Below are 44,720 nucleotides of genomic sequence, written 5' to 3'. Positions count from 1 at the left end.
GCATTGTGGTCCCACCTGATCCCATCCCGAACTCAGAAGTGAAACGCAATCGCGCCGATGGTAGTGTGGGGTCTCCCCATGTGAGAGTAGGTCATCGCCAAGCGCCTAATTTAGCTTAATGTGTAAACGTTAAGTTAAAGGAGCGGTAGTTCAGTTGGTTAGAATACCGGCCTGTCACGCCGGGGGTCGCGGGTTCGAGTCCCGTCCGCTCCGCCAACATTAAGAGATAAGCCTCTGCAGCAATGCAGAGGCTTTTTTCGCTTTATCTGTTTCATTTTGAGCCGCTCTTATCACTCTTTGTCTACCAGTCCTCTGGCTAACGCAAAATAAATCTTTATTTTCTGCTGTTGAAATCATGTTATTTGCCCCAAGATAATCCGAAGTGCTGCAATCTGGTGGCGTTTATCACAGGAGTTTATGTCATGTTTTATGATTTAACGGCTGTTCAATTTAGCAAGATGCTGAAAAACTTGAGTCTTATTCTGGAAAAGGGTGAGATTTTTGCCAACTTGAAGAAGGTGGATATGGCGGTATTATTAAATTCCCGCTTAGCACCCGATCAATTTAATCTGATCCGTCAGATCCAGATTGCCTGTGATACCGCCAAGATTGGGGTCGCGCGTCTAACAGGGAATTTAGATACCGTACCTAAGCATGATGATACTGAAATGACTCTGCCAGAGTTGCAAGCGCGTATTGCTTCTGTTATCGAGTACTTAGCTCAATTTACCGAGGCAGATTTTGCGGATGCGGCGACAATTCACGTCTCTCAACCACGTTGGGAAGGTAAGTATTTGACGGGATACGAGTTTGCGATTGAGCATGCTATCCCGAACTTATATTTCCATGTGACGACGGCCTATGCGATTCTGCGCCACAACGGTGTGGATGTGGGTAAGAAAGATTATCTTGGCCCTATGCCTTACAAGTCGTAATGTTCATCGCACAGCGGAGCATTTGCTTTGCTGTGCGTTTAATGCGGCTGAGGTAATAGCACGCTAACCTTTAGCCCGCCAAGTTCTGAATGTGTAAAGCTAAGTTCCCCCTGATAACTCTCGACAATATCTTTGCAAATCGACAGGCCTAAGCCATGGCCTTGAATGCTCTCATCGAGCCGAATCCCTCGCTCCGTAATCACAGCTAAATCGCTATCGGATACGCCTTCGCCATCGTCGCTGACCTCTATTTGATACGCCCGTTTGCTGGCATGAGTCTGCTTAATACAAAGCTTTATCTGTTGACGCGCATGCTTGCAGGCGTTGTCGAGTAGATTGCCAAGCAGTTCCAGTAAGTCGTCCCGGTCGAAGGGCAGGATCAGTGCTTTATCAAACTGATAATCAATTTGACGCTCTGGATAGATGCGCTGCATCACTTGGATGAGTGGCGGCAGATCGTCATTGAGCACGGTAAAACGCCCTGGCGTTGAAAGCCCGACGATTTTAGTGCGCTTAAGCTCTCGCTCAATAATATGGTGCAGATCCGCGAGCACCTTACTGCCTTCGCGTCTTTGCTCTGGCGCTAGGCTATCGAGGTAGGATTGTAGCCCTTGCAGTGGACGTTTCATTTCGTGGGCAAGATTACCCAAGGCATTGCGTGAACGTTGTACCCTCTGCCCGAGTTGATTCATGAGGCGTTCGATTTCCTCAATCAAAGGGCTAATCTCTGTTGGCGTGTGCTGGGTATCGATTTCTTGTCCTTGGAGCCGCAGTTGCCTGATGGCATCTGGCATTTGCTCTAGCGGTTTAAAGCCCCGTTTGAGCAACAGGTGCTGGGCAAATAGCAGGATCATAATGGTCAGCAGTACCACTACCGCGGCAAAGCCTAAAAAGCGTAATTGGGTTTGCTCGAGTGAGCTAATGTCTTCCGTCACCCAGAGGATAATGGTTTGCTCATTCTTGGCGATTGCCTGACTGAGCATCAGCCAATGATGGTGGCCAACATATTGAGTTGCGAGTTGTTGTTCACCAACCTTTAGTGTTGGCAGGGTGACGTTATGATCGAAAAGCGATCGAGAGCGGAGTTGTTGCTCATCGATTTTAATCGCAAAGTAGTGGCCCGAATTGACCCTGTGATACACATTGGGAAGCCTGTCGGCACTCAGTGCCCAAGTGCCATCGGCTTGCGGTTCGAGGGCGGAGATCAGACTATCGGCATCGTGTTGCAGGCGCGAGGCTACAAAGTCTTGGGTTAAGATTTGAATGCCTTGAAATAGCAAATACAACAATAGCGCCATAGCGCAGGTGAGGGTGATAAGCAGATTGCGGGTGAGGTAGGCTTTGAGTGAATACACGCTTATACATCCTTGAGTCGATAACCTTGGCCGCGCCGCGTCTCGATATAGTCTTTACCTAGGCGTTGGCGAAGTCGGTTGACGTACACTTCAATCACATTGCTGTCTTTGATTTGTTCCTCTTCGTAAATGCGCTCACTCAACTCGGATTTGGAGACAATCTTAGTCGGGTTGGCCATTAAATAATGCAGCAGGCGATACTCAATCTTAGTCAGCTCGATAACGTCCCCTTCGGCATTGGTCACCGCTTGTTTATCCACATCGAGGGAGACGCCCGCATGTTGCAGCAGATTATCGGCGCGGCCAAAGTGGCGGCGGATCAGCGCTTCTAATCTGGCGAGCAGCTCCTCAACATGGAAAGGTTTACCGAGATAATCATCGGCGCCAGCCTTGAGGCCATCGACGCGTTCGTGCCAAGCATCGCGAGCCGTAAGAATTAACACTGGCATCAACAGGCCCTTTTGGCGCCATTGGCTCAGTACGCTTAAGCCCGGCTTTCCGGGCAAGCCTAAATCGAGGATCACCGCCTCGAAGGCTTCTTCCTCGCCAAGAAAAGCGCCATCGATGCCGTTATTGGCATGTTCAACCGTGTAGCCCGCCTTGTTAAGGGCGGGGATGAGGCGAGCCACTAAGTCAGTATCATCTTCAATTAGGAGTAAGCGCATCAGTCGACCTTTTCCTTAAGCCATTCACCCGTTTTGGCATCGATCTTAATCTCATAGACCACGCCATCGTCGCGCAGGATTTCGAGTTCATAGATGATGCGTCCGTGTTTTTGTTCAACTTCGAGGTCGAGCAAGCGCCCCTTAAGGCGCGACTCATAGCGTTGCATGATGGTGTCGAAGGGTAATACTTTGCCCTCCTTCACCCATTCGACCACTTTGTTGGAGAGGTCTTCATCATGGGCTAGACAGCTTGGGCTGTTAATCATCCCAGCGGCCAAAGCCAGGAATATTAACGGTATCTTCATCGAATATGCCCTTCTCTGCGAGGTTATGGCAATTGCTGCATTGGCTGAATGAGCCGACTTTGGGGTTATCTTGCACCATGCGTCTTGGGATCTCATCGTGCTTACGGATAAAAAATGCCTGCTCGGTAATTTTCTGCGGCCCCATGCCGTCAATCAAAGGTTTGCTATTTTTCATCACCTTACCATTTTGCGCAGCATGTTGAACGAGATATTGCTCAATTCTAGCCGTTGCTTCAGGCGACAGACTGGCATCATCACCAAAGTGGTTGCTTAGGTTGCTGGTAATTGCCTGCCACTTTTCGGCGGGCAGTAAATTTGCGGGATACGCCATATGGCAGCTGCCGCATTCTGTTGAATATTCCGCATTTTGTGGGATGGCTTGATTATGTTCGAAGCCATCGTGGGCATAACCTGTGCCAGTAAAGGTTAAGCTAAGGCCTACGGCGCCTATCGCAAGGGCGAGGACGGTGAGTGTGGTTCCGGCAATCCAGCTTAGGGGATGGGCTTGTTTAGTCATGGTATTTCCTTAAGTTTTACTGATTAAAATGGGTGTGAATAACGCCGTTATTGCAAACTCAGCCACAGCAGTACGTCACCTTTTTCTTGAGGCGTGCACTCGCGTTTAAAGGTCCAGTTACAGTTGCGGGTAAACCATTTCTCAATCTTGGCCGCATCGGTTAAACGGTTACTGGTGAGTGACGGCGCCATGGCCTCGATGGGCTTTCGGGTGTTTTGATGCATACCCGGGTCTGTCACTTTGGCGGTGTGGCAGCTGGCACAGCTGCGATCTTCACTCTGCTGTAGCCACAGTGCTTGTCCTGCCGTGGCGCTAAAGGGGCCTGCACCTTGTGCCTGATATTGTTGTAGTTGTAAGCCAATTCGCTCGGCGCTGAGTGGCAAGCTGGCGACCTTGGAATTGGCGGCATTGGCATTAACACTGCTGAGTAGTACCACAGTGAGTGCCAGTCCCATCAGGCTTTTATTCAGGTTGTTGTTCATCTCTAACTCCTTTGAATGGTCGGATTGTGACGGTTATTGATGTTCATCTTGTTGGATCAGCGGGCGCTGCTTTTTACCTGTCAGCATGGCTTTGACGAGGTTTTCCTTATGCAGCAGGCTGCTGACGATCACGCCGCCGACATGGGTGACGATAAGAAACAGGCTGAAGTTGGCAAAAAACTCATGCGCTTCTTTCAGTGCGCCCTCGGGCCAAGAGGCGAAAAAGCTTGTGGCGAGTGGACCTTGGCCATCGGTGGCATAAAGCGCCATGCCGGAGAAACCCGTGAACCCTATGCTGAGGATCAGGGCGACTATCATCAGCGCGCCTGCCGGATTGTGGCCGATGTAATCTTTAGCCTTGCCAGTGAAGAGTTTCTTCAGGTAAGCCCATGCTATGCTCGGACGGGTAACAAAGTTGATAAAACGCGCATGGTGAGTACCAATCACGCCCCATAACAGGCGAAATACCAGCAGGGTTAAGATGCTGTAGCCAGCGTAACTGTGGATGTTCATCCATTCGTCTTCACCTTCGGTGAGGTAGGCTAAGGTAAAAAAGCCCACCAATGACCAGTGGAAGATACGGATCAAGGGATCCCAGACTTTGATGTTTTGCTGCATATTTGAGGACATGATCTGTTGCTACTAAGGTGGTGTGCTTGCAGGCTACTAAAGCCAAACTTAAACGGCGCTTAAATTTTGTGGAGCGAACTTGCCTGCTGTTCTGGTGAGTGAAATGGGTAAATAGGAGATAAATCCATCGAACTAAGCTTGTTAAGGTATTGGTATTAAGCTAGATTTTGCCGCTTCATCTTCGAGAGGTAAGGGAGCAACCTGTTTATGCCAGTCCATCTTTTTAGTCGTCAGCCCGATCGAAAATCTTTTTTAATTTATGCGGTGCTGCTGTTTATCATCGAAGTGTTGATCGCGCGTTTTGTGCCTTCGGGGTTTATTCGCGGTTTTGTCGGTGACGTGTTAGTGGTGATCCTGTTGTTTTGTATGGCGCGCACGCTAGTGCCCGTGGTGAATGCAAAAGGGGAGTCAATCAATCAGTTTTGGCACACACCATGGTTGGCGCTGGCTGTGCTGCTGTTTGCCTTCGGTATCGAATTTGGCCAGTATTGGGGCTTAGTGGACAAGCTGGGGTTGGGCGGAAATCGTTTGGCGCGAATCGTGATTGGTAGCCATTTCGACCCACTCGACTTGCTGGCGTATTTTGTGGGATACCTGATATTGATGGGCTTGTATTGGAAGCGAAATTAGCTATTTCAGGGCAAAGGAAGGATACCGCATGCAGCCGATAACAGCCTTCACACTGCGAGTGTCCGATACTGAGGCGCTCACTCAGCCTTTGTATTTCAATCAGCAAGCTACTGGGGCCAAGATTGCGGGAAGGCAGCTTGAGGCCCAGTACCGCTGCACTTTACCCTGTGGCACCCAAGGCTATTTACTGTTGACCTCCTACGATTGTCCCTTTGAAGAATCGACCGAGTGCAGCCTGCTCGATACAAATTTTAAATTAGTGGCGAGTCGCTCCTTCTCGCAGAGTTATCATTCGTTTTTACTCTATGCCCATTGGCCTGTTGCGGATAATGGCCTGCGGCTGCATTACTACGATCAGTTAGTTTGGGATTTGCATGTTCTGCCAAGCCGTTTAGGTCGGTTCGGGGGGCCGCGTCTTGAATTTAGCCCAGTAGCCAATCCTGAGTGCGATCCCCGCACGGCAAGCTCGATGGCAGAACTGTCGCAGCGGTTAGCGAATATCGAGACTGACCGTTAACGTGATACTAAAAAAGGCGTTAGTAACTCGGTCAACCAAGCCATAAATACCTGAAGACGCTTTGAAAGATGGCGTCTATGGGGATAGAGCAAGCTCACTGGCATTGAGGGCGCTGGGTAATCTGGCAAGATCTCTATCAGTTCGCCAGTTTGGAGATATTTTGCCACCCCAATATTCGGCGCTTGAATAATCCCTAAACCCGCCAGACAGGCCGCGCTGTAGGCATCGGCATTATTGACTGTGATTAGCTTAGGTAAGGCTAGGGCGCAGAGTTCGTGATTATCTTGGCTTAGATACTCAAATCCTGAATCGCTGCCGCCTAATTGGCCTACGTAATGAATAAGCTTATGCCCTTGGCTAAGCTCTTCTATATTCGATGGTTTACCGTATTTTTCGATATAGCTTGGGCTAACGCAGTTCAGCATCTTAAAGTGGCCAATCTTCTTAGCGATAACGCCTTCTTGCTGCACGCTGCCAACGCGGATCACGCAGTCAAAACCTTCGGCGACGATATCGACCTTGCGGTCGGTACTGCTTAGCTCCAACTCAATTTGGGGATATTGCTCAATAAAGTCAGGAAGATGGGGAAGCACTAAGTTTCGTGCAATCCCCGTGGACATATCGACTCTTAAGCGACCCGAAACTTGCGCCGCCTGCAGCTGGAAAAGGCTTTCTAATTCTTGATAGTCGGTGAGCAAGTTTTTGCAGCGCTCATAACAGCTTATACCATCTTGAGTGAGGCGTACTGTGCGAGTGGTACGTTGAAGTAAACGTGCGCCTAACGCGGTTTCGAACTGGGCTACGACATTCGATACATGGGTTTTCGACAGACCTAGGCTGATACTGGCTTGAGTAAAACTCTCTAATTCAGCCACCCGCATAAAAATTTGCATGGCTTGTAGTCTATCTTGCATTGCAATTGTTCTCTAATAGCTAACAGTCTTGCCATTTATAGTGTGTTTATCCCTCATAGTGCAAGTAATAAGCTGTGTGCAGTGGAATCGCCATGCTGTGCGGCAGCATTAACATAGATGAATGAAGAGGATACACAATGAACACAACTCCCATCGCGCTGATCACAGGTGCAAGTCGTGGCTTAGGTAAAAATGCGGCCCTGACCTTAGCCGCACAAGGTGTTGATATTATTCTAACTTACCAAAGTAATGCCGCTGCGGCCGCCGAGGTGGTTGCGGAAATTGAATGGCACGGACGCAAGGCTGTCGCGTTACCGTTAGATGTGGGTGATAGCAAGTCCTTTAGTGATTTTTCTCAACGCGTTAAAACCGCACTCGAACAGACTTGGCAACGGGATAGTTTTAACTATCTAGTTAATAATGCAGGGATTGGTATTCATGTGCCCATGGCTGAAACCAGTATGGAGCAGTTCGATACTTTGATGAATATTCATGTCAAAGGGCCTTTCTTCTTAACTCAGGCGTTGCTGCCTCTGCTTGCCGATAATGGCAGTATTATCAATGTCTCTACGGGGTTAACGCGCTTTGCTGTTCCGGGATTTGGTGCCTACGCCACTATGAAAGGCGCGGTCGAAACCATGACCAAGTATTGGGCGAAGGAGCTTGGTCCACGCGGTATTCGCGTTAATGTGCTGGCTCCCGGTGCAATCGAAACGGACTTTGGTGGTGGTGCCGTCCGGGATAACCGACAGATGAATGAGTTTTTAGCGCAGCAAACGGCGTTGGGGCGGGTGGGATTACCCGAGGATATTGGCGGTGCAATCAGTGTCTTGTTGTCACCCGCTGCGACGTGGATAAACGCGCAACGTATCGAGGCATCTGGCGGTATGTTCTTATAGTTCAACGCGCTAAAAATAGAGAAAGGGCCAATGGCCCTTTCTTGTTACCAAGGCAAGGTTTCAGCTCGGTTAGAAGAACCCGAGCGGATTGATATCGTAACTCACCAATAGGTTTTTGGTGTTTTGATAGTGATTGAGCATCATCTTGTGGGTTTCACGGCCGATGCCTGACTTCTTATATCCGCCAAAGGCCGCATGGGCAGGATAGGCGTGGTAGCAGTTAATCCAAACGCGACCCGCTTGAATGCCTCGACCTAGACGCTGGGCGCGGTTCATGTCCCGAGTCCATACACCAGCACCAAGGCCGTATTCGGTATCGTTGGCAATTGCTAAGGCTTCGGCTTCATCCTTGAAGGTGGTGACCGAAATAACCGGACCGAAGATTTCCTCTTGGAAAATCCGCATCTTATTATGGCCTTTCATGATCGTTGGGCTGATGTAATAGCCTTTGCTTTGCTCGCCTTCAAGTTGGCAGAGTGAGCCGCCTAAGAGCACCTGCGCGCCTTCATCTTTACCAATCGCGAGATAGCTTAAAATCTTATCGAACTGTTCTTGGGAGGCCTGTGCGCCTACTTGGGTGGCGGTATCCAGCGGGTTGCCTTGCTTGATGGTTTGCGCACGGGCGAGCACTTTTTCGATAAAGCGATCGTAAATTGACTCTTGGATCAGCACCCTTGATGGGCAAGTACAGACTTCGCCTTGGTTGAAGAAGGCCAGCAACATGCCTTCGACGGCCTTATCTAAATACTCGTCTTCGTGGTCCATCACATCGGCGAAATACAGGTTAGGCGATTTACCGCCGAGTTCGACTGTCGATGGGATCAGTGATTCGGCAGCACATTTTAAGATGTGGTAACCGACTTCGGTGGAGCCGGTAAAGGCCAGTTTAGCGATGCGTTTGCTGGTGGCGAGGGCTTGGCCCGCTTCGGCGCCAAAACCGTTGACGACGTTGAGGATGCCGGGCGGCAGCAGATCTTCAATCAGTTCGAGTAGTACAAGGATAGATACCGGCGTTTGCTCGGCGGGTTTGAGTACCACGCAGTTGCCTGCGGCGAGCGCGGGGGCGATTTTCCATGCTGCCATCAACAGCGGGAAGTTCCATGGAATGATTTGCCCGACGACACCCAATGGCTCTGGGAAGTGGTAGCTGACGGTATTGCCATCGATGTCCGCGGCGCTACCTTCCTGTGCTCGAATACAGCCGGCAAAGTAACGGAAGTGGTCGACAAACAGAGGCAAGTCGGCATTGAGAGTTTCGCGCACCGCTTTGCCGTTTTCCCAGGTTTCGGCAACGGCTAAGTATTCGAGATTTTGCTCAACGCGATCGGCGATACGCAGCAGTAAATTCGCACGCTCGGTGACCGAGGTTTTTCCCCAAGCGTCCTTAGCGGCGTGGGCGGCATCGAGCGCCAGTTCGATATCGCGGTAGTCAGAGCGGGGAATTTTACAGAAGTTTTGACCATTGACGGGGGAGCGATTATCGAAGTATTCGCCGTTGACTGGGGCGACCCATTTACCACCGATAAAGTTGGCGTATTTTTCTTTAAAGTTAATGATGGCACCAGCGGTTCCAGGTTGAGCATAGATCATAGTGTTTTCCTTCTGTGACTGCCGAATACGCTAAATGTGCAGCGTCTCAGCAAAGGGTCTTGTTGAAATAGGTTTTAGCACTGTTGTTATTTTTATCCCTTGCCAATCGAATTGACTGACAAAGCTATTGATTAAGTTGGTGTTCTCTTACGCAACACCTGAGTACTGCGTATAAACAGACATCGCAAGGACAGTGCCAAACTGGCAGGAGTTGTACACTTGTTGAGCTAACAGTATGATGAAAAGCTAATTTTGCAGATCCAAAATAATAGGGCGCTCACGGAAGGAAAGGTGCCCTGTGGTCATTTTGTCATCCAACGACACACCGTGAGTGTGCCGAAATGGAACAGCGCTCGGGGAGCATGGCTATGACAGTAAAACCGCATTTTCCAACCACACAGGCATGGTTAGCCGATTCATGGCAACGCAGCTTAGGTGCTGGCTTATCAGAGTTTCGTGCTGGTGAGGATCTCAGGCTCACGCGTGCGGAGCTCAAACATAAACATGAGCAATATCAGCAGCTCATCGAATTAGTACAATCCCATGCCTTGCCGCTGTTTAATCAACTGATGGCGCACTCCAATAGTCGATTATTACTCTCCGATGCCGACGGTTATGTGCTGAAACATTGGGGGGTGAGCCGCTATTCCAGCAAGCTGGCGGATGTGGCGCTCGATATTGGGGTCAACTGGCTCGAAAAGTATAAGGGCACCAATGCAATAGGCACGGCGCTCACGGCCAAGCAGGCGGTATCAGTGGTCGGTGAGCAGCATTTTATCCGCCAAAACCGTTTTATGAGTTGCACCGCTTGCCCGATTTTTTCGCCCCAAGGCGAGATGCTCGGAGTGCTCGATATTACCAGTGAGCAGCAGCGGCATTCGCAGCAAACCTTGATGCTAGTGTCGAGTTTGGCGCAGCAGGTCGAAACGGCGCTGCTGTGTCATCTGCCCGATAGTCACTATCGAATCGATTTCGCGGCGCAGCCGAGTCTATTAAATTCTGGTTGGCAAGGCATAGTTATCGCCAGCAGTGACGGGCGAATTGTGGGTTGTAATCCCATGGCGAAACAGCTGCTGAGCCAAGCCAAGTTGGGTGACAGTCTAGAGCAACACCTCGGCGACAATTGGGCGCGAGCGGGGGGCTTTCACCGCGATTCGGCGCTGCATGTGCAGACCCAAGCGCTGGCACTGACGCAGACGAAAAGTACCAGAACCCTTCAAGACAAACCCTTGAACCAATTAGGGGTCAGGTTTCGCGATCCACTGCTTGAGCGGGCTTGGCAGCAGGCGAACAAGGTGATTACTAAGCAGATCCCCCTACTGGTGCTTGGCGAAACGGGGGTCGGCAAGGAGCAATTTGTGAAAAAGCTCCACGCCCAGAGTGCCCGCCGCGCGCAGCCCTTGGTGGCGGTAAACTGCGCCGCCTTGCCCGCTGAGTTGGTTGAGTCTGAGTTATTTGGTTATCAGGCGGGGGCTTTTACTGGCGCTAATAGAACCGGTTTTATCGGTAAGATCCGCCAAGCCCACGGTGGCTTTTTGTTCCTCGATGAAATTGGTGAGATGCCGCTGGCGGCGCAGAGCCGTTTACTCCGGGTGTTGCAGGAGCGCGAGGTCGTTCCCGTCGGCAGTAATCAAAGTTTTAAGGTCGATATTCAGATCATCGCCGCGACCCATATGGATTTAGAGTCGCTGGTGGCGCAGGGATTGTTTCGTCAGGACTTGTTTTATCGCCTAAATGGATTGCAGGTGCGGCTTCCTGCGCTACGTGAGCGGCAGGATATTGAGCGCATTATCCATAAATTGCACCGTCGTCACCGCAGTAGCGCGCAAACCTTGTGTACTGAGTTGTTGGCGCAACTAATGCGTTACGATTGGCCCGGCAACCTAAGGGAGTTGGATAACTTAATGCAGGTGGCGTGTTTGATGGCCGAAGGTGAGGCTGTACTCGAGATAAATCATCTCCCCGATTACCTGGCTCAAAAGCTCATGAATCTGGCGTTTGAGCCCCAAACTTTAACTGAAGTTGTCGACGCCGAAACCACGGCGCATCCGCACGAACTGTCCGAGTCTAGTTCTACCACCATAGACTCGCTCCACGGAACCATAAATCTGAACGTGTTACAGGCTTACCGTGCCTGCGAGGGCAATGTGAGCCAATGTGCTAAGCGTTTGGGGATTAGCCGTAATGCCTTGTATCGCAAGTTAAAACAGCTAGGGATTAAGGGCTAACGGCAGTTGACTATTGATGAAATAAGCCCCGCTAACTGTGTTAGTGGGGCTTATGTTTTTAGGTCGGTAAACTGATATTGACCTCGAGGCCGTGGGGCTGACGATTCTCGGCTCTGATTTTACCTTTATGGGCGCTAATGGCCGCTTCGGTAATGGCGAGTCCTAGGCCCCAGCCACCGCTTTCCCGCTGCCTTGCCGAATCGGGGCGATAGAAGGGTTTGAAAATCGCTTCAAGCTCAGCAGGGTCTATTCCCGGGCCATCATCTTTAATGGTGATCTGTACTTGGCCGTTGGTTTGGTTCGCGCGTAGGTGGATATCGCTCTGGGCATAACGAATGGCGTTGCGCAGTAGGTTTTCTATCGCACGGGACAGGGATTTAGGATAATGGCTGAGCTCGATGGCTTCATCGATGTCGATAGTGATCTTTTTACCCTGTTGATCGGCCTCAAACTCGGCGTCATCTAGCACTTGGCTGAGGGACTCGGCTAATCCGAGGCGCACTTTAGTTTCATTGGTGCTGAGTTTGACCCGCGATAACTCCAGCAGCTCTGCGATCAATTTTTCTAATTGCTCGGCCTCGTAGGCGATACGGTCGGTTTCCGTAGTCTGTTGGCCTTTCTTGCGGGCCAATGCCAGTGACAATTGTAGCCGGGTCAGTGGGGTGCGCAGTTCGTGGGAAATGTCCCCCATCAAACGTTGCTGATTTTTCACCATGGCCTCAATCGAGTCCGCCATGCTATTAAACGCGGTGGCGAGTTGGCCGATTTCATCGTTACGTTGAGTGGTCGCCTTATCGACACGGTTACTGAGGTCGCCTTCGGCGAGGGCATCGGCACTTTTCTTTAGTGAGCTTAATGGCTTACCTAAATGCCATGCGAGAATGGCGCACAGTAATCCCGAGAGCACTATGGCTAGACTTAGGGTGAGCAGCTTATTTTCGATAAAGAAGAAAAACCATGGGCGAGGGTGAATATCCGGCAAGCGACCATAGAGGTAATAGGTTTCGCCTTCGAGGCTAAATTGATAGGGGCCAAACACTAGCTCATCTTTAAATTGATGACTAATGGGTTGCTTTTCCTCATCTGTCATCAGCATAAAACTGCGTACGCCACGGCTCACTCGGCTGGTGTTAATCACTTGGCCTTGGCTGTTCGCTAGATAGAGTCGCAGGGGCTTGCCTTCCATATCGCCACGCCTTTCCCAGCGGCGCAGAAAATCGGACTTTATCAGCTCAGGGTTGGCTTGAATTCGCTGAGCTACGGTCGCGAGCATTTTTTGCATATGGGGTGGGATAGGCGCGCGGTCGTGATTTTGCTGCAGCAAAGGCAGCAAGCCGACTAAAGCGATAATCAGCGAGCTACAGATCCAAAATCCGAGCAGTAATTTGATAAATAAACGATTAGGCACAGTTGTTCCCGCCGTTATGGTAGCCAGATATAGCCTTTGCCACGGATGGTTTTCACCCTAGGTCTGCCATCGCTACGCTCGGGGAGCTTTTTGCGTAGATTCGACAGGTGCATATCTAGGCTGCGATCGAAGGGCATGAGTTTTTTGCCGAGCACAATTTCATTGAGCTCTTCTTTATTCATCAACTCTCCCGCATGCAGTGCCAGTGTGTGCAGCAGGGTAAACTCAGTCCCTGTGAGTATGATGAGTTGCTCATTGCAGTAAGCCTCTTGGCGTGAGGGATCTAAGCGTAAATCACCAAACTCTTGCGCCGGTGTGGCATGGATTTCTTGGGCGGTTAAGTGCGAGCGGCGAATGATGGCGCGAATACGGGCGATAAGCTCCCTGTCATTGAAGGGCTTAGGTAAATAATCATCTGCACCGATCTCAAGCCCTACCACTCGGTCAATCTCATCGCCTCTGGCTGTGAGCATCAACACCGGAGTTTGTTTGTGTTGGCGCAGGGCGCGTAGCACTTCAAAACCGTTTAATTTAGGCAGCATCACGTCGAGTAAGATCAGATCGTAATCCCCCGCGAGGGCCAGTTCTAAGCCTTGCTTGCCATCGTAGGCTAGGGTGAGTTTAAACCCTTCGAGTTCGAGTAATTGTCCGAGAAGTTCTGATAAACCAAGATCATCATCGATTAATAATATCCGACTCATAGTGTTCCTTAATCTGGGTGAACTGGTGCGAAAGACTCAAAGCGATGTGCTAAACCACAGACGGTTTGAGTATTTTGCCTGAGTATACCTCTTTTGATGTCAATTGCTGTGTAGCAATGTAAGCCAAAGTAAAGAATAGAGAATCTGTATGCTCAAGCTGTTCTTAATACGCGAGTTTCAACACCTTAAGATTGTTTTGGGATAGTTCTTATCGCAACTTTACACTGATTTACTCAGGTCACGACCTCACTTACATAGGGTGCTTTAGACTGTAATCGTCGAAAGTGATTCGGCTTTTAAAAGGGTCGTCACTGTATACAACATAAGTTGAATATTGAGGTTAACATGATGAAAACATTATCTCCTTTAAAAGCTGGCCTATTTGCCATCTTAGCAAGCTCAGCAGTATTTGCGACGACAGTCAGTGCCGAACCCGGCCAGGGCTGCGATCATCCTCGGGGTGAGTTCCACAAACACGGCGACCGTATGGGCCATGACGGTATGCACAGAATGTTTGAAGGTTTGGATTTAACCGATGCACAAAAGGCTGATATTAAGAAACTGTTCGCCGAGCAACGTGCTGCCCGCAGCGATAATAGACCAACCAAGGAAGAGCGTTTAGCGCACCGCGCCGAGATGCATGCGCTGATCACTGCGGCCAACTTCGATGAGGCGCAAGCTAAGGCATTAATGAGTGCCCAGCAGGAAAAACGCCAAGCTCAAGCGATTGAACGGATGAAGATGCAGAATCAGATCTACAACCTGCTAACGCCTGAGCAACAAGCAAAATTTAAAGCGCGATTTGAAGCACAAGCTGGTAAAGAACCTCGCGGTTAAGCTTGTAAGCTGATATACAATAGAGTCATAGCTTCCCGATATAGACCCCTATGACTCAAACTTCCCAATACGATTTTTGGGTCAAACTGGCTAGTCGCGCTTCCGTGGCTACCGCTTTGACCCTTATTATTATCAAGCTGTTAGCTTGGTTATATTCAGGCTCGGCCAGTATGCTGGCGTCCTTAACGGACTCCTTTGCCGATGCGCTCGCCTCGATCATCAACTTTATCGCCATTCGTTATGCTATCGTTCCTGCCGACCATGACCACAGATACGGTCACGGTAAGGCCGAGCCGTTAGCGTCGCTGGCGCAATCGGCCTTTATCATGGGCTCGGCATTCCTGCTGCTGTTTTATGGCGGAGAACGCTTACTCAATCCCGCCCCCGTTGAGCATGCCACCTTAGGCGTGGTGGTATCTGTCGTCGCTATCGTGCTGACATTGGCGTTAGTGATGTTACAAAAGCGGGCGCTGGCGGCAACCAAGAGCACAGTGGTTGAAGCCGATTCGTTGCACTACAAGTCGGATTTATTTCTCAATGCAGCGGTACTGTTGGCGCTCGTCTTGTCCCAATATGGTTGGTGGTGGGCCGATGGACTCTTTGCCGTGCTTATCGCCTGCTACATAGGTCAACAGGCCTTTGATTTAGGTTACCGCTCTATTCAAGCGCTGCTTGACCGTGAGTTGGATGAAGAGACGCGTCAGCAAATTAAGCAAATCGCCAAGCAAGATCCTAGAGTGCAAGGGCTACATGATTTACGCACGCGTCAAGCAGGTAAAACCATCTTTATTCAATTCCATTTAGAGTTGGATGGTAACCTGAGCCTGAACGAAGCCCACAGCATTGCCGATACTACAGGGCTAAGGGTAAAGGCCGCCTTTGAAGATGCCGAGGTGATTATTCACCAAGATCCTGTGCAGGTGGAACCCAGTTTAGTGGTTTAACCCTCAATCACGAGTCACAACCAAAGGAATGGTTATGTCATGGATACAGCAGGTTCATCCCTTGGCCGAACAGACTCGGCTCATCTGCCGTTATCATAAATTATCGACCCGCTTCGAGTTGATTGCCGAACATGCCCCCGCCGCGAGCGCGGGGCCTGGTTCAAAACTCCCCGATCCGTATTTAGTCAATCCTCCTACGGGCGTTTGGAGCGAGCTTATCCTGCGCCAATCTTTATATTATTGGCCGAGAACGATCCCATTTAATATCGCGCAACGGGGCTACCGACTGCATATTTGGCCCTTGTTGATGTGGCGCAGCCGTGTGACCTGCGCGCAGTCAGGAAAGGTCATGATTATTGAATGCCTTGATGAACGAAAACGCCGTTCGATAATTCGTTGGTGTTATTTCGGTATTATGAATTTATTGCGAATGGTAAGTTAAGACTTATTGTTTAATATTGAGTATGTTATTTAATACTTAAGTATATTAAGTTTGTTATTGTTTAACTTAAAGCTGAATACTTCCTGTATAAAGCGCATTTAGTTTTTACAAACTGTCACTCTTATTATTTGTTTGTTGTAATATCCGCAGCGTTTACTACTCAAGTTAACTCATTAGGAAAATATAATGAAAAAACTATCTTTAGTTGCGGTATCTTTATTATCAGCATTAGTGGCCGGCCAAGCTTCAGCGGCTGCCGATACTACTGGTTTCTATGTGGGTGGCGCACTAAACCGCGTAGCTGTGGATGTTTTTGATGATTCAGATACTGGCACAGGTTTCGGTGTTTACGGTGGTTACAACTTCAACGAGTGGTTTGGTTTAGAAGCCAATTTATTTGCGACGGCCGATTTGGGCGACAGCGATACGGATGTCACAGCGGGTGCATTAACCTTCACGCCTAAGTTTACTCTGCAAATCAATGATATGTTCTCGGCTTATGCAAAAGTTGGTGTTGCATCTATGGCTATGAATTTTGACGGTTTTGGTTTCGATGAAGATTTCACAGGCTTTGGTTGGACGTACGGCGTAGGTATTAATGCTGCCGTGACCGAGCATTTAAATGTGCGCTTTAGCTATGATGTCACCACAGGTGATTTAGATGCTGACCACAGCTATTTAAATGTGAACGATATCGACACCGATATGAAGCAACTGGCGATTGGTGTTCATTACCAGTTCTAATGATTTAGATTAAATCTAAATAATAAAAAAGGGATAGTTATATCCCTTTTTTGCTTTTTAATGGATGGTTAATCCATAGATAATTCTTTGAGTTTTCGCGTTAAGGTATTTCTTCCCCAACCTAAACGTTTTGCCGCTTCTTGTTTATGCCCTTGGGTATGGCGTAATGCGGTTTCGAGCAAAATACGTTCAAAGGCCGGCTGAACTTCGGTTAATAAATCACTATTTCCCTCAGACAGTTTTTGGTCAATCCACTCTGTGAGTGCCGATTGCCAATCTTGGCTGCCTTTTGCCATAGGATTATTACTGGCGGGCTCTTTAAGTAGCTCTGGGGGTAAATCCTGGGGCAGGATTTCTTGCCCTGAGGCCATTACCGTGAGCCAGCGACAGGTATTCTCGAGTTGTCTGACGTTCCCTGGCCAAGGCAGTTGCGATAGCTTGGCTGCGGTCTCTTTGGTGAGGATTTTTGCCTCGACACCAATCTCCTTCGCGGCGGAGGCTAAAAAGTGGGTCGCCAGTTGGGGAATATCCTCACGGCGTTGTGACAGCGGCGGCAAGTGGACGCGGATAACATTGAGCCGATGGAATAGGTCTTCCCTAAATCCTCCCTTAAGTACGAGTTGCTCTAGATCTTGGTGAGTAGCGGCAATAATGCGCACATCCACTTGGACTGCGCTATGGCCGCCGACTCGATAAAATTGCCCATCGGCGAGCACCCGCAGCAGGCGGGTTTGCACGTCCAGCGGCATATCGCCTATTTCATCTAAAAACAGGGTGCCTCCATTGGCTTGCTCGAAGCGTCCTTGGCGCACGTTTGCCGCGCCGGTGAAGGCGCCTTTTTCATGGCCGAAGAGTTCTGATTCGATTAAGTCTTTGGGAATTGCCGCCATATTCAAGGCAATAAAGGGCTTATCCTTGCGTGGACTGTGTTTGTGCAATGCGCCTGCAACCAGCTCTTTACCCGTACCCGATTGGCCGTTGATGAGCACGCTGATTGAGGAGCGTGATAATCGGCCGATGGCGCGAAATACCTCCTGCATGGCGGGCGCTTCACCTATGATTTCGGGCGTTTTGACTTGCGTCTCCTGCGCCGCAGGTGCAGGGCTTTGCTCGGTCGCATGGGTTAGGGCGCGCTCGACTAAGGAAATCGCTTCATCAATATCGAAGGGCTTGGGTAAATACTCAAATGCCCCCGCCTGATAGGCGCTGACGGCACTGTCTAAATCCGAATGTGCAGTCATGATGATGACGGGAATATGCGGGTAGTGGATTTGCAACCTTTCTAATAGGGTTAAGCCATCGGTGCCCGGCATACGAATATCTGAGACTATGACCCGTGGCTGGGAAATCTCTAATGCTTGCCAGAGTGATTCGGCCGCGGCAAAGCTGGCAGTGCTGAGTTTCGCGCCTTGTAGCGCCTTTTCGAGCACCCAACGTATCGAACTGTCATCGTCGAGGATCCACACTTGTTCACTCATTCGCATTTTGCTTCCTCATACGGTATGTGTTGGTTTGTCTTGATTATTTGGCGCTTAAAATCGGTAACGAAATGATAAATTCGGTATGCCCAGGGCTAGATACACAATCGATTCTGCCCGAGTGTAATCTGGCAATGTTATGGGCAATCGATAGGCCCAGCCCCGAACCTTGCTCACGACTGGTGACCATGGGATAAAACAGCGTGTCCATCAGCTCCGGTGGTATACCTGGGCCATTGTCGATAATGGACAGGGTCAGCACGAGCTTGTGGCGCTGCGAACCGATAGTGACCTGATGTTGCGTGCGGGTGCGGATCAGGATTTCGCCACCTGTATGCTCAAGGGCTTGCACCGCATTCTGCAAAATATTCAACACGGCTTGTTGCATTTGGTCGGGATCCATCTCGATATCGGGAATCGAAGGATCGTAGTCGCGCTTTAGCTGAATATTGGCGGGCAGAGCCATTTCCACGAGTTTATAGACCTTCTGCACCACTTGATGAATGTTGTGCAGGCTATGTTGGGTCGGTCGCTGCGGACCGAGCAATCTGTCCACTAGGCTGCGCAGGCGGTCGGCCTGCTCAATGATCAGATTGGTAAATTCCTTTTGTGCCGGATCCTCTAATTCCCGCGAGAGCAATTGTGCCGCGCCACGTAGGCCGCCCAAGGGATTTTTGATCTCGTGGGCCAAATTTCGCACGAGAAATTGCGCCGCCTGTTGCTGGGCATCTTGACTGAGTTGTTGGTGGATCCGGCGTTGTTGGTCCACTTGTCTCAGTTCAAGTAGGCTCAATTGTGCTTCGTCTTCGAGCGGGATCAGCGTTAGGTCGACGGTATGGTGCTGGGCATCTAAGGTCACTAAGGTCGCCGTATTAACAGTGAGGCCTTGGCCGGCTTTCACCGCATCACTCAGTAATTGGGCATCAACGCCAAGGATTTGATAATGCTCCGGCAGGGCTTGCTCGACCAATCTATGGCTACCGACACCTAACAGTTGCTCTGCTGCGGCGTTGGCATAACAAGGCTTAAGATCCTTATCGATGACAAGTACCGCGGTGACTAAATGATTAAGCAGAGTCTCTTTATCCATCTACCGTTCCTGAAAATGGGGTTGCACCATTATGTTGCACCGATTTGGTGCATGCTGCAACTCGACTTCATCAAACGGCTAGATTGAATAAAAACGACCTAATCAATTGTTATTAAATGGTTTAATTAGATTTAGGTTGTTTTTTCGGGACTGGATTCATCGCCGCTTGATGAAGAAATATCTTTCGTGGAGAGCTAGATGCAAAGACTTTGCCGTTTTGAGTCATGGCATCGACAACAATGGTGTGTTCACCTCGGTCGATGTTCTTAAGTTGGAAGATGCCACCCACTTGAGGCTGGCCGACCGTTTGACCGTCGAGTTTTAGTGCCATCAGATACTGGCTTTTGATCTCCGGGGTGACAGTGGCCGTGACCCGAAAGTCGCCGTTATTGTCTCTCACGGTTTCCTCTTCTTCTGGTGAGGTGATGACGACTTGATACTGGATTTGCTGGATCACTTGCGAGTCATCCGCGTCATTTTTTACGGGGGGAAGTGCAATTTGATTGAGGGTTTTCTCTTTTAACTCAACAACCTCGGCATTGGGATGCGGCTCATCTGAGTAATGGACTTTTCCATCCTTATCGACCCATTTGTACACTGTTGCCTGAGCGAACAGGCTGAGCAGCAATAAGCTGATGAGGGTGAATGTACGCATGCGAAAGTCCTTTTGCCTTGGAGATGAAGTTCTACAAGATTAGTCGTTTTTTCACCAAAAATCATGGTGTTTATTCAGCTCGGTTGAGGTTTAGCGTATGAATAATCGCGGGTTTGATTTTATGCCTGCAACTTTATAGCGAGCATGGTTCTAGCGGCAAATATCTTGTGGGATGAAGGTGAGAGCGGTTTGGATGTTGAGGCGCAGGCGAGTTTGCCTCTTTTAGGGGAGTGTCAACGCACCACTATGGTGCGTTGACGACAGTAACGAAAGCTTAGAGCGCCAAGGTTAAAATATCGCGGCTCATGGCGGGATCGATATTGCCATGTTCGCCTAGGGCAACCATGCCATGCTGCTTAAGCTGAGTGACGACAGCATCGACAGCTTCTTTACCTAAATCGTAGGCAGATAAGTGGGTTGCAATGCCCATGGATTCGAAGAAGGCTTGGGTTTTCGCAATCGCGGCCTCAATACGTTCATCTTCCGAGCCGATGTTGATGTGCCACACTCTGTCAGCAAACTGCAGTAGCTTCTCACGCTTAGCGGCCTTAGTGCAGCGTAATAATGCTGGTAATACAATGGCTAAGGTGCGGGCATGGTCAATATCATACAAGGCTGTGAGTTCATGACCGATCATGTGTGTTGCCCAGTCGTGCGGTACACCCGTCGCAATCGTGCCATTGAGTGCCATAGTCGCGACCCACATCAAGTTAGCGCGGATATCGTAATCTTCTGGCTGTGTGAGTGCCTGTGGCCCTAGTTCAATCAAAATTTGCAGCAAGCCTTCGGCGAATCTGTCCTGCACCGCCGCATTGACCGGGTAGGTGAGGTACTGCTCTGTGATATGCACAAAGGCATCGACCACGCCGTTCGCCACTTGTCTTTCTGGCAGAGTGAAGGTCTTAGTTGGGTCGAGGATTGAGAATTGTGGATAAACCAAGTCGTTACGGAACGGCAGTTTAGCTTTCAACGACTTACGGGTCACCACGCTGGCGTTGTTCATCTCTGAACCCGTCGCAGGCAAGGTTAATACCGAGCCAAATGGCATGGCTTTAGTCACATTCGCGCCCCAGTTGGTGAGGATATCCCAAGGCTCGCCTTCAAATACCGCTGCCGCCGCAACAAATTTAGTTCCATCGATCACAGAACCGCCGCCGACTGCGAGTAAAAAGTCGATGTTTAATTCACGAACTTGCTCTACAGCCTGCATCAGGGTTTCGTAGGTTGGGTTAGGTTCGATTCCCTCGAACTCGACCACGAAACGATCTCCAAGCGCATGTTTGACTTCGGCTAATGTGCCAGTGCGTCTGGCACTGCTACCGCCAAATAACACCATGACTCTGGCATTGCTTGGTACTAAAGTATCAATTTCAGCAATGGTGTTTTTACCAAAATGGATTCGTGTTGGGTTGTAGTAGGCGAAATTGAACATACTGCTATGTGTCCTATGGTTGGAAAATGATTTTAGTAGACCAGTCGTCTAGATTTTGTTTGGCTACTAAATGATAAATCAAGCCGAAGAGGCGATATTTCATTGTTCATTAACGGGTTGCGGATTAATTGGTGTGCCAGTGTTGCTGGCATTAACCCATGGTTTTGGTCTTTAAAATAGATTCGGTCATTGCAAGGGCGCGCTCTAAAGCTGCGCGGCTATGGCCGAGTTTATTCATCAAACTGGCGCCGAGCCACATGTGATACAACAACTCTGCTGTTGCCTGGGCATCCTGCTCACAGATGGATTTATCGGCAATCCCCACTTGAATGCACTGGGTTAAGCGCTCAATGATGCCAGCCGACCCCTTTAAAAGCACAAGGCGCATGGCCTCAGAGAGATCGGCCACCTCAGCACTTAACTTAACGACTAGGCATTTTTGATCGACACAACCGTCCTGCTGTACGTGCAACCATCTTTGCCAGTATTGTATTTGGCGCTCAAAGCCAGAGAGTTGAGTCTCGTTAAACAGGCCATCAAGCTCAGCTTGGTATTGCTCGAAATACCCAGCTAACAAGGCCTCACCGAATTGCTCTTTGGATTTAAAATAATGATAAAACGAGCCTTTAGGGACTTGGGCGGCCTTGAGTAATTGGGCTAAGCCTAGGCACGAAAAGCCTTGTTTGAGGATCAGTGAGTATCCAACGTCGAGAATATGCTGACGCGTCGATTGGGTTTCAGTTTTCATGACGAAGGATCATAAAGTATATTAGACCAGTCGTCTAGTGGTCTAGTTTGCATCAACACAAAAGCGCTAACGATTAAGGAATGCCTAAGCTGGTTAAGCATTCCTCAGCAAGAGTATTACAGGTAGCTACAGCAATACTCGGCTATCGCATTGTTGCGGATTTTGAAGCTGACGTTGGCCGCGAGCTCAAATTGACTGCCTTCGCTAAAGGTTTGCCAGGTTGTGTTATTTGGCAGTAACACCTCGAAACTGCCGCTGGTAACCTGCATGATTTCCCCTTGAGAGGTGGAAAACTCATATTCTCCAGGGAGAACCACGCCTAAGGTCTTTTTGCTACCATCGCTGAAAAATACACTGCGGCTGGCAACTTTACCCTCAAAGTAAATATTGGCTTTTTTCGCGACTGAGACTTGCTCGATTAACTCCATGTTACGCTCCCATTTGTGCAGATGTGAATTTGTATTCAATTTGATGTGATTTTTATTCTCTCGTCAATGTGAAAATTTTCATCGTCAACGTCATGTATCACTTAACAACTCTATTTCTATTGCCGCTTATACATTTCAATAAAATATGCATAAAAGCACCTGAGCAAGGTTAATGGTTATTCAATTAGCGAGTTGCGTACTGAATAAAAAAATGGTCTCACTTGGTTGAGGTTTCAATCTTCACCTATAGTTTTAACGGTAGTTGTTTTGCCAGTAATTATGGAATCTTGAGTGCGACAAGGAGTGTCTCCATGGGATTTACGCGTAAAATTCAACTGATTAGTCTGTTGATCGTTCTGTTACCTCTGATCCTATCGACAGCGATAGTGACCTATCTTGCCAAAAATGAGTTATTTGCAGAGGCTCAATCCCGTTTGGTGGCCGTTAGAGAGATTAAACAGCGGCAGATCAACGGTATGTTTCAAGATTTCTCAGATAACTTACAGTCCGTTAGCGCGGTGATTGCCAGCCAGCCGAATCTAGAAACCCTGAGCGATTTAGACTCAACGCTCAAATCCCTCAACAAACTGCTGGGTTTTTACGATCTGTTTATCATCTCCGATGACGGTACGGTTTTTTATACTGTGGCGAAAGAGCCTGATTACGGAACCAATCTGCGTACAGGGCCCTATCGTTCTTCAGGACTTGCACAACTCTTCGATAAGGCGCTCGCGACATCGGACACTGTGTTTTTACAGGATTTTTCCGCCTATGCACCATCAAACGGACAAGCGGCCGCCTTTATTGGCCAAGGCATTCAATACCATGGACAGCATATTGTGGTGGCGGCACAGGTTTCTATTGAGCGGATCAACCGCGTGATGCAGATCCGCGAAGGGATGGGGGATTCGGGGGAAACCTATCTCATCGGCCCCGATAATCGAATGCGTTCTGACTCTTTTCTTGACCCCATCAATCGTACCGTATCTGCCTCCTTTGCAGGCTCGGTCGCTAAAAATGGTGTCGACACTCTGGCGGTGACAGCTGCGTTAGCTGGCAAAGAGGGGGTTATGCAGGTTTATGATTACAATCATAATCTGGTTCTCTCAGCCTACTCGCCTGTCATTGAAATGGGGCTCAAATGGGGCTTAATGGCCGAGATTGATGTGAGTGAAATTGCCGCGCCTGCCTATCATATGATGTATATCGGGCTGATGGTGTGTGCCTTGTCTGTGGTACTGGCGATCGCGGCGGCAAAACTGGTGACCAGCTTTGTGCTTAAACCTCTGGGCGGTGAGCCCGAGGATATGTGTCATTTGACTAGTCTTATCGCCTCCGGGGACTTAACCCATAGTCTCTCCCACGCCCATGCCGATAATCATTTAATGAGCTGGCTGGCGAGGATGCAGACCAAATTAAAGGAAATTATTAGCCAATTGGTGGGGATGGGCCACGAGCTAGAGTCTGCCGCGGAGCAAAATTCTGCGGCTATGTGTCAAGCCGATTGCAGCATTCAATTGCAGGCGAAAGAGACCGATATGTTAGCCACGGCCGTAGAGGAAATGAGTTATGCTGCCGCCGAAATCAGTACCAATACACTGAAATCCTCCGACGAGGTGGCCTCTTGTACTCAATCGAGTGGCATTCTTTCACAAAATCTTGCGAGTACTCGCCAAAGCTTACAGGTGACACTAGCAAGTTTTGCCGCCATTCATCAGCAGGTCGGAAATCTTGAGGCTGATAGCCAGAAAATCGGCAGTGTGTTGGATGTGATTAATGCGATTGCCGAGCAAACCAATCTGTTAGCCCTCAATGCGGCGATTGAAGCTGCCCGAGCAGGCGAGCATGGGCGTGGATTTGCGGTGGTGGCCGATGAAGTGCGGCAACTTGCGGTGAAGGTACAAGAGGCGACGCAGGACATTGGAAAGGTATTGCAGGGGATCCAGCAGCAATCGGGTGTGCTGGCGCAGCATAGTGTGACTTGTTCGTCTGAGGCATCTAAAACGGCAGAGGATGCCGAAGGCATGCAAGCGGCGGTGGATGATATTGCTATGCGGCTCGAAACACTCAAAGCCTTAATGGTCCAAACGGCAACGGCCGCAGAGGAGCAAACCACAGTGTCGGCGACGATAGCCCAAGGCATTGCAGGTCTCAGCGCGGCGGCGGAGGAAAATAGCGCGGCCATCAGCCAAGTGGCCGCGAGCACCCGCAGCCTGTTAGGGCTAGCAAACCAACTTGGTTTAACAACGGCTCAGTTTAAGGTCTAGAACGCAGTGCCAAGCATAGGTAAGCAATGCCGAGCATTCGCCGTTCTTGCAACTGGATGACTGTTATTGCTGCGCCGTTTGTTATGCATCCGCCAGAAAGGATTATCTGGCGGATTTTTTCTTTAGGGCGACGATTAATCTTGAAAGCTAACGCTTACGCCAGATCGTCATCTCTGAAATCGAATGCTGGAATTTACGCTTGGTTTCGCGGATAACGAAGGGGATTTCTTTCACCGCGACCAGTTCAAATTGGCCTATCAAGGTTTCGGTTAACCCATCCAAAGTAGTGAAGTTCTCCCCTTTGACTTTAATCCCCCCAAGCCATTTATCCTTTGGCGTGTAGTCTTCGAGCCAGGTATAGGGCGAGGCGATAACTAGATATCCTCCTTGGTTGATGCGTTGTCCAATACTGGTGAGGAAATGTTGAGGGTCGTTCAATCTGTCGATGAGATTTGAGGCATAGACCAAATCGTATCCGGTGTAGATTGGTTTGAGATTACAGGCATCCCCTTGGATAAAATTGACTTTTTTGGCTTCGCCAAGGTATCCCAGTTTAGCAAGGCTGGCACTCTTGAATTCCTGTAAGTCTCCCTCGGTGCGAATGGTGTAGCGTTTTTCGCCTTGTTCGGTCAGAGCGTAAGCCTGCTGGATAAAGCGCGCCGAAAAGTCGATGCCATCCACGTGGTCGAACACTTTGGCTAACTCAAAACTAGCGCGTCCGACTGAGCAACCTATATCTAAGGCTTTGGTGGTGTGCTCAAGTTGGATCTCGTTGAGTGCTTGTTGTACCCCATTAACACAAAAATTAGGCACACCAAAGTACTCGGCGCCATAGTGGAATTCTAAATACTGGGAAATCAGTTCATCGGTTTCGTACACATTGACCTCGGCCATTTGTTCTGGATTTTGCAACGATTCGACGTAACGGAATCCGGCATGTTGATAAAAGTGACGCCTAAAGGCGTAGCGTGAGGCTGCAATGGCTTCATTGCCCGTTGAAATCCACGAACCGCCCTTAATCAGATTGTGCTTGCCATCGAAGGTGGGGGTTGAAAAATCATCGTAAAGCGGATGTACAGCAAAACCATTAAAACCGTCGATAGCGGTTTCAGTCCATTGCCAGACATTGCCGACAATGTCATAAAAATCATTGTGTTTAAAGCGGTTCACCGGGCAGGAAGAGGCGTAATAAGCCAGCGAGATATTGCCTGGAACTTCATGCCAATCGGGGGCATCGCTCGGTACATTTTCCCGCAAGATATACCACTCGGCCTCGGTGAGCAGGCGAATATTGCTCTGGCTTTGGCGCGCCTTCCAATTGCAAAAGGCCTTAGCTTCGAGTTGATTGACTTCGACGGGCCAATTGAGCGGCAAAGGGATTTCGCTGGTGAGGTTACGTTGCCACCATTTATCATCACGGCGACGCCAAAAGCGCGGCATTTGGGCTTGGGTATACGCCAGCCAAGCTTGGCCTTCCTCATTCCAATAATCTTGAGTTTGATAGCCTCCCGCTTCGACAAAGGCTAGGTATTCTTGATTGCTCACTAAGTACTTTGAGGCTTTAAAGTCGGCGACTTTAAAACTCTTATTACCGTATTCGTTATCCCAGCCATAGGTGTTGTCTTGCTCTTTTTTGCCTAAGGTGATTTTTTTACCCGCCACGGCAAGCAGTTGATTGGGTTCGGCGCTACCAACATCCTGACATTCTGGCCACTGGGAATTAGCACTCACATCCTCTAATGGAAGCTGGCGAATAATGGCGGAAGAGGTCTCTAAGTGAATGCGCTCGTGTTCTATGCCCATCAAGATGACCCAAGCGGGGCTGTCTTGGCTGATCGGCAGAGTGATTGGCATGGTATCAATCAGTTGATTGACGACCTGTTTGACTTGATCCCGATAACTCTTTACCTCTGCGACACTTGGCCATTGATAGTGGGTTTCGTCGAGGTCATCCCAAGACATTTCGTCCACACCGATGGCAAACATAGATTCAAAGTGATCATTCACTCGTTCATCGAGATACTTACCCAGCTTGAGTTTATTAATATAAAAAGTGGCGGTATGGCCAAAGTAAAATATTAGCGGATGGCGCAGTGGTTCGGCTTTAACGTAATAAGCCTCGTCATGCTTTATCAGCTCGAAGAGGGATTCATAGAGTGCCCAAGTTTGATTGAAGTATTGTTTAAGCTCTTGACGTTTCAGCGCCTCATTCTCACCCGTAAGTTTGAGTGTTTGCAAAACTGGCATATTCGATTTCTCCATAGGGCAAGCTGGTGCCATAGTGGTGGCTATGGGTTGTCAGGCTCAATACGTGGCGCGGGTTTATTGGATCACTCTATCAACAAAATGTGGCAGTTATTGAGCTGTTTTTTCAAGCTAACAGAAAGTCCGCATGGCTCCAATCATTAACTCGAAGTACAGCATATGACCTTATCGGCATCATTTTTATTGCAGTTATGCGGGTTACAGCTTGAGGGGAATTGTCTGCTGAAGGTTAAAATTATTTTATCCCTGACCAGTATTTTATCTGCCAAGGTTAAGGCAGAATGTTCTCGTCCGTAAAATTATTATGCAGGATATAACGGGATGGCAATGAACGCATTATGGATACCCGCTTGGTATGAGCTTGATCCGTCGATCGTTGTGGGCGTGACTGAAGAGTTTGTATTTCATAAACCCGCTACCAATGAGGCACTGAGATTTTACAGCGGCGCGAAAGAAGCTGATGCAGTGAAAGCGACAGGCGCAATTTCAAGCATTCATCACAAAGTCTTGGGGGATATTGAAAGTGTTGATGCTCAAGGGCTTGATTATACGGTTGTGTTAAAAGATGGTCGTCGTTTATTGGTGAACGCAGAGGAAGATCCTGGCCTCATTTACGAATGGGTGGATGACAGTTGGCAACCTTCGGAGATGGTGATCCAAGATTGGCAACTGGATGTAAAGTTTACCTCGCTTTCTCCCTTTAAGATGATCGATTAACCAACATCCTATTGTTCGGAGCAGTTAGGCTCAAAGTGTTGAACCGACTGCTCCTCAAATAACGCCTTTAATAACTGATATTCATGCTGAATCTTCGCGACATAGGCGTCATGAAACTCCAACTCGCTAAACTCTTCTAAACATTGTCGATAACGACGCAGTTGCTCTTGTCCATCAATATCTTGATGTAGCCAGTCGATAAGCATACGAATTCCTTTCGTCTTTCATCCTTGAAGCGCCAGCTTAACCTTTTTCTAATCTAGTGTGGGATGGCATTTGATGACACTTTTATGAATAAATGTCTAAAAATCACACATCGAAGGATATTTTTATTATTTATCAATAGATTGGGTGATTGCATTTAACGTTTAAGTTGCCTGGTGGGTTAACTCGCTGAATTCAAATATGGATAAAGTCTTACAGCAAAAACTACTATTGGCTGCCGTGATGGGGTTCAACACCTTGATAGCGGCGATTGTGTCACCTGAGGTTTTGGTCTAGATTGAGGGCTCTTTTAACCGAGTCATCGCCGAGAGTTAGCGCGGTCTGTTCTTTCATTATGGAGTCCTGTCATGGCAAATATTTTGCTGGTGGCCAATCTTAACTGTGACCGAGTGTTGATCCTCGATAAACCATTGAAAACGGGCGGGCGCTTTCATTATCAAGATGGCGGACAAAGGCTAGGTGGTGGTGGCGCCAATACTGGGCTTGGACTGGTATGGGCGGGCCATAGAGTTGCACTGGTGAGCCAAGTCGGGCGGGATGAAATGGGCGACTGGGTCATCGCAGAGGCGAGTACTCAAGGGCTCGATTGTCGTTTAGTGCAGCGCCGCGCGGGAAATACCTGTGAAATGTTACTGGTGATGACGCCCGATGGTGAGCGCACCATCATTCGTCCGCAGCGGCCAGTTTTTGAGTTATCGGTACCACCCAAATGGCAGCATTGGGATGCGCTGTATTTTAATACCTCGGCTGAGGGCACGGTCAGTTGGGCGAAAACCGCACTGGATCACTGCCTTGTGATCGCACAACTGGCGAAGGATGACAGGCCGCGCCCTTGCCACGTGTTACTGGCTTCTGTGAGTGATATGCATGGCCGCTGTGATGTCGCTTCTTGGGATTATGGCGTGAGCATTGGCGGAGAATCATTACGTTATTTTGTTGTCACCGACGGTGTGCGTGGCGCTAAGGTGTATACCCGAGACGATGTGCAGCATGTGCCGGCTGTGCCTGCTGAGGTAGTCGATACTACAGGAGCGGGAGATGCCTATGCCGCAGGGCTTATTCATGGCTTATGTGCGGGAAAAACCATTACCGAAGCTATGGCCGAAGGCGCGATTTGGGCAGCATTTGCCGTGGCCACCGACAGCTCTATCCCCGGTGAAGCATTGAAACACTATTTAGAAGGTTAGAATGGCTGATTAGCCTCAATGTGACGTCCAAGGGAAGTCATCTTTCTGTCATCTAGGCTTGCTAGAGTGTGTTCAGTGACGAATAGCTCTTGTCCCTTAACGTTTTCTTGTGCTTTTCTCCCATTTTGTTGGTTCGCATGTTTGCCCCGTTTCCCAACGGGGCATTTTTTTAGCTCGAATAATGTTATTCCGTTACCGAACATTCATATTGTGGAAATATTGTGCGGTTGGCGAGGGTTTACGTTAACATTCAGGCAACGCATCTCGTTGAAATAGAATAATAAGCCTGCCGTTGTTGGAGTTGGAAATGGGCAATCACGTTTGGAATGATAAAAAGAAGTTTATTTGGTTGCTGTCAGTATTGTTGCTGGTGGCCTTTTTAGTCACTAGTGGCATTAGTTATAAAGTGGCCCATGACTCTTTGAGTCAGCAGATTGAGAGCAATACTTTACCCTTAACCAGCGACAATATTTATTCTGAAATTCAACAGGATCTGCTTCGTCCCATCTTTATCTCCTCGCTTATGGCGCAGGATACCTTTGTGCGTGACTGGATGTTAAACCACGAACAAGAACCCGAAAAACTGATCCGTTATCTCAAGGAAATCCAAGATAAATACGATACAGTCACAAGTTTTTTTGTCTCGGAGCAGAGCCGTAATTACTACCACTCTTCGGGAGTCCTAAAGAAAATTCAAGATATCAACCCAAACGATGCCTGGTATTTTCGTGTACGTTCGTTACCCGAGTCAGAGCATTACGAGATTAATATCGATGCCGATACGGCGGATCGGACTAAGACAACCGTATTTGTTAACTACAAGGTTTTTGATTTTGAAGGTAAGTTTATTGGCGTCACCGGTGTCGGCCTTGCGGTTGAAAAGGTCAAGGCGCTGATCGAGCTCTATCAGAAACGTTACAACCGCCGGGTATTTTTCACCGACAGGCAGGGCAACGTCACCCTCCATGGGGATGAATATGATGGTGCCGATTCTTTGCAGACTACCGCCGGACTTGAGCTGCTGGCTACGCGGATTTTAACCAGTCCGAGCGCGGCCTTTAGCTATCAACGCAACGGTAAAACGGTCCACTTAAACAGTCGCCTCGTGCCTGAATTCAAATGGTATCTTATCGTTGAGCAGGAAGATGTGCCGCAGGAGCAAGAGCTGCTGAATACCTTTTGGGGTAACTTGGGCTTAAGTTTATTGGTGACAATTGGGATTTTACTGATTTCAAACATGACCTTAGGTCGTTATCAGCGCAAACTGGAGGTCATGGCCTCAACCGATAAACTCACCGGCGCCGCTAATCGCCAAGTGTTTGAAGAGTATTTCCATCAGGCATTAGAGAAGGCAAAGCTGTCCAAACAAGCGATTTCAATCCTCCTTGTCGATATCGACCACTTTAAAAAAGTGAACGATAGCTATGGTCACAGCATTGGTGACTTAGTATTAAAAACCGTCACTAACCTGCTGCGTAGTCAGTTAAAAGAGCAGGATGTACTTTGCCGTTGGGGCGGCGAGGAGTTTATCGTGTTATTGCCTGAGATGGATCTAAGTCATGCCGCTGAATTAGCCGAGCATTTCCGTGATTTAATTTTCCAGCGCGAATTAAAAGTCAATGGTGTGCACATCGCTATCACTGTGAGTATTGGGGTTGCCGAATACCAAAAACTTGAGCCAGCGGAAGATTTGATTAAACGAGCGGATCTCGCCTTGTATCAGGCGAAAGAAGCGGGGCGCAATCAAGTGGTTCTCAATCAGTAGTATGCTGTTATGATGGCCAAATCTGCCAAGGATTGTTTTGCTTAACGCCGCGTTTAGTAGCTGAGCCGTGCGGGCAGCGTTCGGTGACGGATAGCGATGAAGTAGGAGTTATAAATGTCGACCTTGTTGGTAAATAGATTATCGGGTTTGTATTTAGGGGCGGTTCTGCAAGAGATTGACGGTGTTTCTACTGGCATCGACGGTAAAAAATCGGCGCAGCAGTTGCGAGTGAATGTCGATCATGTCGAAGGCGATGCGCAAGCCGATCCTAAGCACCATGGCGGACTCGACCGAGTGCTGCATCATTTTCCCCGCGAGCATTATGGTCAGTACCGTCGTTGGGATTTAATCACCCAACTTGAAGATGCGCCGAGCATGGGTGAAAACATCAGCACGGTTGGTTTGAATGAAACTGAGGTCAATATCGGCGATATCCTGCAAATCGGTGCCGTCACAGTGCAGGTGACTCAGCCGCGTTCACCTTGCTTTAAATTGAACCTGCAATTTGGCCATAGAGATTTTGCCCTCGCCATGCAGCAGAGTCAGCTATGCGGTTGGTTTTACAGAGTATTAGCCCCAGGTGTGATTCAGCTAAACGACAGGATAGAATTAGTCGAGCGTAAAACCGATATCAGTGTTGCCGAGGCCATGGCGTTGTACTTCTCACCCGAATACGATGCCAAAGCCTATGATAGACTCGCCTCCTGTGAAGGGTTGGCACAAAGCTGGGTCAATAGCCTGCAGCGGCGCTTAGCGACACAGCAAGTCGAAGATTGGCAGATGCGCTTATATGGGCCAAAAGGTAAATAAACTTTATTTTTCAAACGATAATACAGGGAAAGTGTAATGATAGAGTCAGTGACTAAGAGTGAAAGAGATTTTGGCTTACTGGTGTATGCCTCCAGTTTAATCGGTTATTTAGTGCCATTAGGCTCGATTCTCGGACCACTGATTATGTGGTTGATGAAACGTGAAGAGTCGGCTTTTGTCGACCAATGCGGCCGTAGTTGCTTGAACTTTAAATTAAGTCTGTTGATCTATGTGATTATCAGCGGATTGTTAGCCTTTGTGGGCATTGGGTTTGTCTTCTTGATCATCCTCGGTATCCTCGACTTGGTTTGCACTATCCTTGGGATCATTAAGGCGAGCGAAGGGCAAGTGTATCGTTATCCGCTGACGATTAAGTTCCTTTCCGATAACTAATTGCTAAAGCGATTCAATAAAAAACACCTTAGGGAGAGACTCGCTAAGGCGTTTTTGTTTGGTTTCAATCCCTCTTGGGCTTACACCTTAAACTTCGCCACTAAGGTGTCTAAGCGGTGGGCGAGTTGATTTAGCGCTAAGCTCGCCTGTGCCGCAGCCTGTGCCGTGCTGGCGGTGCGCTGGGTGATCTCGTTAATTTCGGTCACGTTGCGGTTGATGTCTTCCACTACGGTCGATTGCTCTTCCGTCGCAGCGGCTACTTGAATGTTCATATCGCTGATCAGGCCAATACGGTCACTAATGCCTACCAGAGATTGACTGGCCTCATCGACGGCGGCCACCCCTTCGTGGGAGCGCGCACGGCTTTGGGCCATGGCATTCACCGCTCGGCTGGCCTCGGATTGCAACTTGTCGATCATACCTTGGACTTCGTTGGTCGATGCGGCGGTGCGCGATGCCAGATTACGGACTTCATCGGCTACCACGGCAAAGCCTCGTCCCGCCTCACCAGCACGTGCGGCTTCAATCGCGGCGTTTAGGGCTAACAGGTTAGTTTGCTCCGAAATCGCGCGGATCACATCGAGAATGCCGCCGATAGACTTGGTATGAGTCGCGAGGGATTCAATCACTTCACCAACTTGTTCCACATCCTGAGAGAGCTGATTGATGGTATCCCGAGCACGGGTCACTACCACTTGGCCGCTATTGGATTCGGTATCGGCATCTTTCGCCGCAACAGCAGCTTGGGCGGCGTTGCTGGCGATTTCATTCACAGTGGCACCCATCTCATTGATGGCGGTCACTACCATCATAGTGCGATCTTTTTGCTCATGGCTGTCTTCAAGGGTTTGCTGCGCCTGATTAGACACATCCTTCGCCGAGAAGCCGAGCTGTTCGCTGGTCTGTGCAACTTCAATCACTGAGTCTTGGATTTTGCTGATAAAGCTATTAAACCCTTGTGCCAGTTGGGCAATCTCATCTTCACCTTTAACGGGGAGGCGCTGACGTAAATCGCCTTCACCTTCGCCGATATCACGGAACATTGCCGCGACTTGTGCGATTGGGCGGCTTACTGAACCGGCCACCACAATCGCCAGCATGATAAAGCCTGCGGCAATGATTAAGGTCCAAATTAAGATCTGGTAGGCGGCATCCGTTAGCAGGGCGAACACTTCGGCTTCGGGCACTTGTGCCACGAGATACCAATCCATGGAGGGAATATAGCTGCTGGCTACGAAGGTATTTTCACCTTGGATTTGGGTATCGATCAGGTTGAAATCATTACGATTGAGTAATGAGCTGATGTTGGCGCCCGAGTACAAGCTCTTGAGGCTGCTCTTGCCAATTTGGCTGGCGTCGGGATGCAGTTTTACCTCGCCTTTGGCATCGACTAAGTAAACAAAGCCAGTTTCTTCAATCTTAAAGGAGCCCAGTAGACGCACCATATCATCGAGGGATTTGGCGAGGCCAACGAGTCCACGGCCATTAGGTTGCTGATAGTTGATAAAGAGTTTTACCTCGCCATTGGCTTCGGTAAAGACGTTAAGCATCCGCTCTTGGCCGCTGTCGCGATAACCAAAAAACCAACCGTCCTGCGCTGGGGTGAGTACACGTAAAAAACCATCCTGAGTGTAGTAGGCGGCGGTTTGTCTATCGGCGTAGGAGGCTTGAGCCAAATGATATTGGCGGGTGATATCCTTCAGCTGGGCAACGACTTGCGGCTCTTGCTCCTGCGGACGACCGTTTTCAAGCCATTGCAGTAACATACGACTGCTGGCGAGTTGTTCGGCGGCATTCATTAAGCTCGAAATATCTAGCTCAATCTTGTTGCGGATCTGCATCATTAGGCTGGGCATTTCCGACCCGAGCATACGCTGCTGTACCACGCTTTTTGCACTACGTTGGCTGAGGACGCCCACGAGTATGGTCGACAGCAGCACAGCAAATGTCACTGTCAGCAGGATTTTCTGCTTAATAGTAAGGTTATTAAATATCATAAATATCAATATGCCTGTGTTAGACGTTTAGAAATATCGGTCGACGTTTTCTAGCCAATAACAAGTATCGGACAGAAATGTTAAAAGTTAACCTTTGTTTAGGTCGAATGCCGAATAAAACAGCGTACAAGACATTTATTAGGCCTAACCTGTTGCTCTTGCGGTAGATCTTGTTATGTAGAGTATAGATGGAAATGAGTTGCTGATTTGGAGCATGTGATTTTTATGGCGCAATTGTGACCAAAGTGTGGCGTGAAGGCAAGCAAAAATAAGGCGCTCAATGAGCGCCTTATTCCGGTTGAGTTACATATTTGGGTAGTTTGGACCACCGCCGCCCTCTGGCGTCACCCAAGTAATATTTTGGCTCGGGTCTTTAATGTCGCAGGTTTTGCAGTGGATGCAGTTTTGCGCATTGATCACAAACTTAGGCTGACCAGCTTCTTCAACGATTTCGTATACGCCGGCAGGGCAGTAACGCTGAGCTGGCTCGTTAAATTGCGTCAGGTTTATCCCGAGCGGGATGCTGTTGTCTTTTAAGCGCAGATGGCAAGGCTGGTCTTCCTCATGATAAGTGCTCGACAGATAGACTGAAGAGAGCTTATCGAAGCTGAGTTTGCCATCGGGCTTGGGATAATCAATCTTGCTGTAGGCGCTGACTGGGGCCATTTGGGCATAGTCTGGGTGCTCATCACGCAGGGTGATAGGGAACTTACCGCCGAACCAGTTTTGATCTATGTAGTTAAATGCGCCGCCGAGGAAAGTGCCAAACTTGTGCATTGCTGGGCCAAAGTTGCGCGACTTATATAACTCTTCGTGTAACCAGCTTTCTTCCAGATGGGTTTGGAAACAATCCAGATCTTTACCGCCTTCGACCTCGGCCAGCATCGCTTTGGCTAAGGTTTCGGCCGCGACAATACCGCTCTTCATGGCGGTGTGGGTGCCTTTGATCTTGGCAAAGTTTAAGGTACCTGCATCGCAACCAATCAGCAGGCCGCCGGGGAAACTCATCTTCGGCAGTGAGTTCAGGCCACCCTTAGTGATTGCGCGAGCCCCATAGGTCAAACGCTCGCCGCCGGTTAAGTATTTGGCGATAACTGGGTGAGTCTTATAACGTTGGAACTCATCGAACGGGCTTAAGTGTGGGTTCTTGTAGTTGAGGTCGATAATCAACCCCACGGCAATTTGGTTGTCTTCCATATGGTAGAGGAAGCCGCCACCCGATGCGCCATCGGTTAATGGCCAACCACCTGTGTGCACCACTTTCCCTTGCTCGTGTTGTTCGGCGGGGACTTTCCAGATTTCTTTAAAGCCAAGGCCGTAATGCTGTGGTGTCTTGCCATTATCTAAGTGGTATTTCGCGATCAGCTGTTTGCCTAAGTGACCACGGCAACCTTCTGAGAACACGGTATATTTGGCGTGTAATTCCATGCCGGGCATAAAGCTGTCCTTCGGCTGGCCGTCGGCACCGACGCCCATGTCACCAATCAGGATGCCTTTCACGCTGTTATCTTCATTGAAGAGTAATTCGCTGGCAGCAAAACCAGGGAAGATTTCTACGCCGAGCGCTTCGGCGCGGGTCGCGAGCCAACGGCAGAGGTTACCTACGCTGACAATATAGTTGCCTTCGTTGTGCATGGTTTTAGGCACAAACGCATTGGGCATCAGCTTGCTGTCGGTGGCGGAATTGAGTAGATAGATTTCATCGTGGGTCACGGCTGTGGTGACGGGAGCGCCTGAATCGCGCCAGTCGCTGAATAGCTCATCTAACACTCGTGGTTCGAATACGGCGCCAGATAGAATGTGCGCGCCCACTTCGGAGCCTTTCTCTACCACGCAGACGGTAATTTCTTTGCCTGAACTCTGTGATATCTGCATCAACCGACACGCAGTGGCCAAGCCAGCTGGGCCTGCGCCGACGATAACAACATCGAATTCCATTGATTCGCGTTCCATCAGTTCACCTCTTCCTTCGCATATCCCCGATTTTTACCGGGTGTTGTAGTTTGTTTGTAAACGGGCGTTTTATTGCTGATGTCCACCTTACCTCAAAATCACCGCAGGGCACAGGGGCTAAGCGGGCTGTTTAGTCTAAATAATGACAAATCTTTGGGTGAGCGCTGTCACAGATTGTTCACGCCCACTTGAAGCGGATCAAGAAATACCTGTTTGGGGGTATAGCTAGGCAATACTTTCGGCTTATAATCACGGTTGACGGTTCTCCGAGCTTGCCTACCTAAGTCAACAGATATGGGGGTGTAGCCGTGGCAATAAGGCCACTGGGGTGAGTAAAGAAATGCACTCGCCTCCCACACTTGGAAAGGTGATCATGTCTCAATTACAAGACAATTTTGGTCGTAAATTTCATTACTTACGAATGTCAGTCACTGACGTTTGTAACTTCAAATGCAGTTATTGCCTCCCGGATGGTTATCATCCGAATGGCAAACAACAGTTTTTATCTCTCAGTGAGATAGAAAACCTTGTGTCCGCATTTAGCCAGGTTGGCACTCAAAAAATCCGTATCACTGGCGGCGAACCCACGCTGCGTAAAGATTTTACCGATATCATTCGAGTAGTCGCCGACAACCCTCGTATTCATACCGTAGCTACTACCACTAATGGGTATAGGCTCGAGAAGCATGCCCAAGAGTGGTTCGACGCAGGGCTTCGCCGTATCAATGTGTCGGTAGACAGCTTTGATCCTAAGATGTTTTACCAGATCACTGGCGAAAATAAGTTCGACGAGGTGATGCGTGGTATCGATGCCGCCTTATCCGCGGGTTTTGAGCGCGTGAAGGTCAATGCGGTATTGCTCAAGGGTATGAACGATAAAGATTTACCGCGCTTTTTGAATTGGATTAAGCACACGCCCATCGACCTGCGTTTTATTGAGCTGATGGAAACAGGCCTTGGCCGCGAGTATTTCCAAGCTCACCATTTGGCGGGTGCCGATATCAAAGCGCAGCTGCAAGCTGAGGGCTGGCAATTGGATACGCCTCGCGCCGACGATGGCCCTGCGCAAAACTTCAGCCACAGTGACTTTAAGGGCCGTATCGGCTTGATCATGCCCTACGCCACTAACTTCTGCGCGAGCTGTAATCGCTTGCGGGTCTCGGCCAAGGGTAAGTTGCACTTATGCCTCTTTACCGAGTCTGGCATCGATTTGCGTGATCTACTGCAACACCCGAGTCAACAAGCGGAATTAATCGAGCGGTTACACGGTCAACTGGCGCAGAAGAAGGAAACCCATTATCTGCATCAGGGCATTACTGGCGTGACGCAACATCTGGCCTCGATTGGCGGTTAATCTAACTTAGGTCTTAGTCTGCTTATCGCGTTATCTTTCATTAGGTTAGATTTCGCGATGGCGCTTAACTTCCCTATGCTTGAATTTGGCATCAGTTTAAAGGATCGCTTCAATGAGCAATGTATTTACCCATATTAACGCCGACGGCAATGCCCATATGGTCGATGTGACCGAGAAAGCCGTGACCGAGCGCGAGGCCCGTGCCGAAGCCTTTATCGAGATGGCGAGCACGACCCTCGAGATGATCATGAGCGGCAGCCACCATAAGGGCGATGTGTTCGCCACCGCGCGTATCGCGGGGATCCAAGCGGCGAAAAAGACTTCAGATTTAATTCCGTTATGTCATCCACTAATGCTAACTAAGGTCGAAGTCGAGCTCGAGGCTCAGCCTGAACATAATCGCGTGCGCATCACTAGCCGGTGTAAATTATCAGGTAAAACCGGTGTCGAAATGGAGGCGCTCACGGCGGCCTCTGTCGCAGCGCTGACGATTTACGACATGTGCAAAGCCGTGCAGAAAGACATGGTGATTTCACAGGTGCGCCTGCTCGAAAAACGCGGTGGCAAGTCGGGACACTTTAAAGCTGAATAACGTAAAGCGAGATAAGAATATGATTAACGTGTTGTTTTTTGCCCAAGTTCGTGAGCTTTTAGGAACTGCCCAGCTGAGTGTTGAAGCGAGTGAGCAGACACAAACTGCAGAAGGATTACGCGCAACACTCGCGGCCACCGACGATAAATGGGCCAAAGTGTTAGCCTCGGACAAATTGCTGGTGGCGGTGAACCAAACCATCAGCCAGTGGGATACCCGAGTGAGCGATGGTGATGAAGTCGCCTTCTTCCCGCCTGTGACCGGAGGTTGATATGCGTTTATTGCCAAATGTGCGGGTGCAAACCGTCGATTTTAATGTGGCCGATGAGTACCACCAATTAGCCCAAGACAATAGCGATGGCGCCGTTGTCACCTTTGTGGGCAAGGTGCGCGACTTTAACGACGGTTCAGTGGTGACGGACCTGACTTTAGAGCACTATCCCGGTATGACGGAGCGTGTGCTCGAGCAAATCGTGGCCGAAGCGCGTGAGCGTTGGCCGCTCAATAAAGTTACGGTTATCCACCGTGTCGGTACTATGGCGCTGGGTGAGCAAATTGTGTTTATTGGCGTCACCAGTGCCCATCGCAAGGCGGCCTTTGCGGCCTGCGAATTCTTAATCGACTTTTTGAAAACCAAAGCCCCTTTCTGGAAATTAGAAGCCGGGGATAAGGGCAAGAATTGGGTCGAAGCCAAGGACGCCGATGAGCAAGCGGCGCAATTGTGGCAACACAAAGACTAGCGTAAGACTGAGTCAGTAGTAGGCGAGAGTGAGGGTGAGTTTATGCACAGTGTGACAGGGTTAGGCAAAATCTGGAGCCTAGTATTTGCTCTCGGCTTGTCGTGCTGTGTCGCCTTGATGCCTGCCATTAGCCGCGCCGAGACTGTGCCTGCGATTGCGGCCGCCGCCAATATCAAGTTTGCCCTCGATGATATTGTTAAAAACTTCAGCGCCGAAACCGGGCTTAAGGTGCGAGTATCCTACGGTTCATCGGGTAATTTTGTGGCGCAAATTCAACATGGTGCGCCGTTTGAACTCTTGCTCAGCGCCGATGAGCGTTATATCCATGAGCTGCAAAAAGCTGGCTTTACTCGCGATGCTGGCGTGCAATACGCGGTCGGTCGCCTAGCCTTAGTGGCCCCAAATAAGTCTCCCTTAACCTTAGATGCCGAGCTGAACGGCGTAAAAAACTTGCTCGCCGCAGGCAAGTTGGAGCGCTTTGCGATTGCCAACCCTGAACATGCGCCCTATGGGGAGCGTGCCCGCGAACTCCTACAAAAATTAGGTTTGTGGGACGGCCTACAAACTAAGTTAATCTTGGGCGAAAATGCCTCCCAAGCGGCGCAATTTGCCGTGAGTGGCTCCACCCAAGGCGGTATTATTCCGTTATCCCTTGCCTTAGCGCCACAGTTTAAGGCCTTAGGTCAGGCGATTGCCTTGCCCGAAGAATTGCATGGTCCACTCAATCAACGCATGGCGTTGATGCCAAAAGCGGGAGCAACCGCAGAGCGTTTTTATCAATATCTTCAATCAGATGCCGCCAGAGCCGTATTCCTGCAATACGGATTTGGTCTACCCGTTCGGTAAGGTCAGACATGGATTGGCAGGCACTCTGGTTATCGGTCAAGCTCAGTAGCATCACAGTATTGGTGTTAATCCCGCTGGCGATTCTAGCGGGGCGAGCCTTAGCCTATCGTCAGTTTGTGGGTAAGTCCTGGGTTGAGGCCTTAATCATGGTGCCCTTAGTCTTACCGCCGACTGTGATTGGGTATTACTTGCTGGTGGGGCTTGGTAGCCAAAGCTGGTTAGGACAATGGTTAGAGCGCCTAACAGGGCAGCAGTTAGTGTTTCATTTCTCGGGGTTAGTGCTGGCATCCGTGCTGGTGAATATTCCCTTTGCGCTGCAACCGATACAACGAGCCTTTGAGGCGGTTCCCCACGATGTGCGCGATGCTGCTGCCTGTTGCGGCATGAGCAAACTTAAAATTCTGCTGAAAATTGAATTGCCTATGGTGTGGCCTGGGGTGCTGACCGCCTTAGTGTTGTGTTTCTCCCATGTACTCGGTGAGTTTGGGGTCGTGTTGATGATGGGCGGAAATATCGCCGGCGAGACCAAGACTATCTCGATTTCCATCTACGACAGTGTTCAGGCCTTTGATTTTGGTGCTGCAGGTACTATGTCTCTGGTATTGCTGTTATTTGCGATTACGGCATTGGCCCTCACCACCAGTCTATCGCGGCGTTTAGGAGGTCAGCGTGGCGCAAATCATCGCTGATCTGCATTGCCAGATCCAAAACCAAAAGCATATTAAACTGAGCGCCGAATTTAGCTGTAAGGCGGGTGAGGTGTTGGCTGTCGTCGGGCCTTCGGGGGGCGGTAAGACAACGTTACTGCGGATGATCGCAGGGCTGAATCATCCCGATGCGGGCAGTATTGTGTTTGGTGAAACGCCATGGTTCGACCATCAAAGTCGCACCGCACTGACGCCACAGCAGCGCCATATCGGCTATATGCCACAGCATTTTGGGCTATTTCCCAATCTTACCGCGCTCGAGAACGTGGTTGCAGGGCTTGACCATATTCCCAAATCGGAGCGAATTGCGAGGGCGAAGGACTGGTTAGAACGGGTCAATTTGCATGGATTGCCCGATAGACTGCCTATGCATCTCTCCGGCGGTCAACGCCAGCGGGTTGCGCTTGCTCGCGCCCTTGCCCGAGAACCGTCGGTGTTGTTACTCGATGAGCCCTTTTCGGCAGTGGACAGAGAAACCCGCGAGCGTTTATACCTCGAACTTGCTCGCCTCAAAGAGCAACTGCTTTGCCCCGTCATTATGGTGACCCATGATTTAAACGAAGCGCTGCTGCTGGCCGATTCGATGATCTTGATTAGCCAAGGTCAGATGTTGCAGCAGGGCGCGCCGTTTGAGGTGTTATCGCGTCCACGTAACGAGGCGGTTGCGCGGCAGATGGGCTTAAGAAATATTTTCGATGGCGAAGTAGTGTTCCAAGACCGTACTAAGGACATTACTTGGCTCAAATTTGGCGAGCAGCTGATCGCCAGTGATTTTGGCAAAGACCGCAGCGTGGGCAGTAAAGTGCGTTGGGTGATCCCGAATCAAGGCATCAGATTTAACGCCATCTCAAATGGACGTTTATGCCGCAGTTTTAATAAGTTAGATGTCACCATCGACTCCTTGCTGGTGATGGGCGAGTCGGTGCGCGTGGTCTGTTATGCCACCGGGACTGAGTTGCAACTTAATACGGAAGTGTCGCTCCATCTTGCACAAAAGCTTGGTTTAACCAAAGGGATGCAAACCACGGTTGCGCTAAAATCTGAACAAATTCATATTTTAGAGTAAGTTAATGACGTTTCTTACCTAGCAATCCAATCCAAAATGCTCCTTCCAGCAGCATGCCAAATAATATGAACGTAATTGCACTGGTAGCATTGCCATAGGCGTAAGCGCTTAATGCTGCTACCAGTAGCAAGCTTAAGCTAATCCAGCGTGTAATTAGTTTCATATGCACTCCGATTCAAATGGCCTTTTAGTTGACTCTAGAACAACTGGATTGCATTGCCAATCGTACTTTTTGACGACACAGATGCACTAAAATACCTGCTGAAATTCATTAGTGTGATTTTAAATGGCTAAATGATGGTTTTTTACGGTAAAGGTCATGCTGCAAAATCCCTAGATGATCAAAGCTTAATCTTGTTTCCATCGGTGTTTCAGTAGGTATTAGGTAAACTCAATACATTCGTCAGTGCTTGCCGAGCCTGAATCAATCGGATTGAGCAATCCACATGGGTGATGAACTAGGCGCCATCATGGGCAAACAGGGATAAAAACGATGGGGTTTTGGCATGCCATCGACATCTAACTGATTGTCTCATAAGATACAAACTTAGCCGATTTTTATGGAGGAGCCATGAGACTATGGTTGCTAGGATTCATGTTGGTATCTGGGATTGCCACCGCAGCCCAGAGCATGTATTCGATGCTTTCGAGTGGTGAGTATCAGCCGCCGTTAAGTGTGATGCAGCAAATTGAGAAGGATTTTCCTGGCGTGATTGCCGAGTTTGAAATGGAAATGCAGGAAGGCGAATTGGTCTACCAGTTTGAGTTGATTAATCCGCTGGCGAATGCGATTACCCGTTTCGAATATCGGGCGCGAGATGGTAAGTTATTGAAACAAAAAGCGGGCAAAGTCACTGCCGACGATGTTGGTGAAGTGGAAGCCGCGCGCCTTATCAGCACTAAACATCAAACTTTCTCCGGCATTATTGCGATGGCGACTAAGGACCATAAGGCCTTTTTGACCGACGCAAAGTTAGATCATGACTTAGGTATCAGTTACTTAGAGTTAAAGTTGCTGGATGATACTGGTAAGTATAAATTGGCATTCGATATTGAAAATTTACGGCAACTACCTTTACTTAAGTGGGATTAGCACTGAGCATCACCGCTAAGTGAAGACAGGGGAGCGCAGCATACAGATGAAAATACTTTTAGTTGAAGATGATGCGACAACGATCGACTACATCGTTAAAGGATTTCTTGAGCAGGGGCATAATATTGAGACCGCCAGCGATGGTCATCAAGGCCTGCTGCAAGCCACGAGTGGTCAGTACGACCTCTTGATTCTCGACCGCATGTTGCCCCAACTCGATGGTTTGAAACTGCTGGCCGCCCTCAGAGCTACGGGCAATCAAACCCCAGTGCTTATCCTGTCGGCGCTGGCCCATGTGGATGAAAGAGTGAAAGGCCTGCGTGCGGGTGGCGATGATTATATGACTAAGCCCTTTGCCTTTTCGGAGCTGCTCGTGCGTGCCGAAAAGTTGATGCAACGGGGTCAATCCGTCCCTATTACTACAGATTTAGTGGTCGGCGGCTTAAAAATGGAGCTGCTCACCCGCAATGTGACTTTAGATGGTCACGATTTAATGCTGCAACCGAAAGAATTCCAACTGCTTAAGTATCTGATGGAACACGCCAATCAGGTAATTAGTCGCACGCTATTATTCGAAGCAGTATGGGATTATCACTTCGATCCCCGTACTAATGTGATCGACGTGCATATCGCCAAGTTACGCCGTAAGTTTGAAGAGTTAGGCCACGGTGAATTGATCGAAACCGTAAGGGGAGCGGGTTATCGCTTACGCCAAAGGCATTAAGCCTTACCAAAGCAGCGCCTGGCGCATCACTATTATCTTCTCGACCTTAGTGACTGTGATCATAGGCGCTTTGCTGTTTGCCCTTTATCGGCAGCTCATTATCGAACAGCAGTACCAAGTGACTCAGTATCTCGAGTCAGAAACCCAACGCTATCAGCAGCTTGCTCTTACTGTGGACCGTCGTAGTTTTGCGGCGCAAATCCGTGCCGCCGATCCGCAGACGGCGCTCATCGCTTGGCGCAACAGTTATGACATGGTTGGTGCCTTAAGCTTTATGCCAGAAGGCATGCCCATGCTGCCGCAAACTCGGGATTTCCCCATTTTAACTGGCGGCCCTGATAAGCTGCATATCCTCACTGGTGGCCTAGTGATGACCCGCTATGGCCCTGTGCTCATTGCCACCCGTACCGATAACTTAGCCACCTTGATTGATAAATTTATCAGTGCGGCGGCCACGGCCGTGATGTTGACCATAGTGTTAACCTTAGCGTTGGGCTATTTGTTTTCTAAGGCTATTTTGCGCCGCTTAGTGCAGTACAACCGCTTGAGCGAGCAAATTGAGCGGGGGCATTACGATACGCGTCTGCCGCTCAGTTGGCGTCAGGACGAGTTCGATATGCTGGCGCTGCAGTTTAATAACGTGCTGGATATTCTTGAGAATAACCTGATGGCGGTGCGCGGGGTGACAGATAACATTGCCCACGATTTGCGTACGCCCCTATCCCATATTCGCATCGGTCTCGAGGAATTAGCGGCCAAATCCCCCGATGAAATTAGCGAAGGTTGCGCGATTTTGACCGAAGAGCTCGATCACTGTCTTGCGACCTTCGATGCCATGCTCTCGCTAACACGCATCGAGGAAGGACAGCAAACCTTAGACTTGCAGGAACTGAGTTTGGCGCAGCTATGTACCGATTTGTTGGACATGGCCGACGCAGTCGCCGAGTCGAATGAGCAAACCTTGAGTCTATCGCTCTTATCAGACCATAAGATTTATGGTGACAAGTATTTGTTGTTCCAAGCCTTATATAACTTGGTCGACAATGCGATGAAGTACTCAGGCCAAGGCGCTCGCATCGATATTATTCAATCCGGCGCCCAAATTAAGATTTGCGATAACGGCCCAGGGATCCCCGATGACAGCAAGGAAAGGGTGTTTGAGCGATTAGTGCGTCTCGACCCCAGCCGCCATTTGCAGGGCACGGGTTTAGGATTATCTATGGTCAAAGCGATCATGTCGCGGCACAATGCGCAAATTACTCTTTCGGATAATCATCCAGGCCTAGTGGTGACCATTCAGTTTTAGGCCAATATCCGCGTGACAGTGTTGAGAACCCCATGTACCGAATCATAGCCGACGAGGCTGATTTTCTTGTTATTTCTAAATCGCCGAATGTGCATTTTCACAGCCAAGATGGCACTGCGGGTGTCGTTGCGCAGCTGGA

Annotated in this window: 47 protein-coding genes, 1 tRNA gene, 1 rRNA gene and 1 riboswitch (1 of these 50 only partly in view); of the genes, 28 read left to right on the top strand and 21 right to left on the bottom strand. The window is 49.3% G+C overall.

Annotation, left to right across the window (positions count from 1 at the left end; genetic code table 11):
• The 3 genes from rrf to L2713_RS15590 form a co-directional block, all read left to right on the top strand.
• Positions 1 to 103 (top strand): 5S ribosomal RNA (gene rrf, locus L2713_RS15600); the annotation flags it as partial.
• Positions 104 to 139: 36 nt separating this feature from the next.
• A tRNA-Asp gene (locus L2713_RS15595) sits at positions 140 to 216 on the top strand.
• A 206-nt stretch (positions 217 to 422) separates the two neighbouring features.
• The gene (locus L2713_RS15590; protein WP_248968505.1) at positions 423 to 935 is read left to right on the top strand and encodes a DUF1993 domain-containing protein; all 513 of its coding nucleotides are present in this window, start codon (positions 423 to 425) and stop codon (positions 933 to 935) included.
• A gap of 38 nt (positions 936 to 973) precedes the next feature.
• On the opposite strand, the gene L2713_RS15585 is transcribed toward L2713_RS15590, so the two are convergent.
• From L2713_RS15585 to L2713_RS15560, 6 genes are read right to left on the bottom strand one after another with little or no spacing between them, the layout of a single operon-like run.
• The gene (locus L2713_RS15585; protein WP_248968504.1) at positions 974 to 2,290 is read right to left on the bottom strand and encodes a sensor histidine kinase; all 1,317 of its coding nucleotides are present in this window, start codon (positions 2,288 to 2,290) and stop codon (positions 974 to 976) included.
• Positions 2,291 to 2,292: 2 nt separating this feature from the next.
• The gene (locus L2713_RS15580) at positions 2,293 to 2,955 is read right to left on the bottom strand and encodes a winged helix-turn-helix domain-containing protein (RefSeq protein ID WP_248968503.1); all 663 of its coding nucleotides are present in this window, start codon (positions 2,953 to 2,955) and stop codon (positions 2,293 to 2,295) included.
• Positions 2,955 to 3,221, bottom strand: a complete 267-nt coding sequence (locus tag L2713_RS15575) for a PepSY domain-containing protein (protein ID WP_011621049.1) — start codon at positions 3,219 to 3,221, stop codon at positions 2,955 to 2,957. Before L2713_RS15575 ends, L2713_RS15580 begins: the two co-directional genes overlap by 1 nt.
• Positions 3,214 to 3,777: a diheme cytochrome c gene (locus L2713_RS15570; protein ID WP_248968502.1), complete on the bottom strand. Its 564-nt coding sequence runs from the start codon at positions 3,775 to 3,777 to the stop codon at positions 3,214 to 3,216. Before L2713_RS15570 ends, L2713_RS15575 begins: the two co-directional genes overlap by 8 nt.
• A 47-nt stretch (positions 3,778 to 3,824) precedes the next feature.
• Positions 3,825 to 4,259: a DUF1924 domain-containing protein gene (locus tag L2713_RS15565; protein WP_248968501.1), complete on the bottom strand. Its 435-nt coding sequence runs from the start codon at positions 4,257 to 4,259 to the stop codon at positions 3,825 to 3,827.
• Positions 4,260 to 4,292: 33 nt separating this feature from the next.
• On the bottom strand, positions 4,293 to 4,889 hold the full coding sequence (locus L2713_RS15560; protein ID WP_248968500.1) for a cytochrome b/b6 domain-containing protein: 597 nt from the start codon (positions 4,887 to 4,889) through the stop codon (positions 4,293 to 4,295).
• 207 nt (positions 4,890 to 5,096) lie between these two features.
• On the opposite strand from L2713_RS15560, the gene L2713_RS15555 reads away from it, so the two are divergent.
• A complete protein-coding gene (locus tag L2713_RS15555; protein ID WP_248968499.1) occupies positions 5,097 to 5,519 on the top strand; it encodes a ribosomal maturation YjgA family protein in 423 nt (140 codons plus the stop codon).
• Between the two features lie 28 nt (positions 5,520 to 5,547).
• Complete coding sequence (locus tag L2713_RS15550; RefSeq protein ID WP_248968498.1) at positions 5,548 to 6,036, top strand: hypothetical protein; 489 nt, start codon at positions 5,548 to 5,550, stop codon at positions 6,034 to 6,036.
• On the opposite strand, the gene L2713_RS15545 is transcribed toward L2713_RS15550, so the two are convergent.
• Positions 6,033 to 6,950: a LysR family transcriptional regulator gene (locus L2713_RS15545; RefSeq protein WP_248968497.1), complete on the bottom strand. Its 918-nt coding sequence runs from the start codon at positions 6,948 to 6,950 to the stop codon at positions 6,033 to 6,035. The genes L2713_RS15550 and L2713_RS15545 overlap by 4 nt on opposite strands.
• 137 nt (positions 6,951 to 7,087) lie before the next feature.
• Between L2713_RS15545 and L2713_RS15540 the strand changes: the two genes are divergently transcribed.
• A complete protein-coding gene (locus tag L2713_RS15540) occupies positions 7,088 to 7,849 on the top strand; it encodes an SDR family NAD(P)-dependent oxidoreductase (RefSeq protein ID WP_248968496.1) in 762 nt (253 codons plus the stop codon).
• A gap of 69 nt (positions 7,850 to 7,918) precedes the next feature.
• Here L2713_RS15540 and exaC read toward each other — a convergent pair whose 3' ends face one another.
• The gene (gene exaC / locus L2713_RS15535; RefSeq protein WP_248968495.1) at positions 7,919 to 9,439 is read right to left on the bottom strand and encodes an acetaldehyde dehydrogenase ExaC; all 1,521 of its coding nucleotides are present in this window, start codon (positions 9,437 to 9,439) and stop codon (positions 7,919 to 7,921) included.
• 368 nt (positions 9,440 to 9,807) lie between these two features.
• On the opposite strand from exaC, the gene L2713_RS15530 reads away from it, so the two are divergent.
• A complete protein-coding gene (locus tag L2713_RS15530) occupies positions 9,808 to 11,667 on the top strand; it encodes a sigma-54-dependent Fis family transcriptional regulator (RefSeq protein ID WP_248968494.1) in 1,860 nt (619 codons plus the stop codon).
• A gap of 58 nt (positions 11,668 to 11,725) precedes the next feature.
• Here L2713_RS15530 and L2713_RS15525 read toward each other — a convergent pair whose 3' ends face one another.
• Together L2713_RS15525 and L2713_RS15520 are read right to left on the bottom strand one after the other, a co-directional pair.
• On the bottom strand, positions 11,726 to 13,075 hold the full coding sequence (locus tag L2713_RS15525; protein WP_248968493.1) for an ATP-binding protein: 1,350 nt from the start codon (positions 13,073 to 13,075) through the stop codon (positions 11,726 to 11,728).
• A gap of 14 nt (positions 13,076 to 13,089) precedes the next feature.
• Positions 13,090 to 13,776: a response regulator gene (locus tag L2713_RS15520; RefSeq protein ID WP_011621060.1), complete on the bottom strand. Its 687-nt coding sequence runs from the start codon at positions 13,774 to 13,776 to the stop codon at positions 13,090 to 13,092.
• 348 nt (positions 13,777 to 14,124) lie between these two features.
• Between L2713_RS15520 and L2713_RS15515 the strand changes: the two genes are divergently transcribed.
• The 4 genes from L2713_RS15515 (at position 14,125) to L2713_RS15500 (ending at position 16,743) form a co-directional block, all read left to right on the top strand.
• Positions 14,125 to 14,613: a Spy/CpxP family protein refolding chaperone gene (locus L2713_RS15515; protein ID WP_248968492.1), complete on the top strand. Its 489-nt coding sequence runs from the start codon at positions 14,125 to 14,127 to the stop codon at positions 14,611 to 14,613.
• A gap of 50 nt (positions 14,614 to 14,663) precedes the next feature.
• Positions 14,664 to 15,557 (top strand): cation efflux pump FieF, encoded by an 894-nt coding sequence (gene fieF, locus L2713_RS15510; protein WP_248968491.1) that lies wholly within the window; start codon positions 14,664 to 14,666, stop codon positions 15,555 to 15,557.
• Positions 15,558 to 15,591: 34 nt separating this feature from the next.
• Entirely contained in the window at positions 15,592 to 15,999 is a 408-nt protein-coding gene (locus L2713_RS15505; protein ID WP_248968490.1) for a hypothetical protein, read from the top strand.
• Positions 16,000 to 16,185: 186 nt separating this feature from the next.
• Entirely contained in the window at positions 16,186 to 16,743 is a 558-nt protein-coding gene (locus L2713_RS15500) for a porin family protein (protein ID WP_089068719.1), read from the top strand.
• Positions 16,744 to 16,811: 68 nt separating this feature from the next.
• Here the strand turns inward: L2713_RS15500 and glnG are convergent, their stop codons facing one another.
• From glnG to ppnP, 6 genes are all read right to left on the bottom strand, one after another.
• Positions 16,812 to 18,227, bottom strand: coding sequence for a nitrogen regulation protein NR(I) (glnG, locus tag L2713_RS15495; protein ID WP_248968489.1), 1,416 nt, complete (start codon positions 18,225 to 18,227; stop codon positions 16,812 to 16,814).
• A gap of 37 nt (positions 18,228 to 18,264) precedes the next feature.
• Entirely contained in the window at positions 18,265 to 19,311 is a 1,047-nt protein-coding gene (gene glnL / locus L2713_RS15490; RefSeq protein ID WP_248968488.1) for a nitrogen regulation protein NR(II), read from the bottom strand.
• Positions 19,312 to 19,432: 121 nt separating this feature from the next.
• Positions 19,433 to 19,966: a DUF4124 domain-containing protein gene (locus tag L2713_RS15485; RefSeq protein ID WP_248968487.1), complete on the bottom strand. Its 534-nt coding sequence runs from the start codon at positions 19,964 to 19,966 to the stop codon at positions 19,433 to 19,435.
• Positions 19,967 to 20,240: 274 nt separating this feature from the next.
• Complete coding sequence (locus tag L2713_RS15480) at positions 20,241 to 21,398, bottom strand: iron-containing alcohol dehydrogenase (RefSeq protein ID WP_248968486.1); 1,158 nt, start codon at positions 21,396 to 21,398, stop codon at positions 20,241 to 20,243.
• A 151-nt stretch (positions 21,399 to 21,549) separates the two neighbouring features.
• Positions 21,550 to 22,146: a TetR/AcrR family transcriptional regulator gene (locus L2713_RS15475; RefSeq protein WP_248968485.1), complete on the bottom strand. Its 597-nt coding sequence runs from the start codon at positions 22,144 to 22,146 to the stop codon at positions 21,550 to 21,552.
• Between the two features lie 116 nt (positions 22,147 to 22,262).
• Positions 22,263 to 22,574, bottom strand: a complete 312-nt coding sequence (gene ppnP, locus L2713_RS15470) for a pyrimidine/purine nucleoside phosphorylase (RefSeq protein ID WP_086903933.1) — start codon at positions 22,572 to 22,574, stop codon at positions 22,263 to 22,265.
• 311 nt (positions 22,575 to 22,885) lie between these two features.
• Here ppnP and L2713_RS15465 point away from each other — a divergent pair, with 311 nt between their 5' ends.
• Positions 22,886 to 24,841: a methyl-accepting chemotaxis protein gene (locus L2713_RS15465; protein WP_248968484.1), complete on the top strand. Its 1,956-nt coding sequence runs from the start codon at positions 22,886 to 22,888 to the stop codon at positions 24,839 to 24,841.
• A gap of 147 nt (positions 24,842 to 24,988) precedes the next feature.
• Here L2713_RS15465 and ovoA read toward each other — a convergent pair whose 3' ends face one another.
• Positions 24,989 to 27,088: a 5-histidylcysteine sulfoxide synthase gene (ovoA, locus tag L2713_RS15460; protein WP_248968483.1), complete on the bottom strand. Its 2,100-nt coding sequence runs from the start codon at positions 27,086 to 27,088 to the stop codon at positions 24,989 to 24,991.
• Between the two features lie 339 nt (positions 27,089 to 27,427).
• On the opposite strand from ovoA, the gene L2713_RS15455 reads away from it, so the two are divergent.
• The gene (locus L2713_RS15455; RefSeq protein WP_086903936.1) at positions 27,428 to 27,823 is read left to right on the top strand and encodes a hypothetical protein; all 396 of its coding nucleotides are present in this window, start codon (positions 27,428 to 27,430) and stop codon (positions 27,821 to 27,823) included.
• A gap of 8 nt (positions 27,824 to 27,831) precedes the next feature.
• Here L2713_RS15455 and L2713_RS15450 read toward each other — a convergent pair whose 3' ends face one another.
• Positions 27,832 to 28,029: a hypothetical protein gene (locus tag L2713_RS15450; protein ID WP_086903937.1), complete on the bottom strand. Its 198-nt coding sequence runs from the start codon at positions 28,027 to 28,029 to the stop codon at positions 27,832 to 27,834.
• Positions 28,030 to 28,395: 366 nt separating this feature from the next.
• Here L2713_RS15450 and L2713_RS15445 point away from each other — a divergent pair, with 366 nt between their 5' ends.
• From L2713_RS15445 to L2713_RS15430, 4 genes are all read left to right on the top strand, one after another.
• The gene (locus L2713_RS15445) at positions 28,396 to 29,235 is read left to right on the top strand and encodes a PfkB family carbohydrate kinase (protein WP_086903938.1); all 840 of its coding nucleotides are present in this window, start codon (positions 28,396 to 28,398) and stop codon (positions 29,233 to 29,235) included.
• Positions 29,236 to 29,542: 307 nt separating this feature from the next.
• Positions 29,543 to 31,000 carry a sensor domain-containing diguanylate cyclase gene (locus L2713_RS15440; RefSeq protein ID WP_248968482.1) on the top strand — a complete coding sequence of 486 codons (1,458 nt, stop codon included), beginning with the start codon at positions 29,543 to 29,545 and terminating at the stop codon, positions 30,998 to 31,000.
• Positions 31,001 to 31,114: 114 nt separating this feature from the next.
• Positions 31,115 to 31,810: an MOSC domain-containing protein gene (locus L2713_RS15435; RefSeq protein ID WP_248968481.1), complete on the top strand. Its 696-nt coding sequence runs from the start codon at positions 31,115 to 31,117 to the stop codon at positions 31,808 to 31,810.
• A 36-nt stretch (positions 31,811 to 31,846) separates the two neighbouring features.
• A complete protein-coding gene (locus tag L2713_RS15430; protein ID WP_248968480.1) occupies positions 31,847 to 32,203 on the top strand; it encodes a DUF4870 domain-containing protein in 357 nt (118 codons plus the stop codon).
• 80 nt (positions 32,204 to 32,283) lie between these two features.
• Here the strand turns inward: L2713_RS15430 and L2713_RS15425 are convergent, their stop codons facing one another.
• Both L2713_RS15425 and L2713_RS15420 read right to left on the bottom strand, forming a co-directional pair.
• On the bottom strand, positions 32,284 to 34,200 hold the full coding sequence (locus L2713_RS15425; protein WP_248968479.1) for a methyl-accepting chemotaxis protein: 1,917 nt from the start codon (positions 34,198 to 34,200) through the stop codon (positions 32,284 to 32,286).
• Positions 34,201 to 34,503: 303 nt separating this feature from the next.
• A complete protein-coding gene (locus tag L2713_RS15420; protein WP_011715511.1) occupies positions 34,504 to 36,153 on the bottom strand; it encodes an electron transfer flavoprotein-ubiquinone oxidoreductase in 1,650 nt (549 codons plus the stop codon).
• Between the two features lie 252 nt (positions 36,154 to 36,405).
• Positions 36,406 to 36,539: riboswitch (molybdenum cofactor riboswitch) on the top strand.
• Here L2713_RS15420 and moaA point away from each other — a divergent pair.
• The 7 genes from moaA to L2713_RS15385 all read left to right on the top strand — a co-directional run bounded on the left by moaA (position 36,527) and on the right by L2713_RS15385 (position 41,458).
• On the top strand, positions 36,527 to 37,507 hold the full coding sequence (gene moaA, locus L2713_RS15415; protein WP_248968478.1) for a GTP 3',8-cyclase MoaA: 981 nt from the start codon (positions 36,527 to 36,529) through the stop codon (positions 37,505 to 37,507). Its footprint overlaps the riboswitch before it by 13 nt.
• Before the next feature lie 112 nt (positions 37,508 to 37,619).
• Complete coding sequence (gene moaC / locus L2713_RS15410; RefSeq protein WP_248968477.1) at positions 37,620 to 38,099, top strand: cyclic pyranopterin monophosphate synthase MoaC; 480 nt, start codon at positions 37,620 to 37,622, stop codon at positions 38,097 to 38,099.
• Between the two features lie 19 nt (positions 38,100 to 38,118).
• Entirely contained in the window at positions 38,119 to 38,370 is a 252-nt protein-coding gene (moaD, locus tag L2713_RS15405; RefSeq protein WP_011621081.1) for a molybdopterin synthase sulfur carrier subunit, read from the top strand.
• A 1-nt stretch (position 38,371) separates the two neighbouring features.
• Entirely contained in the window at positions 38,372 to 38,839 is a 468-nt protein-coding gene (moaE, locus tag L2713_RS15400; protein WP_023265973.1) for a molybdopterin synthase catalytic subunit MoaE, read from the top strand.
• Positions 38,840 to 38,881: 42 nt separating this feature from the next.
• Complete coding sequence (gene modA, locus L2713_RS15395; RefSeq protein WP_248968476.1) at positions 38,882 to 39,685, top strand: molybdate ABC transporter substrate-binding protein; 804 nt, start codon at positions 38,882 to 38,884, stop codon at positions 39,683 to 39,685.
• 8 nt (positions 39,686 to 39,693) lie between these two features.
• Positions 39,694 to 40,374 carry a molybdate ABC transporter permease subunit gene (modB, locus tag L2713_RS15390; RefSeq protein ID WP_011621084.1) on the top strand — a complete coding sequence of 227 codons (681 nt, stop codon included), beginning with the start codon at positions 39,694 to 39,696 and terminating at the stop codon, positions 40,372 to 40,374.
• Complete coding sequence (locus tag L2713_RS15385; RefSeq protein ID WP_248968475.1) at positions 40,355 to 41,458, top strand: ABC transporter ATP-binding protein; 1,104 nt, start codon at positions 40,355 to 40,357, stop codon at positions 41,456 to 41,458. The genes modB and L2713_RS15385 overlap by 20 nt, the downstream gene beginning before the upstream one ends.
• Before the next feature lies 1 nt (position 41,459).
• Here L2713_RS15385 and L2713_RS15380 read toward each other — a convergent pair whose 3' ends face one another.
• On the bottom strand, positions 41,460 to 41,621 hold the full coding sequence (locus tag L2713_RS15380) for a hypothetical protein (protein WP_248968474.1): 162 nt from the start codon (positions 41,619 to 41,621) through the stop codon (positions 41,460 to 41,462).
• Positions 41,622 to 42,029: 408 nt separating this feature from the next.
• Between L2713_RS15380 and L2713_RS15375 the strand changes: the two genes are divergently transcribed.
• The 4 genes in view from L2713_RS15375 to L2713_RS15360 are tightly spaced (at most 49 nt apart) and all read left to right on the top strand, a layout consistent with a single transcriptional unit that may run on beyond the window.
• Positions 42,030 to 42,551 (top strand): hypothetical protein, encoded by a 522-nt coding sequence (locus L2713_RS15375; protein ID WP_086903948.1) that lies wholly within the window; start codon positions 42,030 to 42,032, stop codon positions 42,549 to 42,551.
• A 46-nt stretch (positions 42,552 to 42,597) separates the two neighbouring features.
• Complete coding sequence (locus L2713_RS15370; RefSeq protein ID WP_011621087.1) at positions 42,598 to 43,275, top strand: response regulator transcription factor; 678 nt, start codon at positions 42,598 to 42,600, stop codon at positions 43,273 to 43,275.
• 49 nt (positions 43,276 to 43,324) lie between these two features.
• Entirely contained in the window at positions 43,325 to 44,581 is a 1,257-nt protein-coding gene (locus L2713_RS15365) for a sensor histidine kinase (protein WP_086903949.1), read from the top strand.
• A gap of 32 nt (positions 44,582 to 44,613) precedes the next feature.
• A protein-coding gene (locus L2713_RS15360) for a TIGR01621 family pseudouridine synthase (protein ID WP_248968473.1) crosses the window boundary here: on the top strand, positions 44,614 to 44,720 show its 5' end (the start). It continues 580 nt past the right edge of the window; the window shows 107 of its 687 coding nt (coding positions 1-107); the start codon lies at positions 44,614 to 44,616; its stop codon lies beyond the right edge, outside the window.

Origin of the sequence: Shewanella seohaensis (genome assembly GCF_023283775.1) — a bacterium.
Taxonomy (GTDB): domain Bacteria; phylum Pseudomonadota; class Gammaproteobacteria; order Enterobacterales; family Shewanellaceae; genus Shewanella; species Shewanella seohaensis.
This window is presented reverse-complemented; position numbering and strand designations above follow the sequence as displayed.

Bases quoted from the DNA above. Each gene is read 5' to 3' on its own strand.
- L2713_RS15375 (WP_086903948.1), top strand. From the start codon at position 42,030: ATGAGACTATGGTTGCTAGGATTCATGTTGGTATCTGGGATTGCCACC.
- glnL (WP_248968488.1), bottom strand. From the start codon at position 19,311: ATGGATAAAGAGACTCTGCTTAATCATTTAGTCACCGCGGTACTTGTC.
- L2713_RS15505 (WP_248968490.1), top strand. From the start codon at position 15,592: ATGTCATGGATACAGCAGGTTCATCCCTTGGCCGAACAGACTCGGCTC.
- L2713_RS15485 (WP_248968487.1), bottom strand. From the start codon at position 19,966: ATGCGTACATTCACCCTCATCAGCTTATTGCTGCTCAGCCTGTTCGCT.
- modB (WP_011621084.1), top strand. From the start codon at position 39,694: ATGGATTGGCAGGCACTCTGGTTATCGGTCAAGCTCAGTAGCATCACA.
- L2713_RS15560 (WP_248968500.1), bottom strand. From the start codon at position 4,889: ATGTCCTCAAATATGCAGCAAAACATCAAAGTCTGGGATCCCTTGATC.
- L2713_RS15565 (WP_248968501.1), bottom strand. From the start codon at position 4,259: ATGAACAACAACCTGAATAAAAGCCTGATGGGACTGGCACTCACTGTG.
- moaE (WP_023265973.1), top strand. From the start codon at position 38,372: ATGCGTTTATTGCCAAATGTGCGGGTGCAAACCGTCGATTTTAATGTG.
- L2713_RS15520 (WP_011621060.1), bottom strand. From the start codon at position 13,776: ATGAGTCGGATATTATTAATCGATGATGATCTTGGTTTATCAGAACTT.
- L2713_RS15530 (WP_248968494.1), top strand. From the start codon at position 9,808: ATGACAGTAAAACCGCATTTTCCAACCACACAGGCATGGTTAGCCGAT.
- L2713_RS15450 (WP_086903937.1), bottom strand. From the start codon at position 28,029: ATGCTTATCGACTGGCTACATCAAGATATTGATGGACAAGAGCAACTG.
- L2713_RS15575 (WP_011621049.1), bottom strand. From the start codon at position 3,221: ATGATTAACAGCCCAAGCTGTCTAGCCCATGATGAAGACCTCTCCAAC.
- L2713_RS15555 (WP_248968499.1), top strand. From the start codon at position 5,097: ATGCCAGTCCATCTTTTTAGTCGTCAGCCCGATCGAAAATCTTTTTTA.
- L2713_RS15515 (WP_248968492.1), top strand. From the start codon at position 14,125: ATGAAAACATTATCTCCTTTAAAAGCTGGCCTATTTGCCATCTTAGCA.
- L2713_RS15420 (WP_011715511.1), bottom strand. From the start codon at position 36,153: ATGGAACGCGAATCAATGGAATTCGATGTTGTTATCGTCGGCGCAGGC.
- glnG (WP_248968489.1), bottom strand. From the start codon at position 18,227: ATGCGAATGAGTGAACAAGTGTGGATCCTCGACGATGACAGTTCGATA.
- ovoA (WP_248968483.1), bottom strand. From the start codon at position 27,088: ATGCCAGTTTTGCAAACACTCAAACTTACGGGTGAGAATGAGGCGCTG.
- L2713_RS15380 (WP_248968474.1), bottom strand. From the start codon at position 41,621: ATGAAACTAATTACACGCTGGATTAGCTTAAGCTTGCTACTGGTAGCA.
- ppnP (WP_086903933.1), bottom strand. From the start codon at position 22,574: ATGGAGTTAATCGAGCAAGTCTCAGTCGCGAAAAAAGCCAATATTTAC.
- exaC (WP_248968495.1), bottom strand. From the start codon at position 9,439: ATGATCTATGCTCAACCTGGAACCGCTGGTGCCATCATTAACTTTAAA.
- L2713_RS15500 (WP_089068719.1), top strand. From the start codon at position 16,186: ATGAAAAAACTATCTTTAGTTGCGGTATCTTTATTATCAGCATTAGTG.
- L2713_RS15455 (WP_086903936.1), top strand. From the start codon at position 27,428: ATGGCAATGAACGCATTATGGATACCCGCTTGGTATGAGCTTGATCCG.
- L2713_RS15445 (WP_086903938.1), top strand. From the start codon at position 28,396: ATGGCAAATATTTTGCTGGTGGCCAATCTTAACTGTGACCGAGTGTTG.
- fieF (WP_248968491.1), top strand. From the start codon at position 14,664: ATGACTCAAACTTCCCAATACGATTTTTGGGTCAAACTGGCTAGTCGC.
- L2713_RS15540 (WP_248968496.1), top strand. From the start codon at position 7,088: ATGAACACAACTCCCATCGCGCTGATCACAGGTGCAAGTCGTGGCTTA.
- L2713_RS15425 (WP_248968479.1), bottom strand. From the start codon at position 34,200: ATGATATTTAATAACCTTACTATTAAGCAGAAAATCCTGCTGACAGTG.
- L2713_RS15580 (WP_248968503.1), bottom strand. From the start codon at position 2,955: ATGCGCTTACTCCTAATTGAAGATGATACTGACTTAGTGGCTCGCCTC.
- L2713_RS15590 (WP_248968505.1), top strand. From the start codon at position 423: ATGTTTTATGATTTAACGGCTGTTCAATTTAGCAAGATGCTGAAAAAC.
- L2713_RS15570 (WP_248968502.1), bottom strand. From the start codon at position 3,777: ATGACTAAACAAGCCCATCCCCTAAGCTGGATTGCCGGAACCACACTC.
- L2713_RS15465 (WP_248968484.1), top strand. From the start codon at position 22,886: ATGGGATTTACGCGTAAAATTCAACTGATTAGTCTGTTGATCGTTCTG.
- L2713_RS15480 (WP_248968486.1), bottom strand. From the start codon at position 21,398: ATGTTCAATTTCGCCTACTACAACCCAACACGAATCCATTTTGGTAAA.
- L2713_RS15440 (WP_248968482.1), top strand. From the start codon at position 29,543: ATGGGCAATCACGTTTGGAATGATAAAAAGAAGTTTATTTGGTTGCTG.
- L2713_RS15370 (WP_011621087.1), top strand. From the start codon at position 42,598: ATGAAAATACTTTTAGTTGAAGATGATGCGACAACGATCGACTACATC.
- moaD (WP_011621081.1), top strand. From the start codon at position 38,119: ATGATTAACGTGTTGTTTTTTGCCCAAGTTCGTGAGCTTTTAGGAACT.
- moaC (WP_248968477.1), top strand. From the start codon at position 37,620: ATGAGCAATGTATTTACCCATATTAACGCCGACGGCAATGCCCATATG.
- L2713_RS15430 (WP_248968480.1), top strand. From the start codon at position 31,847: ATGATAGAGTCAGTGACTAAGAGTGAAAGAGATTTTGGCTTACTGGTG.
- L2713_RS15545 (WP_248968497.1), bottom strand. From the start codon at position 6,950: ATGCAAGATAGACTACAAGCCATGCAAATTTTTATGCGGGTGGCTGAA.
- L2713_RS15550 (WP_248968498.1), top strand. From the start codon at position 5,548: ATGCAGCCGATAACAGCCTTCACACTGCGAGTGTCCGATACTGAGGCG.
- moaA (WP_248968478.1), top strand. From the start codon at position 36,527: ATGTCTCAATTACAAGACAATTTTGGTCGTAAATTTCATTACTTACGA.
- L2713_RS15475 (WP_248968485.1), bottom strand. From the start codon at position 22,146: ATGAAAACTGAAACCCAATCGACGCGTCAGCATATTCTCGACGTTGGA.
- modA (WP_248968476.1), top strand. From the start codon at position 38,882: ATGCACAGTGTGACAGGGTTAGGCAAAATCTGGAGCCTAGTATTTGCT.
- L2713_RS15435 (WP_248968481.1), top strand. From the start codon at position 31,115: ATGTCGACCTTGTTGGTAAATAGATTATCGGGTTTGTATTTAGGGGCG.